This window comes from Micromonospora antibiotica (assembly GCF_017599305.1).
Taxonomy (GTDB): domain Bacteria; phylum Actinomycetota; class Actinomycetes; order Mycobacteriales; family Micromonosporaceae; genus Micromonospora; species Micromonospora antibiotica.
On the sequence record NZ_JAGFWR010000006.1, the window covers coordinates 230,686 to 288,356 of the forward strand.

Here is a 57,671-nt window from a genome sequence, read left to right on the forward strand (position 1 = left end):
GCGGCAGGACCGCCATGCCGACCTACGGGGCGTACGCCGGTGCGGCAGCCCGCTGGTCCAGCCACGCCAGGATCGTCCCGGTCGTCTCCTGCGGTTTCTCCTGTTGGATCCAGTGACCGCAGTCCAGACCGACCACGTCCACGTTCGGCACGAATGCCGTCAACCTCTCCGCCCTGGCGACCGGGTCACGGTCGCCGTAGATCATGAGGGTGGGCTGTCGGATGATCGGGTCCGCAGCTGCCAGCAGCCGCCAGTTGCGGTCCAGGTTCCGGTACCAGTTGATTCCGCCCGTGAACCCTGCCGACTCGAAGGCGGAGACGAAGACCGCCAGTTCGTCGTCGCTCATGACGGGCTCACCGGGCGGGGTTTCCGCCCTGGCGAGGTTGATCAGGGCGTTGCCCGGCTGGGGCTCTGCGGGGGGCACGTTCTTCCGGTACAGGTTCCGCAGGAACCGGAACGGGTTCTCCTCGAACACGGCGTCCGCGACGCCCGGCTGCCGGTTGAAGTGCACGAAGTAGAAGTCGGGGCCGAGCACGGCCTCCATAGCCTCGATCCACGGCACCTCTCCGCGCTCCTGGTAGGGCACGCTCAGCGCCACCACGCCGTTGACCCGGTGCGGGTGCAGCAGGGTCAGGCCCCAGACGACGAATGCGCCCCAGTCGTGGCCGACGAAGGTGGCGTCCTGGTAGCCGTAGTGATCGAGGAGGGCGACGAGGTCACCGGACAGCTGGGCGATGTCGTAGTCCGTCACGTCGGCGGGACGGGACGAGTTGCCGTAGCCCCGTTGGTTGGGGACGATCACGTGGTAGCCCGCCGCCGCCAGGGCCGGCACCTGATGACGCCAGGAGAAGGCGTGCTCCGGCCAGCCGTGACAGAGCACGACGGGATTGCCTGCGTTGTGCCGGCCGGCTTCGAAGACTTCGAGTTCCACACCGTTGACCGCGATGCGGGTGGGCTCGGGAAAATCGGTTGTCATGCCGGCATCATGCCGACCGAAACCGGTCACCTCCTGACCGGTTTCCGTGGCAGTGTCGTCCGGTGCGAGCGGTCAAGGCGACGCCGAATTTTGCATAGCCATTGAACTAATCCGGGTGCTGGACGTAGGGTCGGGTCCCGAGCTACGGAGGCACCGCCATGGGTGACGCGAGGACCCTCGTCGCCGGGGTCGATTCGTCGACCCAGTCGACCAAGGTCGTGGTCTGCGACGCCGAGACCGGCGAGGTGCTCCGCGCGGGCCGCGCCCCACACCCCGACGGCACCGAGATCGACCCACGGTCGTGGTGGGCCGCGTACGAGCAGGCCAGTGCCGGCCTGCTGGACGGAGTCGCCGCGATCGGCGTCGCCGGACAACAGCAGGGCATGGTCTGTCTCGACGACGCCGGCGAGGTGCTGCGCCCCGCCATCCTGTGGAACGACACCCGCTCGGCGCGTGCCGCCGTCGACCTGACCACCGAGTTCGGCGGCCCGAAGGCATGGGCCGACGCCGTCGGGCTGGTGCCGGTGGCCAGCTTCACGGTCACCAAGCTGCGCTGGTTCTCCCACGCCGAGCCCGAGCTGGCGGACCGCACCAGCATGGTGCTGCTACCCCACGACTGGCTCACCCACCGACTGCGCGCGGACGGCGGGGAGCCGACGACCGACCGGGGCGAGGCGTCCGGCACCGGCTACTGGTCACCGGCCGTTGGCGCGTACCGGCAGGACCTGGTGCGGCTCGCCTTCGGTCGGGACGTGGCACTCCCCCGGGTCGCCGGGCCGGCCGAGGTGGTCGGGGAGACCGCCGCCGGGGCGCTGCTCTCGGCCGGCACCGGCGACACCATGGGCGGTGCGCTCGGCGTCGACCTGCGGCCGGGTGACGTGGTGGTCTCGCTGGGCACCTCGGGGTGCGTGTACGGGCTCAGCGACGTACCGACCGCCGACGCCAGCGGGCTGGTCGCCGGGTACGCCGACGCGACCGGCCGGTTCCTGCCGCTGGTCTGCACGCTCAACGCGGCCCGGGTGCTGGTCACGGTCGCCGACCTGCTGGGCCGGTCACTGGCGGAGTTGGACGACCTGGCGCTCGCGGCGCAACCCGGCGCGGGCGGGTTGACCCTGCTGCCGTACCTGGACGGGGAACGCACCCCCGATCTGCCCGACGCGCGCGGCCTACTCGCCGGCCTGACCCGGGCGAACGCGTCGGCGGCGAACCTGGCGCGGGCCGCGGTGGAGGGCATGCTCGGCGGCATCGCCGACGCCCTCCACGCGCTGCGCGCCCAGGACGTCCCGATCGACCGGGTGCTGCTGATCGGCGGTGCGGCGCGGTCCCGCGCGGTGCGGGCGGTCGCACCGGCATTGTTCGGTGCGCCGGTGAGCGTGCCGCGCCCCGCCGAGTACGTGGCGCTCGGCGCGGCGCGGCAGGCCGCCTGGGCGCTGTCCGGCGACGTCGAGCCGCCGCCGTGGCCGGTGGAGGCCGAGGAGGTCACCGCCGCCGGCACCCCCGAGGTGTACGAGCGCTACGTCGACGTCCGCCAAAGGGCGCTACCGCTGCTGACGTGACCCCGGCGGCGCGGAGCGGGTCGGGCGCTGACGGCGATGCGCCCGGGTCCGTTCCGGGCGGTCACCGCCGACGACCGTCGGTGGCGTATGCGTTCTCCGGTACGCCCGCGACGCGGGCGACGCGCCAGCCGGACCCGGTGTCCGCCCGGCCGCCCGGCCGGCCGGCCGCAGCGCAGCGGAGCACCCGCCTGGTGCGGATGCCCCGCTGCGCAGGACCTCGTCCGGGATGACTACCGGAAGGTGACGTCACTCCTGTTGACCTTGCAGTTGGCGTCGTTCCAGCCCTCACCGAGGTAGCTGGGTTCGCTGCCCTTGGGCACACCCTTGTACTTGCCGCAGATGGTGGCCGAGCCGATCACGACCACGCGGGTGATCGTGGCGGTGTCGTTCCAGTTGCTGTTGATGCCGGCGAGCATGTCGATGTCGTCGACCAGGACGTTGTCGATACGCACGTGGCGGGTGTACGAGGTGGTGCAGTTGCCGCAGCCGCGGTACAGCTTGCCGGACCCCTTCAGGTAGAAGCCGGAGATGTTGACCGTGCCGTTGCCGTTGTGCTGGAAGGTCTTGTCGCTGCCGCTGCGCGCACCGCCACCGATGACGTACGAGGTGCCGCCGTTGGTCTGCTTGAAGGTGGCGGCGTCCTCACCGATGTCGTTCCACCACACGTTGCGCAGGGTGCAGGTGCCTTCACAGTGCACGCCGTCGCCGGCCGGCGAACCGAGGATGACGTTCTGCAGCGTGCCACCGTTGGCGATCTTGAACATCGGGTCCTGCGACTCGCCCTGCCCACCGTCACCGATGCAGCAGTAGGTCTTCATCCCGCCGTCGAACGTGCCGGAGACGTTGACCGTGCCGGAGATGCTGACCGAGCCGGCCGACGACGGCCACGCTCCGGTCGGCGTGCCCGGATTGCTGGTCGGGCCGGACGTCGGACTGCTGGTGGGACCGGAGGTCGGGGTCGACCCGCCGCTGGAGTACGTCTCGAACTCGGCGATCCGCGGGGTGCCGGACGCGCCGGTGATGACGAAGGAGATCTTCTTCAGCGACGTCGAGGAGAAGTTGACGGTGCTCGGGGCGCTGCTGCCGCTGGCCAGGACGGCGCCCGTGTCGTTGTTCTTGAGCTGCCAGCCGCTGATCGAGCCGCCGCCCGAGGCCTGCACGATGACGGCCGAGGACACCGTGGTGGCGCTGCCCCACTTGACCGAGATCGTGCCGGTCGATCCGCTCGGCGACCAGTAGGTGCCGGTGTTGCCGTCGATGACGTTGCCGTAGCTGGTACCGCTGGCCTTACTGGAGCCGTCGGCGCCGGCGCCGAGGCTCAGGTTCGTGGCGGCCGAGGCGCTGGGAATCTGTAGCGCCAGCGCGACGACGGCGCCTGCGACCACGGTGGCGCTGCCGGCCAGCCACCGCGAGGCGACTTTGCGTCTCATCTGATCTCACCTTTCGAGCGGGAGCACCTGGGTTGGGAAAGCGCTTTCCATTAAAGATAGGGATCGGTCGATGATGAGGCAAGGGTCACACCCAACTAGTCCAGTTTGTCGCGAAAGAACCGGTGCGGCGCACCGAGGCCGTCGGGCCGGGTCAGCGACGCGTGGGGTCGCCGCAAGGGCGCTGCAAATCCCATGACTGACAATGGCGTCGGCAAATTGCTCCGGACGGACCCGTCTGCGGGCACCGACCAATGGTGCGCAACTATCATGGCGGGCAGTCGTGAGCGCTACGGACAGGAGGCACGCGTGCGGCTCCTCCTCACGTCCGCAGGGATCACGAACGGGAGTATCCACGAGGCGCTGGTCGACCTACTGGGCAAACCGATCGCCGCCTCCAGTGCCCTCTGCATCCCCACGGCGCTGTACGGCAACCCCATGTCCGGGCCAGCCTCGGCCTGGCGTTTCATCACCGGTCACACGCCGCTGCCCATGTGCGGCCTGGGCTGGGAGTCGCTGGGGGTCCTGGAGCTGACGGCGTTGCCCAGCATCGGCGGGCAGCGGTGGGTTCCCTGGGTGCGGGACGCCGACGTCATCCTCGTGGCCGGCGGCGATGCGGCATACCTGTGCCACTGGATGCGGCACTCCGGGCTGGCGGACCTCCTGCCGTCACTGCCGGACACCGTCTGGGTGGGGCTGAGTGCGGGGAGCATGGTGCTGACCCCCCGGATCGGCGCGGAATTCGTCGCGTGGCAGTCCGCGCCCGACGACCGCACACTGGGAGTCGTCGACTTCTCGATCTTCCCGCACCTGGGTCTTGAGCCCGACAACACCATGGCTGATGCCGAGAGATGGGCGGCCGAGATCGCGGGTCCGGCGTACGCCATCGACGATCAGACGGCCATCACGGTGACCGACGGCGTCGTCGAGGTCGTCTCCGAGGGGCAGTGGCGGCGGTTCCCCTCGTAGCCACGGCCAACGGCGGTCGCCTGGTGGAGCACCCGCTCGCTCCGCCACGTACCGCAGGCGAACACCGCCGCGACGACCCGGCAAGGCGCCGTCAGCAGGCCGTGTCGCGCCTCGGCAGCTGCCCGTGCACCAGGTAGGCGGTGACGGTGCCGGTCAGGCAGGCGTTGGCCTGCCCGGATGGCGTCCATGTCCCGGGCGGCCTGCGCGGTCGTGGCGAACGGCAACGCCCAACCGGCGTGCCGGGCGCAGGCACGGGCGTACTCACGGGCCTCGACGGGCGGTGTCCTCCAGGGACTGGTACGTCGCGGTGCGCACCCAGTAGCCGCCCGGTTCCTCCTCCGGCTGGCCGCAGGTGATCGGGGTGCTGCGTTCGACGAAGCGCATGTCGAACCCGATGATGTCGTACCGGGCGAGCACCGCCGGATCGACGACGGCGGCGAGGTTCAGCGGCTCGGGCACACCGGCACCACCCGGTCCGCCACCCGTGGTGACCAGCAGACCGCGGCGCAGCGCCGGGTCGGTCGCGGCCAGCCGGGAGATCATGATGTCGATCCTGGGGCCGGCCGGCCGCGCGTGGTCGAGCGGCACCTCGACGGTGGCACAGCGCAGGCGTGTGTCATCGACACCGGGGCACGCCCGCCACGCGAGGGGCGCCCCGCCGGCCGTCCCGGCCAGGGCCGCTCCGCTGGCCGTCCCGGCCGGGGCGACGGCCATGGTGAGGCTGGCGACAACGACAGCGACCACCGCCCGCATCCACGCCTCTAACCATCGACGCCTATTCATCTGTATCGCACACGCTAAAACGCAATCCCTGACACCGCAACGGGCCGTTCCGTTGGCGCCCCCGGCCCTGCACGGTGAGGCGTCCACGATTCGTCGTCCCACGGACAGAGCCGGTGTCGAACACCGCTTGTCAACCTCGCAACTCCTCACACTTTCAGCGTCGGAGTCGGCCCCGGCAGATGATGGCGCAGGCGAGGGTGGGGAAGGCGCTTCGTGGATGTCGTCGCGGATCTCCCAGCGGATGATGAGGCGTGAGAACCAGTGCGGCAGGGGCGAGGGCCTGCTCGACGACCCGTCGTCGGGGCTACGGCAAGGATGCCTCCGATTTCGACGAACCTGGACCCTCCAGGTCGGCCCTCAGCGCGGCAGCGAGGGCGGCGGTGAGTTCGTCGTCCCCCGCACCGAGAAGGCGACCGGCAATGACGAACTCGCGGGCCCGCAGGGCCAGAGCTTCGATGCGAGCAGCTGGCTGCAGAACGGCTGCGGAAGCTACCCGGGTACCGGCTGCCCGCCTGGTGACGACCAGGCCAGCTGCCTCAAGTTCCTGGTATGCGCGAGCCACGGTGCCGTTGGCAAGCCCCAGATCGGCGGCGAGCTGCCTGACCGTCGGGAGTCGCTGTCCTTCCACAAGCACTCCCGACCGGATCAGATCCGCGATCTGCTGGCGGGCCTGCTCGAACGGAGGCACCGCCGAGGATGGGTTGATCCGAATCGCGGGGCTGCTGGTCATCCGGCCACCCCATCGGCGCCGACGTGGCGGGCAGGATCGGTCGGGGCGCTTCCAGGGAGCCGTTGCGGGGTCACCACCAGGGCACCCGCGTAGTAGCCGAACGTCGCCAGGCCGAGCCCCGCAAGGACACTGAGGGCGAGGCCCCAGGCAGGTGAACCTCCGGCGCGCCAGTCCCACTGGCGATCTGCGTACCAGAAGGCGAGCGCGGTGAACACGATCGCGAAGACCGCAGTGCACGTGTGAACCAGGCGGTGTACGGCATCGTGACGCCAGGCATTGTCCGTCGCCGTATCCGCCTCGTTGATGCCCGCCTGCGGAGCACGAACGATCAGCCATACGATCACGACGGTCAGGGCGGCGGTGACCCCGAGCGCGATCAGTGTGCTCGTAAGGCTCACCGGTGCCGCGGTACCGAAGTACTTGACCTCATGATCAGGACGTTCGGGGGTGGGGTAGCTGGCAAAACCCGCGATGCCGACTCCGAGCAGTGCGGCCACGATGACGTCACGTCTCGGCGCGTAATCGCGTACGCGCCGAGGAACCAGGCTGGCGGCACCTCGGCCACGTACCCGTCGTGGCGTCACGGCTTCACCGGCGAGAGCGCCGAGGAGGACCGCCAGCACCAAGGCTACCGGGGCCAGGTCGAACAGGTAGGTGCGGGTCAGGGCGAAGGCGGTTCCCACACCGACAGCCATCCCCGCCATTCGACAGAGCCCACCAGCAGCCATGACCCCCCCTTGTATCGACGGAATGATACAAGGGTAGCCACTTCCACAGCTTGTGTCACCCCTCTGACACAAGCGCCGGGGCGGCGTCGTCACCACACCCGGGGTACGCCGATTGATCACTCGCGTCGGCACCGGTTGCCAGCGGATCTCCGCGGCGCTAGGTTGACCCTCTATCGATGAACGTCTACGTAAGTGTCGGGGGCCGCATGTCAACGTCTGTCAGCCGGCGCACCGTCCTGGCCGGGGGCGCCGGCACGGCCATCGGCCTCGCGCTGCCCGGGGCCGCCCACGCCCACGGCCACCGCCCCACGAGCGTGAGCTTCACCCTCGACGCGACGACGCTCGACGGCGGCGAACAGGTCACCTCGGTCACCCTCGACACCGCCCGGCTCGGGCCGATCGATCCCGCCGGGCTCCACCCGGGCACGTTCACCGTGCACGCCAAGGCCACCAGCCCCGTCCCGATCGCTCCCGGCGACCTGATCTTCAGCGAGTACGACCTGGACCGCACGGTGACCGCAGCCCGGCTCGACCGGCACGGGAACATCGTGCTGGAACTGAGGCACGCCGAAGGCCAACTCGGCGGCGGCACCCTCGGCTACATCCTGAGCAGGGCCCGTAACGTCCGGCTGGACCTCGTCTACACCATCACGCAGAACGCCCCGCTCGTCCGGCGTCACGGCCCACCGCTCACCATCACCAGCTTCGTGCAGGGGCAACTGTCGAACCCCGAGGTGGACGCCTTCAGCCACCACGTCTCAGGCTCGGGCATGAAGTACCGGCTGTACTCCCCGCAGCGTCCACCCCGCCATGGTCGGCTGCCGCTGATCCTCTGGCTGCACGGGGCCGGCGAGGGCGCCTCCCTGCCCGACGACTACTACGACAACGAGACCACCCTGCGCGCCAACCGCGGCGCGTTGGGCTTCGCCACCCCGCAGGCGCAACGGATCTTCTCCGACGCGTACGTGGTCGCTCCGCAGAGCACCTCCTACTGGATGGAGGACGGCCCCCGGTTCGCCCCGCTGATCCGCGAGATCGTCGATGACCTCGTCCGCCGCAGGCGCGTCGACCCCGACCGGATCTACGTGGCAGGTTGCAGCAACGGCGGCTACATGGCCCTGAAGATGACGGTCGCCTACCCCGACCTGTTCGCCGCGTCGGTGCCGGTCTGCGGCGTCGTCGAGCCACTCGGCGCGGCGGGCCCGCCGCTGATCACCGACGCGGAACTGGCGATGATCCAGACCCCGACCTGGCTGGTCACCTCGCGCGACGACGACACGGTGCCACCCGAGACCAACACGGTCCACGCCCACCACCTCATCCCGGGATCACTGGTCACCCTGTACGACCACGTCGTCTGGAACGGCTACCAGTTCCCCGGTCACTTTTCCTGGATCTACCTGGCCCGCAACGACCCGAGCATCGGCGGCACCCACATCTGGCAGTGGATGGCCCGCCGCCGCCGCTGATCCGCCGCGTCCGCGGTCGCCCAGGCCGCTCGACCTCAGTCCGCGGCGGCTCGACCTCAGTCCGCGGCGCTGTAGTAGACGATCTTGTCGTCCAGGACCGAGATCGCGGTTTCGATCTGCCTCACGCGTCGTTGCAGTTCGCTGCGGTGCCGCACGAGGAAGCCGACCCGGTCACCCGCCGGATCCCCCTCACGCAGCATCGACGTGAACTGCCTCAGGTCGGCGATTCCCAGGCCGGCGTCACGCAGGCAGCTGATCAGTCCGATCCAGAACACGTCGTCGTCGGAGTACCGGCGCTTCCCACCGGAGTCACGGTCGACCGGGCCGATGAGTCCTTCGCGTTCGTAGTAGCGCAGGGTGTCCAGCGAGAGACCGGTACGTTCGGCCACCTGCGCCGGAGGCATCGATGCCTTCATCGCGAGCCTTCCGTTCCTGTTCAGCGAGCGTCGGCCAGCCGGGCCATCTGCTCGTCCTCCAACGGCACGTCCACCGCGTCGACGGCCTCGTCGAGCTGCGCGAGGTCACTCACGCCGACGATGGGCCGGACACCCTGCCGCAGCAGCCAGGCGAGCACCACCTGGTTACGCGTCGCCCCCGTCTCGACGCCGACCTCGTCGAGCACACCGAGGACCCGACTCGTTCCCGGATGATCGTAGGCCTCGGGTAGGGGCTTGTCAGGACGGACGTAGCCACCGTTGATCAACGGGGTGTAGGCCCACACGTCCAGGCCCTCGGTGCGCGCGTAGTCGAGATCGTCGGCGGCGAGAAGCTTGTGGCCCTGATCGGGCAAGACGGCACCGGGCCGTGGTTGCGCCAACGAATACCGCAGTTGCACCGCCGACCACTGCGCCACCCCCTGGCCCCGGGCCAGGGCCCCGCGCCTGCTCGACACGCCACGACGCGTGGTTCGCCGCCCCGACCCGGTGTACGTCCCGCCTGCTGACGAGCGCACCGAAGGCGGCGACGGTCTCAGCGAGCGGCACGCTGCGGTCCTCGCCGTGCGCCCACAACAGATCGACCGCGTCGACACCCAGCCGCGACAGGCTACCGGCGACACCCGCCGCGACCGCCCCGGCCGACAGTCCCTCGGCGGACTCGGGCCAGCGGTGCGCCACCAACGGGTCGTACCGGACCTTCGTCGCGATCCTCACCCGCGCCCGCCCGGACGCGCCTGGAGCCACGCCCCGATCACCCGCTCACTAGCCCGCCGACGCCGGCCGGGTCGGACCAGAACGCGTAGCAGTTGGCGGTGTCGATCCACTCCCCGCCAGCGTCCACGAGCCTGTCCAGCAGCGCGAACGCACGATCATGGTCCACGGTCGTGCCGTAGTTCATCGTCCCCAGCACCAGCCGGGCCACTGCCCTGTCCCCTGCCACGGCGTCGACCCTGCCACCTGGAGCGCGCTCCAGGTCAAGCCCTTCGCCCCGCCTGCCTGCCTGCCGGGGAGGCCGGTCGGCAGCTGCCCCGTCCCGGTGTTCCCGCCACACGGACCGCCGTGGGTCTCATCCGTCGAACCCGCCGGCCGGTCCGCTTCCGACCGGCCGCGGAGATCATGAGCAGCAGGGGGCCGGACCGGCAGGCCGGGACCGTGGACTGCCTGTCCCGGCCGGCGGTCGGCTCACCTCACCTGCTCAGGAGGGGTTGCCAGCCGTCGCGGTAGCACACCCCGCGAGGCAGCAACCGGATCTGGTCGTGCGCCGTGGCGACGACCGGCTCGGTGCGTACCTCCCGGGGGCGGTCCACCACGACGCAGACGTCCTCGCCGGGCCACCACCAGCCGCAGGAGCGGGCCAGGTCGGCCCAGGCGTCGACGTGTTCGGTCTCGTCCGGACCGTAGCCGGCCAGGCCGAGACGACGCAGCACGTCGTAGTAGGCGATCCAGGACGCGTCCTGCTGCCCGTACCAGCACACCGGAACCGCAGCGCCGCCGGCGAGCGCCGCGCGCACGGGCAGGTAGAACCCGTGCGCGAGGCTGCGGTGCAACGCCGTACGGATGCCCTGGTGCAACACGACCGCCAGGGGGACACCGCTGTCGAGCGCACGTGACGGTGCCAGTTCGGGCCAGGGCTGCCTGGTCCTGCCCGTACGCCCGGGGGACAGTTCCGGATCGGGGTGGGTGACGCCCGCGCCCAGTGCGCCGCGCAGCCGGGAGGCGATCATGGCGAGGTCGCTGACCAGCGGTGGTGTCCGGCGGGGCCGGGGGTCCCGGACCTGTTCGTAGAGCTGGTCGAGGGTGGGCCAGCCGGTGACCAGGGGACGTGCCGCGGCCGGCGATTCGACCCAGACGAACCGAGGTCGCGGCCGTGCTGCCCGGGCGTAGAGGGCGGTCAGGGACCGCTCGGCGGTCGCCCGGTCAGCCGGCTGCGTGGACAGGGCGTGATCGAGCCATTCCTGGCGGATCCGGGTCGCCTGCTGCCACAGGTCGTGCGGGTCGCTGTGGACAGCGGCCTGCGGGGTCTTCGCGGCGGCGTCGCGCCGCGCGGGGGCGCTCACCGCGCCAGGGCGTCGCCGCCCTTCCGGTACGAGATCATGCGACGACTATCGCCCGCCGCGCGCCGCCGGGGCAAAGGCATTTCGCCACCTCCCCGGTTCACCCGCCGCACGGCGTCCGCTCAGGCTCCACCGTCGGCGGCCGCAGGTCGGTTTCGAGGGCGTCGAGGTAGCCGGCGAAGCCGTGCGGGGCCCGACCGTGGCGGCGGGCGCTGGTCCGTACCGCACAGGCGACGTCGGTGACGACCCGCATGGCCTGGCGACGACCACGCTCGACCAGGTCGTGGTCCTCGCCGTGGCGCAGGTCGGCGAATCCACCCAGCCGCTCGTACGCGGTGGCCGCGCAGCCCAGGTTCGCACCGTGGACGTGCCGGTGACCGGTGCCGGTCAACCCCTGCCGGTACCGGTCCTCGAAGCGTTCGCGGACCTGCGTGCAGCGCGGCGCCCAGTCGCTGACCCGCACGGTCCCGACGAGCAGGTCGGTGCCGGCGCGGGCGTGACCCAACTGCCAGCCGCCCCACCGCCGGGGAACCCGGCTGTCCGCGTCGGTGGTGGCGAGCCACAACCCCTGCGGACCGTTGCGCAGCGCGTACGCCATGCCGGCGGCGCGGGCCCGGCCGACGTTGCGGACCCGCACCGTCAGCACGACGACGCCGAGACGTTCGGCGACGGCGGCCGTGGCGTCCCGGCAGTCGTCGGCCACCACGATCACCTCCGAACGCACCGGCAGGTGACGCAGCGAGTCGAGGACGGAGGTCAGACAGCCGGGCAACGACACCTGCTCGTCGTGGGCGGGCACCACGACCGCTATCCGGTTCACCACAGACCGTCGGTCTGTGCGACGGACCGGGCCGGCGGCGGCACCCGGAGGAACACGTCGAGGAGGAAGTCGGCCTCCTCGTGCCGGGCCGTCCGCGCCAGACCGGCCACGCCGCCGAGCAGCCGGTGCACGTCGTCGCCACCACGGGCGTGCTCGGCCACCGCCGGCCGCCAGTGCACCGCCACGAGCGTGCCGCCGGGGGCGAGCGAGTCCACCGTCCGGGCCACCAGCCGATCCAACCCGGCGTCGTCGAAGTAGTAACCCAACTCGGAGAGCACGACCAGGTCGAAACGGTCGTCCGGCACGGCCGGCCACTCGTCGGGAACGCGCATCCGCTCCACCCGTACGTGCGGCTGGTCCGCCAGCCGCTCCCGGGCGCTCGCCACCGGCGCGGCGGCGATGTCGACCGCCAGCAGCCGGTCGCACCGCTCGGCGAGGCGGCGGGTGAGCATGCCTGTCGAACACCCCGGTTCGAATGCCGACCGGTAACGCCGACGCGGCAGACAGGCCACCGTCACGTCGTGCTTACGCTGGTCGTACCAGCGGGTGGCGAAACCCCACGGGTCCTCCGCCCCGGCGTACATGCCGTCGAAGTATTCGGCCGGGGTGCCGGGTGGGGTCATGGCACGAACACCGTTTCGTAGGGCCGCGCGAAGCGGGCGAGAACGTGCGGGGGCAGGATCGCGGCATCGGCGGGTGCCGGCCCGAGCGGCAGCACCTGGCTCCGGAAGGCGTCGACCGCTTCCCGCTTGGCTGATCTGGCCGCGTCGGTCAGGTCGAGCCGGCGTGCCCGGTGCCACGGCACGTCGGGATGGTCCGGCCCGGCCCAGTGCCACATCCACACCGGGAACTCCAGCAGCGTCGCACCCGTACGCCGGCAGGCGGCCGCAGCCGCCCGCCCGACCGCCTCGTGGTCGGGGTGTCCGTCGCCGCGCCACGTCGTGACACACCACCGGCCCGGCACCAGCCGGGTGGTCAACGCGTCGGTGAGCGCCGCTTCGTCGACACCGCCGTCGGGATGCCCGAGATGCTCGATGACGGCGGGGGCGACCCCGAGCAGCCCGCAGGCCGTGACCGTCTCGGCCCGCCGGATCGCGGCCAGCGCCGCCCGCGAGTGCACCGTGGATTCCGGATGTGAGGCCTCGCCGTCGGTGACGACCGCGATCTCGACACCGCCGGCGAGCATCGCGACCAGGCCACCCACACCGAGCACCTCGTCGTCGGGATGGGGGGCGACGACCAGCGGCGGCACCGTCGGCGTCAGGTCGGCCAACGCCAGTGCGGGCCATCCGGCAGGTGCCGGCCAGGCACGCCAGGTGCCCTCGTCGGTGCCCGCGTCGACGATCGGCCTCACCATCCGGGGTCCCCGACCGCCGCCACCAGTTCACCGAGGTGGGCCAGGTCCGCCTCCGCGTGGCTCTGCCGCAGGTACACCGTCAGGTCGGCGACCCGTCGGGCGTGGTGGGCGTCCTGACACAACGGGCCCGCCCCCAGCGCCCTGCCGACCCGGTCCACGACGGTGGTGGCGGTCACCTCGACGGTGGCGCGCACCTGGTGCGCCAACCGGTCCGCGTCCCCGGTGGGCTTCGCGTCGACCTCGTCGGCGGCGGCGAGCAGGACCGCTCGGGCGGCGGTCAGGGCCGCGTCGACCGCCCCGAGGTGCGCCATGGCGTGCGGGCTGAGGCGGCGGTGCCGCGCCGCGTCGTGCAGGGTGTCGGCGACCCCGACCGCACCGCCGTACCAGCACGCCGCGACCCCCAGCCCGCCGTGCCAGAAACCCGGCCGCGCGGTGTAGCTGCCGGGCCCGCCGACGGGCAGGGCGGTCACGCCGTCGAAGCTGACGGTACGGCTGTCGCTGGCGGCCATGCCGACGGCGGGCCACGTGTCGGCCACCGGGGTGACCCCGGCGGCGTCGACCTCGATCACGAACAGCCGGACGCCGTCGTCGGCGGTCGCGGTGACCAGGGCCCGGGACAGCAGACCCGCCCCGGAGCACCACGGCCGGTGACCGGTCAACCGCCACCGGTGGCCGTCCCGGGTCGCGGTGACCGAAGCCGGTGCTGCCGCCCAGACGCCCCACGGCTCGCGACGCCACCCGGGATCGACCGATGCGTCGAGCTCGGCGAGGATCGCCAGGGCGTCGGCGTGCCCCTCCCCCAGCCGGGCCAACGTCAGGTCGGCGCGGCCGAGTTCGACGAAGCGCAGGAAGCGTTCACGCGTGCGTCCACCGCCGGGTGACGGCAGGTCGAGCAGCCCGGCGTGCACGGCCGACCGGAACGCCGTCCCCGGGTCCTCGCCGCCGGCGGTCAGCATCCGGTCCCCACTGCCCGGGGCGGTCTGCCGGACCGCACCGGATGGTGCCCACCCCGGCCTGATGCGCGGTCGACCACGGGCGACGGCTCCGGACGGCCGAGCGTCATCGTGTACCTCCCCGTTCGGGCGACGTGCGGCCTGTGTAGGTCGCCGCCGCAAGATGCCCCTCTCCCCCGGGGCGAAACATGGCCTGGCCCACACCGCCGCAGGTGACACCCGCGGCGTCGCCCGGCGCGCGGACCCGACACCGGACATGATCGGGGAGATGACCGTCGCGCGCCGGCGGCCCGGGCCCGTACGGCACCACCCTCGTCCCCCGTGCGAGCTACCCGCAGGTGTCCACCGCATGGTGACGATTCCCGGCCCGCGAATCCCTAGCGTTCCAGGTGACCGTGGCACTCCGGCCGCGCACCCTGCAGAGGAACCCCATCCATGCGTGTGTTGAAGCAGGTCCTGGCTGTCGTCGCTACCGGTGCCGTCGGCAGCCGGGCCGTCGCGGCGGTGCAGGACGACCCCTGGCTCACCCTGCTCCTCGGTACGGCGACCGCCGTGACCACGCTCCTCGTGTACGGGTGGGTGGTGCGCCGTACCGAACGACGGGACGTCACGGAACTGGTCCGGGCCGGCGCCGGCGCCCGGATCGCCCGGGGGACGTTGACCGGGTGCGCCATGTTCACCGTCGTCATCGTCATCATCGCCCTGCTGGGCGGCTACCACGTGCACGGCGTGGGCCCGGTGACCGGCGTGGTGGGGTTGTTCGGGTTCATGGCGGCCGCGGCCGTGACCGAGGAGGTGCTCTTCCGGGGGCTGCTGTTCCGCCTCGTCGAGGAACGCCTCGGGACCTGGCTGTCGCTGCTGGTGACCGGGGTGCTGTTCGGCCTGATCCACCTGGCCAACCCCGACGCCAACCTGTGGGGCGCGACCGCCGTCACCATCGAGGCGGGTTTCCTGCTCGCCGCCTGCTACGCCGCCACCCGCACCCTGTGGGTGCCGATCGGGCTGCACTTCGGGTGGAACTTCGCCGCCGCGGGAATCTTCAGCGTCGTGGTCTCCGGAAACGGTGAGTCGACGGGGCTGCTGGACGCCAGCATGTCGGGCCCGACGCTGCTCAGCGGCGGCGACTTCGGCCCGGAGGCCAGCCTCTGCACGGTGCTGGCGGGGCTGGTGCTGACCGTGGTGTTCCTGGGGCTGGCCCACCGCAGGGGTCGTATCGTGCCGCGCCGCCGCCCGGTCGACGCGCCGGCGGCAGACGTTACCGTCTCCTGATGGTCGACCTGCGGACGCTTGCGGAACGGTGGCGGCGCTGGCCCGTCACGGTCCGGGACCTCCCGCTGGCGCTGCTGATCGCCCTCGCCTGCGCGCCGCTGCCGGTGTTGCAGGACCGCAGCACGCAACTCGGCGACCTGCCCGGCCGCCCGTTCGACGCGCTGGCCGTGGTGGCGATCACCCTGGAGTGCCTCCCGCTGGCCGTCCGGCGGCGATGGCCCGGGATCTGCCTCGCCCTGGTGTCCGTCGGTTTCGCCATCGACCAGGTACGCGCCTACCACACGTTCGCGGGCTCCGCGCTGGCCGTCGCGTTGCTCAGCGCCGGCACCCACCTGCAACGTCGTCGGCTTACCACCGTGGTCGTGGGCTCCGCCGCGTACGTCGCCCTGGCCGTCGCCCTGCACCGGCAGGGGTCGACGGAGGGCGTGGGTGGTTTCCTCACGTTCTACCTGGCGTCGACCCTCGCCTGGGGGGTCGGGGCCTGGCTGCGGCAGAGCCGGGCCGCCGAGGTCGAGCGCCGCCGGGTGGCCGCTGCGGCCGCCCGCGCCACGGAACGTGCCCGCATCGCCGGTGAACTGCACGACATCGTGACCCACCACGTGACGGCGATGGTCGTGCAGGCCGAGGCGGCGCGCTACCTGACGGCTGCCCCGGACCGTCTCGACACCACCCTCACCGCCATCAGCGACACCGGCCGGCGGGCCATCACCGACCTGCGGATCCTGCTCGACCTGCTCAACCCCGACCACCACGGCGACCCGCGGGTGCCGTCCGTCGGCGCGTTGCACGCTCTGGTCGAGCAGACCCGGCAGGCCGGGCAGCCGGTGGAGTTCACCCAGGAGGGCAGCCCCGCCGGGACCGTCGGCGGCACGGAGGCCACCGCCTACCGGGTCGTGCGGGAGGCGCTGACGAACGCCCTGAAGTACGCCCACGGCAGCCGCACCGCCGTGCACGTCCGCCACGGGAAGAGGGAGATCACGGTGGAGGTCGACACCGACGGCCCGGGTACGCACCCCGCAGGCCCGGGTGGGAGCGGACGCGGCCTGACCGGGCTGCGCGAACGCGTCACCGTGCTCGGCGGCGAGTTCAGCGCGCAACGCCGGGACGATGACGGCTTCGTCGTCCGGGCCCGCATCCCCACCGGTGACGCGTCGTGACCGCGCCGATCCGGGTGCTGGTCTGCGACGACCAGGCGCTGATCCGTACCGGCTTCGCGACGATCATCGGCGCTCAACCCGACCTGGCGGTGGTGGGCGAGTGCGGCAACGGGCGTGCGGCGGTCGACCTCGCCGGCCGGCTGCACCCGGACGTGGTGGTGATGGACGTGCGGATGCCGGTCCTCGACGGCATCGCGGCGACCCGCCTACTGGCCGGCAGCGGGACAGCCGACCCGGTCAAGGTGCTCGTGGTGACGACGTTCAACCTCGACGAGTACGTCTATGAGGCGCTGCGCGCCGGAGCGAGCGGCTTCCTGCTCAAGGACGCGCCGCCAGCGCAGCTGCTGCACGGCATCCGCACCGTCGCCAGCGGGGCCGCGCTGCTGGCACCCGAGGTGACCCGGCAACTCGTCGGCCGGTACGCCGCACGCATCCGACCCGCCGAGGGCACCCCGGACGACACGGGCCTGACCCGGCGCGAGTTGGAGGTGCTGCGCCTGATCGCCGACGGCCTGTCCAACAGCGAGATAGCGGCCCGGCTGGTGATCAGTCAGGAGACCGTCAAGACGTACGTGTCGCGCATCCTCACCAAACTCGACCTACGCGACCGGGTGCAGGCGGTGGTGTACGCGTACCGGACCGGGCTGGTGACCTGAACGCCCCGGGAGGTTGGCCCTCTCGACGAGACCGCAACGCGCGTTCTATGTGGGCTGCCGGTCGACGGGGACACGCAGGCGCAGCAGCGGCAGGCAGGACAGGAGTAGACCCGCCGCGCCCACCCACAGGGCTGGCCGGGCACCGGCGGCGGCCCCCAGCACGGTGCCCAGCAGCGCGCCCACCGGCATCGCCCCGCCGAGCAGGAACCGCATGGTGGCGTTCATCCGGCCGAGCAGTTCGGGCGGGCACAACCGTTGGCGCAGACTGACCTGGGCCACGTTGGAGGCTGTCGCTCCCGCCCACAGCAGCAGGTAGCCGCCGGCGGCCAACCAGATCCCGCCGGCGCTGTCGATCAGCGGGGTGAGCAGGGCGAACGGCGCGGTGGCGAGGAGGCAGAGCCAGACCGAGCGGTGCTGCCCGAGCCGGCGGGTCAGCCGCCGGGCCACGACCGCGCCGAGGATGCCGCCGGCGCCGCCCGCGCTGAAGTACGCGCTGGCCGTCGCCGGGGACGCGCCCAGCTCGCTGACCAGCCGCACCGGCACCATGGTCTGCACCACCAGGGCGAACATGTTGTACGCGCCGCCGGCCAGCGCCAGCACCCGCAGCACCGGGTGGCGCAGCACGTAGGTCACGCCGTCGCGGATCTGCCCGGCGAGCCGGGACCGGCCGGTGGTGGCGGGCCGCGGATCGGCTGCCCGGATCCGGGCCAGGTACGCGGCGGACCCGGCGAAGCCCGCCGCGATCAGCAGGACGGCGGGGCCGGTGCCGGCCAGCTCCACGGCCAGCCCGGCCAGTGCGGGCCCGGCGACCTGCGCCACGGCGAGGGTGGTGCTCAGCCGGGCGTTGCCCTCGACCAGTTCGTCGGTCCGTACCACCCGGGGCAGGTAGCTCTGGTGCGCGACGTCGAAGAACACGGTGAGCACCCCGACGCCGAGGACGACGACGTACAGCTGGCCGAGCGCCACCCCGCCCGGTGCCGCCGGCACGGCCAGCAAGGCGATGAGCGCGGCCCGCCCCAGGTCGGTGCCGATGAGCAGCCGCCGTTGCCGCACCCGGTCGACGACCGCGCCGGCGGGCAGGCCGACGACCAGGAACGCCACCGTGCCCAGGGTGCCGACCAGGCCCACCTGCCAGGCGGAGGCGTGCATCGGGCCGGCCGCCACCAACGGCAGCGCCACCAGGGCCATCCGCGCACCGAACTGGCTCGCGACCGCCCCGAGCCACAGGGACCGGAAGTCGTGCTGCCGGAGCAGCCCGCCACGGTGGTGTGTCACGTCAGGTCGACGCGGCCGTGGTCGGGGTGTCGGCCGCCCGCAGCCACGTTGCCCGTAGCAGGTCGGCGGCCCGGTCGGCGGCGATGTCGGGTTGCTCGGCCAGTAGCGCGAAGAACCGGACCAGGGCGGCACCGACCGGAGCGGCGGCCGGCAGCACCTCGGGGTCGTGGTGGACGGTCACCTCGGGCTGCTCGGCCGACCACGTCACCGCCAGGTGCAGCGCGTTGTGGGCGGGGAAACCGCGCCGACCTGCGGGCGGGCGTACGCTGCCGCGCAGCAGCCGGCCCGCCGGGCCGATCGTGGCGTTGCCCAGCGTGACGGTGGGTTCCGCCGCCACCACGTTGAGCACGAGCCGACGCCGTTCCCGCAGGGCTTCCACCCCACCGAAGTCGGTGAGCCACTGGCCGAGCAGCGGCGGCGCGGCGGCGTTGACGGCGGTGAGAGCACGGACATGGTCGGCGAGCGAGGCGGACGCAGGGTGGCCCGGTGGCACGCTCACCACCGCCTCGTGCAGCGCGCCGGGCACCTCGACGCTCTCCCGGGTCCACCGGCCGCCCCGCGCGTACAGCACCGGGACGTCCGCGTCGGCCCAGAGTTCCAGCAGGAACGACAGGGCCGCCAGGAGCAGACCGGAGCCAGTCGCGCCGGTGAGGTCCCGGCCGTACCGGATGGCCCGGGTGGTTGCGCCGTCGAGCCGCAGCGGCCAGGCGGCGCTGGCGGTGGTGTCCCGCCACGGTTTCCAGTGCCCGCCGGGGAACGCGACGGCGGGAACGTCCCGGCTCATCGCCTGCGCCCAGAACTCCCGGGACGCCGCCCGGCGCGGATCGGCGGCTACCTCGGCCGCGTGCGCGAAGAACGACGGCAGCGGCGACGGCGTGCGCTCCGGATGCTGGTACGCCGCAGCCGTCCGGCGCACGAACCGGGTGTGTGTCGCGTGGTCGGCGAAGCCGTGGTCCACCACGAGGGCGAGGGCGTGCTCGTCCGGGGCCAGCCGCACCAGGCAGGCGCCGGCCAGCGGGTCGTGGCGCAGGTCGATCGGCGCGTACACCGCCTCGCCGAGGGCCGCCCCGGCCACCTCCGGCAGCTGGTCCGCCGGCACGTCGGCACAGTCCACGGTGGTCACCGGGAAGGGCTGCTCGGGTCCGTACACCAGCTCCGGGCCTCCGGCGAACCGGGCCCGCCACACGTCGTTGCCGGCGGCGACGGCCCGCATGGCGGCGGCCAGGCGCGGCACGTCCACCTCGCCCCGGACGTGCCACAGCGTCCAGGCTCGGGGCATCGGGTTGTGCCGGGGCAGGCCGGCCTCGTCGGTGTCGCTGAGCAGCAGCAGTTCGCGCTGCGCCCCGTAGGGCGGCACCCCCACCCGGCTCACCCCGTGAACGCGGGCAGCTGCGGCCACGCCGGTTGGCCCGCGATCCAGGCCGCCAGCACTCCCCCGTCGTCGGGCAGCAGACCGCGCAGGTGCAGGTCACGCAGCCGGCGCAGCGGCGTCACCCCGGTCGGCCAGTGCCCGAGCGACAGGCGGTAGCACTCGGCGGCCAGGTCCGCCCGGCCCAGCTGCTCGTGCACCTGGCCGGCGTTGAACCAGGAGATCCGGCCGTACGGGAACTGCAGGTGCGCGGCCCGCAGGTACGCCTCAAGCGCGCCACGGTGGTCGCCGGCCTGGTACCGCAGCTCGCCCGCGGTGAGCCAGGTCTTCGGGTCGATCGGGTCGATCCGCTGCGCCAACTCGTCGACCAGGGCCAGTGCGGTGTCGCGTTCGCCGAGGTGGGTGTGGGTGCGCACGGCGGTCTCCACGGCCGGGAAGTAGTTGTCGGCGGCGATGACCCGGGTGTGCCCGTCGTGCCCCTTCACCTCCCGGGCGATGCCGAGCCACCGGTCCATGTCGGCCCGGAGGAGGTCAGGGTCGCCGGTGAGGAACGGCAGGAACCCCATGGCCCGGAACCATCTGCTGGTCATGATCGCGGCGTCGAACTCGGACACCTCGGGAAGCGCGGTGTACCGGGCCAGGTCCTCCTCGCCGAGTTTGCGCCACCGGGCGATGGTGTCGGGCTCCCGGCGTCGGGCCGCGTTGACGGTGGCGTTGATGGTGGTGACCACCCGCGTGCGGGCGTACCGGACGTCGTCGCCGAGCTGGTCGTACAGGGTGCGGAAGTGCGGCTCCAGCTCGGCCGCGTGCCCCGTGGTGAGCATCTGCTCGGCGAAGATCCAGCTGGCCAGCGCGTATGCGCTCTCGGGGTCGCGTACCGGCACGTCCGGCCCGGGGACAATCCGCTTGGCCTCGGCGTGGAAACCCAGCGCGGACAGCAGCCGGCCCAGCAACGCCCGGTCCAGCAGCGGCAGGTCCGACACGTTGGCCAGCCGGTCCCGCACGTCGGGCGGGCAGCCGTCCGGTGCGGCCAGCCACGTCGCGTAGTCGGCCGAGGCGGCATCGGAGGCGTACCCGTACACCGCCGCCGTCGCCTGTAGTTCGTCGCGGAACATGGCGGCCGTGGCCCGCTGCGGGTGGATCTCCCGGAACCAGGGCTCGCGACGCTCCAGCACGGCGGCGTACGACATGAGTGGCGTGTGGATCGCGACCGGCGGTGTGTCGACCGGGTCGAGGATCGCGCTCGGATGCAGATCGAGGAACGGCCGGTAGCGCTCCAGCGGAAGCGGACGTGCCACGGCGGGGGGACCAGCCTGCGCCGCGACCGCCCACCGTACCGCGTCGGCGCAGGCTGTGCCGTCCAACGCCGGACGTCGCGCCACGAGCACCGCCAACCGGTCCCGTTCGGCACGGCGGTCCGTGGCGAGCAGGTCGGCCAGCGCCCCCACCAGCTCGCCGGTGTCCGCTGCTGGAGCCGGGGGTTCGTTGTTCGCGCCGGGCGCGGTGGGGGTCGCCAGGTCGAGCAGTCCGGCCAGCGCGGTGGTCCGCTCGGCCAGGCCGGTGCGGACGGCCACCCGGTAGTGGGTACGGGCCGTCTCGCGGTCGCCCGCCGCCCGGGCCGCGTCCGCCGCGAGGAGCCGGGTCGCCGCGCCGGTGGGATCGAGGTCCAGGGCGGCGCTGGCGAACTCGTACGCCGGCCCGGCACCGGTCCCGTTCCGGGCGGCTCGGGTGGCGGCCCGCAGCAGCGCCAGTGCGGCGTCGCGGGCGAGGAGGTCGGTCCGGTCCGTTCCCAGGTCGTGGGCGACAGCGCGGACCGTGTCGGCGTCCGGCACCGGCTCGGCCGGGGAGCGCAGTCGCGCGGTGAGGACCCGGGCCCGGACGATCACCCCGATCCGGTCGCCGGTCAGGGCAGTAGCCAGGGATTCTGCCGTGGTGAGCGCCTCGGTGGCCGGTTGCCCGTTGGTCACGGCGGACCGGGCGTGGGCGAGTGCGGTGGTGAGGCGGACCGGCAGGCCCGCCGCCTCGGGTGGCACCGGGGGCGGTGGTTGCCGGCCGTCCTCGGCGAGCAGGAGATTCCGCCAGGCGTACACCGGGGGCGGCGCGTCGGAACCGATGCGGCGCAGCAGGGTCGCGGCGTCCTCCCGGCGGCCCAGTGCGCGCATCAGTCGGGCCGCCCACAGCAGACCGGCGTGGTCCTCGATCGTGAGTCGCTCCGCCACCCCGGGTGGGACGACGAGTGGGTCCGTGGCATCGAGCAGGCCGGTGCGGCGCATCGTGCGACGCAGGTCGGCGGGCGGCACGTGGACGGGCAGCCAGCCGCAGGGGTCATCCCGGTCGGCGCAGAACAGTGCCGTTTCGGCGACCAGGGACGGCACAACCGTGGGATCGGCGGTCAGGTCGATGAGCGGGCGCAGCGGCAGTGCCGCCGGGTCCCGCCAGGTGAGGTGGGCCACCCCTGTCCTCCCGCCCGGTCGGTCGGTTGGTTCGGTGCCGAGGGGCGGACACGCGGTGAGGTGACAGCCCGTGCCCGCCCGGTTGGTGACCGGCGACGTCAGTTGATGACGGCGTTGATCAGACCCACAGCGGTTCCTTCGAGGTCCTCGTAGCGTTCCATGCTCGACACCTCCTCCCGACCGGACGAGGGAGACGGGCGATGACGGCCCCTGATCCTGCCATTCTCGCCCATCAATTGAGTCGAATCAATCTGTTGGAGCGTGGTCGGCGGCTGATGCCCGTCGTGCTCGACCGATCGGGACGGCCGCACCTGCGGCAGGTGCCAGCGGGGCGGCACGGCCGGAATCGATCAGCACCGTCGCGCTGCAGATCGGCAACAACGCCGCCGAACGCCGACGGGCATCAATGCAAGGAGGTCCCCAGACCGCCGCCCGGCGGGAGGTCACCCACCGCACCCGCCGGCGTCTCCCGCTCCGGCATCGGTTTCCAGGCGGCCGGTAGCCGACCGGCCAGCGTCTCGGCCGTCGCGGTACGCCGCTCGAAGTCGACGCCCGCGTACTCCTGGTAGGCCGTCATCGGGCGGACCGGGCCGGTGCCGTAGCCGCCCACCATGGGGTAGCGCAGCAGGGTCCGTACCCGGCGGCGGGCGGCCCGGTCCAGGTCGTACCAGTGATCCTCGCCCGGTGCCTGGTGGTCCATCCAGTGCCGGACCTGATTCTCCCGGATGTAGTAGTGCCAGGCCAGCACCTCGACCGGGTGGAACAGGTCGTAGCCCCAGGTGAAGGCGCGGGTGGCCAGGTTTATCTCCTCGCCCTGGTAGTAGATGCGCCCGTCGTAGGGCACCTCGCGGACGAACGAGCCGGGGGCGAAGAGGAATCCTGCGGCCACGAAACGGGCCGGGACCGGTGCGGTCGCCTGTTGCCAGTCCGCGATCTGGAAGTGTTTGAACCGGGGCAGGTCGTCGTGGGTCCAGCCATCGAGGAAGATCAGGGTGGGTTCGCCGCCACCGGTGAACTCGTCCGCCGGGTCGTAGGTGGGGGGATAGCAGGTCAGGATCGGTTTGTCCGCACCGGCCTGCGCGGCCATCGCGATCAGCCGGGTGTCCCAGCCGGGCGCGAAGCGGGTGTGGCTGTCGACCTGGAGGTACCAGTCGGCGTCGACGTAGTGGCGCTGGATCTGTGCCCGGGCCCAGCACACGCCGCGGCTGCTCCGGGCGTCGAACTCCAGCACGGTGACCCGGGGATCGGCGTGCAACACCGACACGTCCTCGTCGCCGAGATGCTGCCAGTTGACCACGATGCGCAGGTCGTCCGGTCGGTCGGCCTTCGCGAGGCAGTCCAGCACCGTCGGCACCAGTTCCGGATCGCGGTACGCCGCGACGGACACGAAGATGCTCACCACGGAAACTCCGTTCCTTTCTCGGTCGCGCCGGTGGTGCCTGCCCCGACCACCCGCAGGTGGTCGGGGCAGGCGCGGGGATTCAGCTCACGGGCACCGGGGCCAACCGTGGCTCCGGCAGGAAGCGGGCCGTGGCCGGGTCGAAGAAGCGGGAACCGTCGTACTGCAATCCGGTCTCCGCGTCCCGGTACCGGCCGGCGGACCGCAGGGGGATGTCGCCCGGCTCGCCCGGCTGGCTGCCGTCGATGCCGATGACCTGCGTCGGGGTGCCGGCCTCGTCGGTCAGCACCGCGTGCACCGTGCCGTCCGCGATCTGGACGAGCGGGTACGCCACAGCCGGGTGGTATTCCCAGGCCGTGGTGGTGACAGGACCGCGACCAACCCGGTGGTGCTGCTCGACCAGCAGGTCGCCGGACCACACGAAGTGGGTCTCTTCGAGCACCGAACCCTTCGCGCTGCGGCGCTGCTTGGTGATCCGCCGCCCGAACGCGTCGTACCGGTAGTGCCAGCTGTCGCCACCGGGCGTGGTGACAGTGGTCAGCCGATCCCGGTTGTCCCAGGTGAGGTGCCAGTCACCGGCGGCGTCCGAACGGGTGACCGGCCGGCCCACGGCATCCAGCGTGTACCTGACGTCGCCCGACTCACCCGTGCCCTGATCCGGTGCCGTCGCCCGGCTGGTGTCGTGCCGGATCGTCAGGCCCGCGTCCCAGCTGCGGCTCACCTCACGTCCGCCGTCGTAGGCGAACCGGAGCTGCTGTCCGCCCGCCACCAGGACGGTCGGCCGGCCGGACTCGTCGTACGACCACCTGGTCACCGCGCCGGACGGGCGGGTCCGCGCGGTGACGGCGTCCCCCTGTCCACCGTACGAGCTGGTCACGGTACGTCCGTTGACCGTCTCGGCGATGATCCGGCCGATCGCGTCCCGCTCCAACCGGATGTCCGAGTCGGCGTCGACGGCCGAGACGAGCCGGTCGGCCGCGTCGTAGGTCAGCCGGGTCACGGCGTCGCCGGTACGGCGCTCGACCACCCGGCCGAGCAGGTCGTAGCCGAAGTGGGTGACCGCTCCCGCCGCGTCGGTGTGTGCGACGAGTTGGCCCGCGGCGTCGTAGGCGTACCGCTGGGTGCGGCCCTGGAAGTCGGTCTCCTCGGTCACCCGCCCGTTCGGGTCGTAGGTGTACCGCCAGGTCTCACCCGCCGGGTTGATGATGGTGGTCAGCCGCAGCTCGGTGTCGTACGCGTACTCGGTCCGGTCACCCTCCTCGTCGATCCGGGCCGTCACCAGGTCGAACGCGCCGTACTCGAAGAACGTGCGGCGGCCGGTGGCGTCGAGTGTCTCGACCAGGTTGCCCTCGCCGTCGTAGCCGAACTCCTCGACAGTGCCGTCCGGGTTCTCCCGCCAGGACAGGTCACCCTCCAACGTCCAGCCAACCTCGGTGGTGCCCTGGTCGGTCGTGATGAAGACGACCCGGCCGAGCCGGTCGTAGGTGTACCTGGTGTCACCATCGGTGGTGCTGATCGCCGTGACCCGACGTGCCGCGTCGCGGATGACGACCGCCGGACCGACCTGGATGGCCGTGCCCCGGCCGTTCTCGGCGGGCCGGTCGAAGCGCACGACCTCGCCGCTGGCGTCGATCTCGGCCAGCACCCGCCCGTCGGTGTCGAACTCCCGGCGGACGGTCGAGCCGTCGAAGTCCGTCCACGAGGTGGCCCGGCCCTGCTCGTCGAAGCTGGTCAGGGCCCGGCTGCCGTCCGGCCTGGTGACCACGGTCGGACGCCCGTCGGCACCGTACTCGTAGGTCGTCGTCCGGCCCAGCGGGTCGGTCCGTGACAGCAGTCGGTAGGCGTCGTCCCACTCGTGCCGGGTCGTCGCGCCGAGCGCGTCGGTCTCCGCGATCACCTGGAAGCGGTCGTTGAGCTGGTAGGTGCGCGTCGCACCGAGCGAGTCGGTGACGACCGTCAGACCGTCGGAGTACGCGAACCGGTAGCGCAGGTAGCCGCCCTTGCCGTCGGTGTCGACGCAGCGGCCGGCCTCGTCGTAGGCGTAGGTGTACCACTCGTCGTTGCGGTCCTCCCACCGCACGATTCGCCCGTCGGCGTACGCGAAGCGTTCGGGGTCGCCCGAGGAGTTGACCACCTCGGTCAGCTGGCGGTCCTGGTCGTAGGTGAACCGGGACGCCTCCACCAGCACCCCGTCCTGGTCCGGCAGGCGCAGCGCCGTGATCAGCCCGTCGGCGGAGGTGAACTCGATCGTCGCGCCCGACGAGGAGCGCAGTTCCGTGACGGTGCCGGCGTCGTCGCGCAGGATCGACCACCGGACGCCGCCGTCGGTCACGTCGCTGAGCAGCGACTCACCACGGTGTGCCGGGGCGAACACCCACGCCCGACCGGGCTCCGGGTCGGTGAGCAACCAGCCGCCGCCCGTCAACCGGCGCAACGGCAATGCCCGCCCGAGCACCGGCAACGCCGTCGCACCCTCGGCGACCAGCGGATAGGTCAGAATGGACCCGTCCGCGGCCAGGTAACGGACCTGCTCGCCGTCGACGATGACCCGCTGGTCCAGGGTCGAGGCCCAGGACCGGCCGAAGGACCGGCCCCAGTGGTAGTCGGAGCGGTAGGTGCGCACCAGCGGGAGGCCCGGCAGCGTCGCGTCGGTCCCGGTGAGGATCATCCGGCCGGTGGTCACGTCGATCGGGTCTGCTTCGCAGTACGTCTCATCGGTGCTCTTCGCCGACGAGGCCGGCGGGTAGCTGAACGGCACACCCGAGTAGTCGGCGTAGACCACCTGGTCGGCGGCCGGCTGGTCGAAATAGGACGCCTGGTAGGCACCGGAGGAAGACTCCTGGTAGTAGCTCTCCGACGACTCCGGATAGTACGTCTGATCCTGGCTGTACGCCTGCTCCGACTGGTACTGCTGCTCCGGCTGGTACGCCTGCTCCGGTTGATATGTCTCGTCGGTGCCGGGGTCCCGGGTGGTCCTGCCGGGATCGGCGTTCGGGCTGCCCTGGTCGCGGTGCGAGCTGCCGGACCCGCTGGACGTGCGGGAGCTGCCGGACCTGCTGCGGGGATCGGAGACCGTCCTGCTCGGGTGCCGGTTGGATCTCCTGCGTGAGCCGTTGGACCGGTGGCTGCGCTCGGACGGCGCCACCTCGTGGGAGTCCCTGCGCGTCGTGTCGGCCGCAGGCAGATCGTAAGCTTGCCAGTCGTCAGTGAAGTGACGCCAGTCCGTGGCGGGTTCGTTCTCCGGCACGGCATCGAGCGTGGGCGAGTAGTCAGATCCGCGCGGGCTCGGACCCGGGTTCTCCAGAAGGTTGCCAAAGGTGGCGTCGTTCGAGTCCAGCGCGCTGTTGTTCCGGGTCGGGGGCACCGGAATGCTGTCGCCTGAGCCGTACCGGTCACGGCCGGAGTCCAGGAACGTGTTCGAGAGGTTGTCCGTGAGATCGACGACCGAGGCATCACTGCCCGACCGCCCCTGGTTGTCCTGGGCGTACTCGAGCACGGCCAACATCTGGTCCAGCATGGCCACCGGGTTGTGGGGCGTCTCGTTCCGTTGTGCCTCCGAGAGCTTTCTGGTGAGGCTCTCGGGGCTCTCGGAGATCTCGGGCTGACTCGCGTCGGAGACCACGAAGATGTAGTTGCTGTCTCTCCGTTCGACCGGCGGAACGTCGGACATCGAGTTCTGCAGCCCGATCCGGTTGTAATCCTCGCGCCGGTACGAGCGCTGCTCGTAGAGCTGTTGCTGGTGCGCGTCGAACGACGGCGAGGTCTTGCCCCTGTAGAGCTTCGGTACCCGCTCGTCGTAGGACTGCTGCCTGGTGACGATGTACTCGCCCGCCTTGGCGATCTTGTTATCGTCGACGAACTCCCAGGCGACGATACGAAGGCCGTCGATCTCTTTCTTCTCCACCTTGTCGAACAGGATCTTTGCTTCGACGGTGTCCAGGACGCTCCCAACCATGACCGCCCGGTACACGTGTGCGTCGACCATGCCCTTGGTGACCGCCACGAGCTGGTAGGAGAATTTTTCCCACAGTCGGGTGAAGCCGGGCGGGTAGTTGTCGTAATTGGAGGCCCCGAGCATCACGTTGTCGAAGATCTGCCCACCGGGCGAGGCCTCGAGCATCCGGCTGCCGGACTGGTCGGCAATCCGTTCGGCGACTGCGGGGCCGATCTTTCCCCAGAGGGCGAGATGTGACCGGTAATCCTCGACGGCCTGGGTCAGCCGGGTGTCGAAGTCGCTCTTCTTCTGGTTTTTGTACCACCACCTCGCCGGGACGGAGAAGGCATGGTTGTCCGCCATGAGCTGCGCGAAAGGCTCGACCTTGTCGGAGCCGAGCTGCCGGACCACCTCGGCGTCGATCTCGGCATCGGACTGGCCCTGGTCCTTTAGCTGAAGCTCCAGCTTAAGCTGTTTCTTGAAGTCCTCGTAAGCGCTCCTGATCTCGCTGTTCTTCCACAGCTTGTCGTAGCGGGACATGCGATATTCGATCGTCTTCCAGTCACTTTGTGCCTGCTGGAAGTCGATCCGCGAGCCCGGTGGAAGCAGCGGCGGAAGGTTCTCCTGGAGCGTGTTGTACGAGGATCCCTCCGAGGAGAGTTGGCTGACGGAATACTGCAACGCGTGCTGGTCGTCGTCGGCGAGGGGGGCGTAGGGGCCGAAGGCGGCCTCCAGCTCGGGCTGCGGCCCGCCGACCAGCTCGTCCGTCGCCGGTGGGGCCGCCTCCGGCGGGAGGCTGCTCGGTTCGCCGTGCGAACTGTGCCTATGGTGCGAACTGTGCCGCGACGACCGGTGGCCGCTCCCGCTCTTTCTCTTGCCGGGCTTGCACGGGGCCAGGCCGAGTGGGTCGATGCTGGTCAGTGGGTCGTCGACGTACGCGGTCGGGTCGGGTCCACCGGCCAGCCCGAGCGGGTCGGGGCTGAGGTAGCGGGCGGTCGCCGGATCGTAGTAGCGGAACCGGTTGTAGTGCAGGCCGGTCTCGGTGTCGTGGTACTGCCCCGGGAAGCGCAGCGGGGTGCCGGCCGGGTCACCGGTGCGGCCCCACAGGTCGCCGCGCGACCACCAGCGCAGCTGACCGCCGGATTCCACCAGGTGGGTGGGCGTACCGACGGCGTCGGTGACGACGGTGTGCAGCCTGTCGTCGCCGTTGGTCTGGGTGACCGGTGCGGATCCGTCGGGCCGGTAGTCCCACGAGACGGTGCCGGTGGCGTCGGTCTGCTCGACCAGGAGGTCACCGGCCCAGGAGAAGGTCACCTCGTCCAGGACCGTGTCGTCAGCGGCCAGGCGTTGTTTGGCGATGCGGCGACCGAAGCCGTCGTAGCGGTAGCGCCACCGGTCGCCGTCGGGCGTGACGGCGTGGGTCAGCCGGTCTTCGGCGTCCCAGCTGAACCGCCAGCTGCCGGCGGCGTCGATCCGGGTGGTCAGGCGGCCCTTCCCGTCGTAGGTGAACCGCGCGTCGTCCGAGCGCAGGAGCGTGCCGCCGGCGAACTCCCAGCGCCCGGCACCGGTGCCGACGAGGTTGCCGGCCGCGTCGTACTCGTACCGTTCCCGCTCCGTGCCGCCGGCGGTGACGGTGTGGATCCGTCCGGTCTCGTCGGCGTGGAACGAACGGTCGCCGTCGAGCGTGTCGGTGATCGCGACGACCCGGTCGGTGGCGTCGTAGCCGAAGCCACGCACGGCGGCTTCGGCGACGTGCTGCGCGGCCAGCCGGCCCGCCTCGTCGAACGTCTGACGCAACGCCACCACGTCGTCGACGGTCCGGCTGATCTCCCGCCCGGCCGCGTCGTGGTCGAACCGCACGACGTGTGCGCCGGTGGCGAGCATGACCGGCCGGCCCTGTGCGTCGAGGGTCCACCGGCTCGACCGGCCCGACGGCGTGGTCCGGGTCAGCGCCTGCTCCCCCTGGTAGGAGGTGCGCACGGTGCGGCCGTTGATCGTCTCGGCGACGATCCGGCCCTCGGCGTCCCGCTCGAACCGCACCACCGCGTCCGGGCTGCGCACCCCGGCGAGGTGGCCGGCGTCGTCGTACTCCAGCCGGGTGACGGCGTCGCCGGCCCGCCGCTCGACCACCCGTCCGAGCAGGTCGTGGACGTAGTGGACGGTGTCGCCCGTGGCGTTCGTGCGGCTGGTCAGTTGCCCGGCCGCGTCGTAGCCGTAGCGCTGGGTGCGTCCGTCGAAGTCGGTCTCCGTGGTGAGCCGCCCGGCCGGATCGTAGCTGTAGCGCCAGACCCGGCCCGCCGGATTGGTGACCGCGACCAGCCGCAGCTCCGTGTCGTAGGTGAACTCGGTGCGGTTGCCCGCCTCGTCGATCCGCGCGGTGGGCAGATCGAACGCACCGTACTCGATATGTGCCGAACGCCCCTGAGCGTCGATGGTTTCCACCAGATTCCCTTCGCCGTCGTAATGCCATTGCTGGGTGGAGCCGTCCGGGCCGGTGCGCCAGGCCAGGTCACCCTCGGCGGTCCAGCCGAACTCCGTGACGACGCCGTCCGGCAGCCGCACCGACCTGAGCCGACCCAGACCATCAAGATCAAATTCACGTCCGGGTACGCCGTCCGCCCACCCGCCGTCCTCGGCGACCGGGTACGGGCTGCCGTCCGGGCGGACCGTCGCGACCTGGCGACCCGCCTCGTCGTAGGCGAACCGGGTGACCCGCCCGAGCGGGTCGGTCCGGGACCACGACCGGCCCGTCGGGTCCCACGCGGTGCGGGTGGTGACGCCGAGTGGATCGGTGACCGCGGTGACCTGGAGGTTGTCGTCGAGCTCGTAGCGGTGCACGCCGCCGAGCGAGTCCGTCACGATCGTGACGCCGTCGCCGTACCCGAACGTGTAGCGCAGGTGGCCGCCGCTGCCGTCGGTGCGCACGCACCGGCCCGCCCCGTCGTAGGCGTACGTGTACCACTCGCCGTTGCGGTCCTCCCACCGCACGATCCGGCCGTCCGCGTCGTAGCCGAGCCGCACCGGGTCCCCGGAGGAGTTCCGCACCTCGACGAGGCGACGTCGCTCGTCGTACCCGAAGGCCGGCAGCGCGACCCCGTCGGAGTCGGCGTCGACGGGCACGAACCGCGCGCCGGTCACCAGGCCGTCGCGGGTCCGCAACTCCACCCGGTCGCCGGACGACGACTCCAGGCGCGTGGGGGTGCCCTCGCCGTCGCGGGCGACGTGCCACCGGGTGCGCACCGTCACGACGTCGGACAGCATCGCCGCCTGACCCTCCACGGCGGGGGCGAACAGCAACAGGGTCTCCCCGTCGGTGAGCGACCAGCCGCCGCCGACCAGCCGCCGCAGCGGGACGGGGCGGCCGAGGACGGGCAACGCCGCCCGGCCCTCGGCGGGCAGCGGGTAGCTGAGGATCGACCCGTCGGCGGCCAGGAACCAGGCCTGCGACCCGTCGGCGACGACGCGCTGGTCCAGGGTGGATGCCCAGCTCGGGCCGAAGGAGCGGCCCCAGCGGTAGTCCGAGCGGTGGGTACGCTCCAGGGCCAGGCCGGGCAGCGCCAGGTCGGTCTCGGCATAGATGACGCGGCCGGTCGTCACGTCGACCGGGTCACCGACGCAGGTCGTCTCGACTGTCGCCTTGGCCACCACGGCGGGCGGCACGTCCCGTAGCGACGGCCCCGTTCCGGACGGCGGGAGTTCCACGGCGACCCCCCGCGGGCCGGCCTTCCCGTCGCCCGGCGGCACCACCGTCGTACGTCCGTCCGGGTCGCCGCCGGGCCGGCCTGCGGAGTCGGGTACGCGGTCAGGGTCGGCTTCGCGCCTGACGTCGGGTTCGTGGTCGCGGTCGGGGTCGGCTTCGCGCGTGACGTCGGGTTCGTGGTCGCGGTCGGGGTCGGCTTCGCGCGTGACGTCGGGTTCGTGGTCGGGGTCGGGCCACGACGGTGTCCCGGGGCCCTCGACCGTGATCGCCGGTCGAGGCACCGGCGGGGGCTCGACCTTTCCTGCCGGCGGCGACGGCGGCGCGGGATCGGGGGCCACCGGGCGGATCGTGGTCCGGGAGTGCCCCTGCGGGGGCGGCTTCGCAGCACCGTCCCTCCGGTCCCCCTCGACGGGCGGCGTCGACAGCGGTGTGCTCTGCGCGACCTCGTACGGCGGAGGCGGCGGATCCGGTTCCCGGTCCGCCGCAGGGGCCGGCACCGGTGCGGAAGACTCCAGGTAGGACGGCGGGTCGATCGGCACCGCAACCACCCGGTCGTTCGCGCCCGCCGCCGAACCGGCCCTCGGCTCGGCCGTACCCGGCGGTGAGCCGGCGGCAGCACCGGCGGTCGGGGACGGCCCCGCCGTCGGGATGCCGGACGGTCCGGTGACCGGTGCGGTGGGGGGAGCGACGGTCGTCGGGCCGGCCACCGTGGGGCCGGCGGGCAGCCCGGTCGGGGTCGGCACGGGACCACCGCCCGTCGCGTCCCGCGGGAGCGGCACCTGATCCGCGGTGCCCGAGGTGGTCGACGACCCGGACCGGTCGAACTCGACCAGCCGGTCGCGCGGCTCCGCGGCACCGCCGAGGGCCGGAGCCGGTGTCCCGCCCGGAACGGTCGGCTGGCTCCCGGTAGCCGGAGTGCTCCCCGGACCCGATGACACCGGCGGACCGCCGGCCGGGCCGGGCACCTCCGTGGCCACCGGGCCGGGGGGCACCACGAGCGGCGGCGCGGAGGGCACGGTGGCCGGTGGGGCCAGCGGTGCCGGCGTACCGGAGCTGTCCGCGTTCGGGTCCGCCGGCTCGCCCGGCCCGGTGGTGACGGGGGGTGGCCCGGCCTGACCGGGGGGGCCGGACCCCACCGGCGGCGGGGTACCCGGCTGCTGCGCTGCGGGGTCCGCCGCCGCCGGGACCGGCGGCGGGGCGGTGGGCGGCGCGGAGGCGGCCGGCGGAGGCGACAGGGGCTGGGGCGACGGCGGCACCTGCCCGTCGGCACCGGATGGGCCGCCCACCGGGTCGGGTAGCTGGTGGGGCGGGCCGCCCACCGGGTCGGCATGCTGACCGGCCGGGTCGCGCACCGGGTCCGGGGCGAGCCCGGTTGCCGGGCGTTCGACGATCGACGGACCACCGTCGGGGGCCCGGACCGCGCCGTCCGGCGACCCGGTGACGGCCCGGTCCACCGGGAGACCGGCAGGCGGGGCGTCGAAGCCGGGCAGACCTCGGCCCGGGTCCGCGCCGGCGGAGGGACCGCGCACCAGGTCGGTGCGGCCCGCCGGCGGCGGGACGCGGGATCCGGCCCCCGACGGATCGCCGGGCTGCCGGGATGTCCGCTGGTCGCCGTCGACGGCGTCGGCCGGCGGGGTGGAGCCGCCGGCATCGGCGGGTGGCTGCTGAGCGGGTGGCTGCTGGGCGGGTGGCTGCTGGGCGGGTGGGGTGGCCGGCGTCGGTTCGCCGCCGCCCGCCGGAGCACCGTCGGTGCCGGCACCCGGGACCGACCTGCCGTCCGGGCCCGGCGGGCCGCCCCTGAGGTTCGTCGAACCATCGGGTCGGGGTCGGTTGCCACCCTTCCCGTCGGTGCCGGCTCCACCGGTCCCCGTGGAGCCGGATCCGAGGCCCGGACCCGCGAGGTCCCTGGACGGGCCGACACCGGACGGGTCGGGCCCGGCGGGGCCGCCACCGAGGGCATTGCCGGCGTCGTGGGCGTAACGGCTGGCGTACGACCCGATCAGGGACGAGGTGGCGGTGGCCAGCGGGTCGAAACCGTCGAGGGCGCCGGTCATGGACAGGTAGACGAACTCACCCAGCAGCTCTCCCCCGGCACCCAGCCCGGCACCCCCGTGGGTGTTGCCGGCGAGTCGGGGAAAGTACCTGCCGCCGATCAGGTGGACCCCGCCGGCCACCGCGCCGATGGTGACACCGGCGCCGATCGACTCCGCAAGACCCGACCAGTTGAACCCGTCGCTGTTGCCCTTGGCGATCACGATGGTCTGGGCGGCGACGTTCTCGGCGCCCTCCTGCACGCCCTCCCCGGCAGCCTCCAGGGCCAGCCGGACCACCAGTTGGTGCAGGTGGCTGTCCAACCAGTCCAGCAGCGCCCCGGTGACCTCCTGGCCGATCTTGAGATAGGCGGGAACGAGCGAGGCGCCGAAGCCGGTGGCCAGCGCCGCCGCGATGTCCAGGACGATCGTGAACGCCGCCACGGTGATCTCGGTCTGGACGTAGTCGATCAGCTTGTTGGCCTGGTCGGCGATCTGGCCGGCGACCAGGGCCTTGCGGATGGCCGGCGGGATCGGCCTGGTGATCGTCTGTTGGAACTGGGCGAACGCGTCGGCGGCAGGGCCGTCGAGACTGCCCCGCAGCCCGGCGGCGAGCGCCTGGGTGGCGGCGATCCCGCTACCCAGGTTCGCGCCGAACTGTTCCAGCTCGACGTCGAGCGCCTGCAGCTGCGACGGGTCACCCTTGGGAAACCGCTCCCCGACGGTGTAGAGGATGGCGTCGTAGGCCCACTGCCAGTTGGGGTCGTCGGGAATGTGGAAGTCGGCCATCGCGACGACGTCAGGCGGGATTCACGATCAACGGCGTCGCCGCGCCGCTGGCGTCGAAGCTGACCAGCAGTGGACGGTAACCGGGCACGCTGGCATCGACACCGGCGTCCGCCTTGGGCTTGACCAGGAACAACTGGTCACCGTTGCCGTCGATGGGCGCTCCGTCGCCGCTGGTCGGCCGCCGGCCGCCCAGCGGGATGATCGAGTCGTAGTAGTTGGCGTCGAGCCGCGAGGTGCCGTCCGGGAAGGTCGCCAGCGCCTGCAACTGGTATCCCGGGGGAATCGGCTCACCGTCGACGAGCACGCCTGTGGTGTCGTACGGCCGGTAGGCGGAGATCGCGGGCAGTGCCGCCGCGAACCCGGCCGGCATGCTCGATGCCGGAAGCTTGTCGAGCGACTCCGCGGGTTCGCCGATCGCGCCGGGGACGGCCATGCCCCGCGTCATCGAGTCGTCGCCCTGCCGGGGAGCCAGCTGCGAGACCGTCTGCCCCCGGTACGTCAGCCGCCCCTCGGACAGCGCCCGCCCGTGGTGCAGCCGCTGCCCGTAGCGCAGCGGCTGTCCGGCGGGCTGGGCGGGTTCGCCGGGCACGACCTGTCCGGCGCCGGCCTCCGGTGGCGACTTCACGAACTCGTTGGCGATCACACGCCCGGCCCCGGTCGCGTCCTCGTCCGCCTGCCGGTAGCCCTCGCCGCTGACGCGCAGTCCGACCGCCGCGTACTCCAGCAGACCGTTGACGCCACGCACCGCGCCCTCGACGACGTCCATCGTCTGGTCGAACTGCTTCTGGAACTGGTTGCCGATCTCGTCGTCGCCCCACGCGGGTGTGTACCGCGCCCGGATCAGGCCCAGCTGACGGAGACACTCGTCGTAGTGGGCGGTGTGCTGGGCGTACGAGTCGCCGACCGAGATGACGCCCTCGGGGTCGACCCAGACGGCTCCCCTCGGCTGGCTCACGGCTGCTCCGGGCTGAGGCCGAGCAGCCTGCGGACCCCACTGGTCAGCCGGGGACCCTCCGGCGGTAGGTACATGTCGGGGCCGGCCTCGCCACGGACCATCCTGGCCACGTCCATGCCGTCCGGCAGCAGCGGCCCGATGACCTCCGCCGCCTGCTCCATGACCTGTTCCTTCGCCTCGGCGAAGGTCTGCATGATGGTGGCCTGCAACTCGGTCGGGGTCATCCGCCGGTACGCACCGGTCGGGAAGCCGATCTCGGTCAGCACGCCGTTCTGCCCGACGGTGACCGTCACTTCGCGGCGGGGGGAGGTGGCGGAGCCCCGCACCTTCCCCATCCGTTCCTGAAGGTCGGTCAGGCCGCTGCGCTGGCGTTCGTACTCCGCGAACAGCTTCTCGACCCGTTCGTCGAAGCTCATCGTCGACCCCCTTCCGCCGCGGACCCCAGTACAGGACCGGCCCCGCCGGGGGTGGAAGGGGCGGGCCGCTTTCCGGGCAGGAACGTGCAGGGTCTCTTCCCGACCGTACGGTCGCCGGCGTGCCGTCGGCCGCCGGACGTCGAGGGGGGAAGTAGGCAAGGTTGAGCTGTCATTCGGACATCGACCCGGTGCGGAGCTTGCCGCGGACGGCCGGTCGCCAGCAATCTTCGGCACGGCGGACGCCGAGCAGGGAGTTCGACGTCGTCTTCGCAACGTACGACGAGGGGAGTTCATGGTGACCATGCCAACGGTGCAGACCACCGACCCGGGCATGCAGGCGGCGGCCACCGAGTTCGCCAACAAGGCCCAGGAGTTCGTCGGCCACCTGCGTTACGTCAACGGGCAGATGGCCATCCTCCAGGGGAGCTGGCACGGCACCGCTTCCACCACCTTCAACCAGGCGATGGACAACTGGGAGCGGGCCTTCCAGGTCATCATCGACAAGCTGCTGAACATGATGGACGTGATGGGCGCCACGACCGCCGGTTATCGGGCGGCCGAGGAGGAAGCCTCGCAGACCGCCAGCTCCTTCCTGACGGCACTTCCCGGAGTCTGACCCCCACCTCTGCGAAAGGACCCGCAGGTGTCCAATTACCGGTTCGACTTCAACCAGGCCGACGCCACCCTGTACGACATGAATCGCGTCAACGGCCGGATCTCGGGCGCGCTGGACGAGATGGAACGCAACGTCGAGCGGAGCATCGAGGACTGGTCCGGTGATGCCCGCAGCGCCTACCACGTGGCGAAGGCCGAGTGGCGCAGTGCCGCGGACGAGATGACGGTGCAGCTCGAACAGGCCCGCCGGACGCTGCTGGCGATCTCGGACAACTACGGGACCACCGAGCAGCGGCACACCAAGATCTGGAACCAGGTCCGCGGCGGTTGAGTGCAGGCCGGCTGCCGGGGCTGGTGTCCCCCCGGCAGCCGGTGCCCCCGGCACCAGTTCCTAGAGCCGGCCGCGCAGGAGAGGTGGTGGACGGATGGCTTCCATCGATTTCAGCTATCCCAACGACAGGGCCATCGACCAGATAGGGATCCTGGACGAGTTCAACCGCGGCGAGGTCGACGGATATTCGCAGAAGCATCCGGATGGCTGGATACAGGCGGTCATCGACCGCGTCCAGGCCGACATCGCGTCGAGCAACCGTCAGTACGACAAGGTCGACTGGTCGGACTACACGACGGAGGAGCGGGCCGCCTGGGACTGGTACACGGCGGAGGTGACCGACACCGACAGCTGGAAAGAGCTGGTCGAGGACTACAAGAAGAACGATGTTCCCGCCGAGGACTCGATCCACTGGGACAGGTTCGACGAGTCCGACCACCTCGACATCGACGGGCGGTTCTCCCCACCCGACGTCCGGGTCCACTCCGGCGGTGGCGACAACAAGGACGGGGACCTGAAGGTCAGCACCGAGGCCATCCGGTACTTCGCCAACTCCATCGGGGAGCTCTTCGACCACCCGGACGGCAAGGGCGGCAGCACCATGCTCAAGTCGGCTGACGAACTCGCGGAGCTGGAGGTGCTGCCCGGTCTGTTCGCCGTGGCCGAGGTCATGCGGCGCAAGATCCACGGCAGTGGCGAGAGCACGGGTCTGGTCGGCGACACCCAGGGCCTGCTGACGAAGATCCACGAGACGCTCTACACCCTCCGCCTGAGCCTGCTCGAGATGGCCGACTCGTACGAGCTCACCGAGGAGGGCAACGCGCGGACCGGCAAGGACTTCGAGAAGCGGACCAAGGAGTTCAACACCATGACCGCGGAGGAGTTCGGCAACGCCATGGCCGATCCGTGGGGGCACATCAAGGACATCGGTGACTACGGCAACACCAGTTCCTCGGGTACGGGCGGCACTGGCGGATCAGGTGACGGCGGCGGGAAGGAGTCGGGTGACAAGGAAAAGTAACCGTCGCGGCCGGCTGGGCCGCACGGTGGTGCCCGTCGGCGTCCGCACATCCATCTAGGGTCTCGGTGTAGGTAGGGCATGGGCGATTCAGACTCGGGCACGGAACAGGACTGGACCCACTCCGCGGACCCGAAGGCGACCTTTCCTCCGACCAACGTGCAGATCGACGATCTCAGCGATCTGGAGAACTGGGCGCGGATGGATCCCCCCGGTTGGCGTCGGATCAAGGCGGCGATCAACGGCGGGTCGGCCATCGAGAGCGAAGCCGGACACGACTACGCCGCGACCCTGGTCAACCACCAGACCCTGATCGAGGCTGCCAACGCGTTCCAGCGGACGTACAACCTGCTGCACTGGCTGGAGACGTTCATCAGCCTGCACACGGCCGCGATCGCCGGCGAGGGCAAGCCCTGGCAGGGCAAGGCGGCCGAGGCGTTCCTGGCGAAGATGGACTACCTCAGCAGGTACCTGGGCGAGCAGGCGGACCGGCTGCTCGGCGGCGACGGCATGCCCGGGACCACGAGCGTGCCACACCAGCTGATGATGAGCGGCAGCTATCTGAAGTGGGCGCAGGAGCAACTCGACTACCTCGACGTGGAGTGGGCGAAGATCGCCGCTGCCAACCATGCCAACCACACGGCTGGCGGCAACGTGGCGATCAGCTCCACCCGGTTCGCCCGGCCCATGACGGATCAGATGCTCCAGGTCGCACAGGTGCTGGCCAAGCAGTACGCACAGTTGAACTTCGGCCCGGTCAGCGCACCCGCAGGTGACGGCAGCCTCGGCCCCGAAGGTCCGACAACCCCGCCGCCCCCGACGGCCGACCCGCCGACGACGCCGCCCCCGCCGACCGATCCGCCGACCGACCGACCGCTGCCGACCGACCCGCCGACCGAGCGGCCTTCGCCGACGGAGCCGCCGACCGATCCGCCGGCGAGACGGCCAGCCGATCCCCCGACGGCGCCGCCCCCGGACGGATCGCTGCCGACCCCGCGGCCGGCCGGGCCGCCGCCGGACCCGGCGCCGCCACCCGGCGCCGGCCCTGCCGACCCACCCGCTGGTGGCCCGCCTGTCGGGCAGCCGCCCCGCAGCAATCTGCGCGGCGATCCGCCGGGCGCCGACGGCCCGCCGCTTCCCGGCCGGCCGCCCGGCACCGATCCGTCCGGCGGCGACGGTCTGCCCGGTTTCGACCCCCCGGTCGTCGGCGCTCCACCTGGCTCCGGCCCCGATGGGGGCGATGGCGTACCGGGCGGGATCGTCCCGCCGGTGATCCCGGGCCCGCCGGGCACCGGAAAACCGGGCGGTGGCAACACCCCGCCGCCCGTACCGCCCATCGGCGAGCCCCCCGACGGGGTCGGCGGTGGCCCGGTGCCACCCGGCGGAGCCAACCCACCCGGCGGAGCCAACCCACCCGGCGGAGCCAACCCACCCGGCGGAATCGAGCCACCCGGCGGGGGCAGCCCACCCGGCGGAATCGAGCCACCCGGCGGAATCGAACCGCCCGGCGGGGGCAGCCCGCCGGGAGGCGGGCAGACGCCCGGCGGCGGTCCGCTGCCGCCCGCTGCACCGATGCCGGGGACGCCGGGATCACCAGGTGCCGGAGCTGGCGGTGGATCGGGGGTGGAACGCCCGGACTCCTCCGGACTGGTCGACGGCGACCCGGACGACTGGATCCCCGACACCCTCCAACCCGGCGATCCGTCCGCCCCCGGCGGCGCCACCCCCGGCGGCGCCGGGGGCAGGGATCCCCAGTCCGGGCAGGTACCGGGAGGCGGTGTGCCGCTGGTACCGCCGATGCCGGGTGCTCCGGGTTCGCCCGGATCGGGTGCCGGTGACGGTTCGACGCCGGAGCGCCCGGACGCCGCCGGCCTGGTCGACGGTGACGAGTCGGACTGGCAACCCGCCACGGGCGGGGTGGGTCCTCCGTCCGCTCCCGGGGGTGCCGCTGCCGGTGGCGCGGGTCTGGCGCAACGACCCGGCCTCGGCGATCCGCCGCCGGGTGCCGTACCGCCGCCGGGTGCCGGGCCGGTGCCGGCGACCGGACTGCCGCCCCTGCCGGGTGTTCCGGGTTCGCCCGGGTCGGGCACCGGTGACGGTTCGACGCCGGAGCGCCCGGACGCCGCCGGCCTGGTCGAGGGCGACACCGCGGACTGGGAGACGCCCGGCTCGCACCCGCCCGTCGGGCCACAGGCGCCCACCGGTACGCCGGCCGGACGGCCGGGCCGCCACGCCACGCCGGTCGAGCGGGCCACCGCGCCGACGCCCGCCAGCGACTCCGACACCGGTACGCCGACGGCAGCGGTCCCGCCCGGGCCACCGCTGGCCACCGGCGGGCGGGACCGGGATGCCGCGCGGCACCCCGACGCCGACCTGGTCACGGCGGACGAACGGACCTGGGAGGACGGCGATGCCCCCGCCGTCGATGCCGGTGCGCCGGAGGGCGGGTCCGGCCGGACGAGCGCCGCCCCGGCGGCGTCGATCGTGGTCCTCGGCGTACCGCTGCCGGTGCCCGGGGCCGCTGAGGAACAGCCGCCGGTCGACCGGCCGGACGCCGCCGAGCTGCTGCGGGCGGCGGAGTCCACCTGGACCGGTGTCGAGCCGGCTGCGGACGACGCCCGGGTGCCGGTCGTGCGGCCCGCCGAGCACACCGTCGACACGTCGGGGTGGGACGACACCGCGGACATCTGGTGGTTGTCCGGCGACCCCGAAGGTTCAGGAGGGACGACCGATGGCTGACGAGAGCGGTCCGCCGCCCCTGAGGGCGTGGCGGCGGGAGCGTCCGACGGTCCCGCCCGGCGGGGGGCGACCGACGATGTGCGGCGGCCCGCAGTACACCGCCGCCGAACGCCTTGAGTTGATGCGCGAGAAGCAGCGGGTGATGGACGAGGCGGCCCGCCACGAGCGGGTGGAGGCCGAGACGCGGGAGGCCGCCAGGCGCCGCCCCGCGAAGCCGACCGACGAGGAGGACGGGTACCTCACCGCGGAACACCCCCGCCCCGACCGGTACGCGGTCACCCTGCTCCGGCAGGACGATTCGGCCTGGGGCGGCGGCGGGGCGGGCCCGGGGGTGCTCGGATGAGTAACGACGGTACGCCGGCATGAGCACGGTCACGGTCAAGCGTCCGCCCCGCGCGAGCGGCCCGGAGGCCCCGGGCGGGCAGGTCGAACTGCAGGAGCCGCCGTTGATGGCGGAGGAGGCACCGCTCGACTTCCGGTCGTTCGCCATGATCATGCCGATGGGTCTCGGTATGGGGGGAATGATAGCCATGTTCGGCCTCTACAGCCGGGCCCCGGTGATGTACGTGATGGGCGGGGCGATGGCCGGTGGGATGCTGATCATGGGCTTGATGCAGGTCGGCCGGGCGGCAGCCGAGCGCAAGCGGCAGATGCGCGGCGAGCGCCGCGACTTCCTACGGTACGTCGCCCAACTCCGCCGGCAGGCACGCAAGGCCGCCGAGCAGCAGCGCCAGGCGGTGATCTGGAACAACCCGCAGCCGGAGTGGCTCTGGTCGGTGGCGATGAGCAGCCGACTCTGGGAGCGACGGCCCAGCCACGAGGACTTCGGCCGGGTCCGGATCGGGCTCGGCCGACAGGACGCGATGCTGCGGTTCACGCCCCCGCAGACGAAGCCGATCGAGGACCTCGAACCACTCGCCTCGATCTCGTTGCGCCGCTTCTCCGAGGCGTACCGGACGGTCTCCGGCGTCCCGACCTCGGTGGGCCTGCGCAGCTTCACCAGCGTCGAGTTCTCCGGTGACGCGACGGCGGCCGTCGACCTGGTCCGAGCCATGGTGGCCGCGATGGTGACCCTGCACGCACCGGACGACCTGCGGGTGGCGGTCCTCGCACCGGAGGTCCACCGGGGCACGTGGGACTGGATCAAGTGGCTGCCACACAACGCCCACCCGACCGCCTTTGACGCCGCGGGCCCGGTGCGGATGTTCGCCGGCAGCCACGAGGAGCTGACCGACCTGCTCGGCCCGGAGATCACCGACCGGGGCGATCATGATCGGGAGGCGCGACCGTCGGCCACCGAACCGTTCGTGGTGATCATCGCGCACCTGACCGACGTACCGGACAGCTCGCGGCTGCTCGGCGCGGGCATCCGCAACGTGGTCCTGCTGGATCTGACCGGCCAGATGCCCGGCGGGCCCAGGGTGCTGCGGTTGACGCTGGACGGGGACCAGGTCGTGTTCCCCGCCGGCGACACCACCGGATCGGCGGCGCGGGACCGCCTCGGCGGCGCCGGGTGCGAGGCACTGGCCCGGATCATCGCCCCCAAGCGCACCAGCGGCACCCTCGACGTGGTCGAGGAGCCACTGGAGAGCGACTTCGAACTGACCACCCTGCTCGGCATCCGGGACGCGCACACCTTCGACGTCGCGGCACTGTGGCGGACCCGCGCCCCCCAGCGCAACCGGCTCACCGTGCCGATCGGTGTCACCGAGGGCGGAGAGGTCATCGAGCTGGATCTCAAGGAGTCCGCACAGGGCGGGATGGGACCGCACGGGCTGCTCATCGGGGCGACCGGTTCCGGCAAGAGCGAGTTGCTGCGGACCCTGGTCTGCGCGCTGGCCGCCACCCACTCGTCGGAGATCCTCAACCTGGTGCTGGTGGACTTCAAGGGCGGGGCGACCTTCCTCGGGATGGAGAAGCTGCCGCACACCTCGGCCGTGATCACCAACCTCGCCGACGAGCTGCCGCTCGTCGACCGGATGCAGGACGCGCTCAACGGGGAGATGACCCGCCGCCAGGAGATGTTGCGGGCCAGCGGGTACTCCTCGCTGTTCGACTACGAGAAGGCCCGCGCCGCCGGCGTCCAGCTGGTGCCGTTCCCGGTCCTGCTGATCATCGTCGACGAGTTCAGCGAGCTGCTCTCCAGCAAGAGCGAGTTCATGGATCTCTTCGTCTCGATCGGCCGGCTCGGCCGGTCGCTCGGGGTGCACCTGCTGCTCGCCTCGCAACGGTTGGACGAGGGGCGGATCAACCGGGTCGAGGGCCACCTGTCGTACCGCCTCGCCCTGCGCACCTTCTCGTCGATGGAGTCACGGTCGGTGATCGGCGTCGGTAAGGCCTACGAGTTGCCGCCCGAACCCGGCAACGGCTACCTGAAGATCGACACCAGCAATCTGGTCCGGTTCAAGTCCGCCTACGTCTCCGGGCCCTACCAGGGCAACGGGCTGGCCGACGGTGGGGACGACCAGGGCGAACGGATCGAGGCCGAGGTCGTTGCGTTCACCACCCGGCAGGTCGCGGTCCGGCACGATCCGGGCCGCACCCGGGCTGCCGATCCGGTCGACGAACCCGAGCCGTCGCAGGCCGAGAACGCCACCGGGCCGAGTCTGGTGGAGGTGCTGCTCGACCGGATCGCCGGTTTCGGCCCGCCGGCCCGCCAGGTGTGGCTCCCGCCGCTGTCGACCGCGCCCAGCCTGGACACGCTGCTACCGAGCGTCGTACCGGATCCCGTGCGGGGCATGACCGTGGACGACCCGGGCGCGCAGGGACGGCTGCGGGTGCCGGTCGGCATCGTCGACCGTCCCGCCGACCAGCTGCGGGAACTGCTCACCATCGACCTGGGTGGGGCGGACGGGCACGTCGGCATCGCCGGAGCGCCGCAGAGCGGCAAGTCCGCGCTGCTGCGCAGCGTGATCCTCGCGCTGGCGCTCACCAACACCCCGCGCGAGGTGCAGTTCTACGGGCTCGATTTCGGCGGCGGCGGTCTCGCCTCGCTCGCCGGGCTGCCCCACATCGGCTCCATCGCGACCCGGATGGAACGCGACCGGGTGGTCCGCACGATCGAGGAGGTCTGGCAGGTCATGGAGCGGCGCGAGTACGAGTTCGCCAACCGTGGCCTCGACTCGATCGGCAGCTATCTGGCGGCCCGCGCCCGGGGCGAGATCAACGACCCGTACGGTCACGTGTTCCTGGTCGTCGACGGCTGGTACACGATGAAGCAGGACTTCAGCGACCTGGAGACCCGGTTCCAGGAGCTGGCCTCCCGGGGGCTGTCGTTCGGCATCCACGTGATCGTCTCCACCACCCGCTGGTCGGAGATGCGGACCTGGCTGCGGGATCTGCTCGGCACCCGGCTGGAGCTGCGGCTCGCGGACTCGATGGAGTCCGAGGTGGGCTCACGCCGGGCGGCCACCGTGCCGTCCCAGCCGGGGCGGGGCCTGACCAACGAGGGCCTGCACTTCCTCGGGGCGCTCCCCCGGATGGACGGTAGTTCGTCGGTGGCGGACCTCGCCGAGGCGACCAAGTCGACGGTCGAGGAGATCAGCACGTTCTGGACCGGACCGGCCGCGCCCGGCGTCCGGATGCTTCCCACCCAGTTGCCGGTGGAGAGCCTGCCGGTGCCGGAACCGGCCTTCAAGGTCTGCATCGGGCGCGACGAACAACGGCTGGCCCCGGTGTGGCACGACTTCATGGTCACCCCGCACCTGCTGGTCCTCGGCGACAACGAGACCGGCAAGTCGAACCTGCTCCGGCTGGTGCTGCGGGCCATCCAGCAGCACTACACGCCGGCCCAGGCCAAGGTCGTCCTCGGTGACTCACGACGCGACCTCGACACCGCCATCACCCCCGACTACCAGGTCGGGTTCGGCTTCACCGGCGACCGGCTCCAGGAGTTGGCCGGGCAGACCGCCGTCTCGATGAACCGTCGGGTGCCCGGGCCGGAGATCTCCTCCGAGCGGATGCGCCGACGCGACTGGTGGGAGGGGCCGGAGCTGTTCGTCATCGTCGACGACTACGACCTGATGACCCGCTCGTCCGCTCCGGGTTCCGCACTCGATCCGCTGCTGCCGATGCTGGCGCAGGGGGTCTACATCGGACTGCACGTGATCGTCGCCCGCAGCACCTCGGGGGCGATGCGAGCCATGATGGACCCGGTCCTGCGCCGCATGTGGGAACTCGGCACCCCGGCCGCGCTGCTGTCGTACCCGAAGGAAGAGGGCAAGTTCCTCGGTGAGGCGGCACCACGCCGACTGCCACCCGGACGTGCCCAACTGGCCACCCGCCGCAGCGTCAAGCTGATCCAGACCGGACACGTCACATGAGGGGAGCAGCGGTGGGTGTCACGCTCAGCGCCGAACTCTGCCGGATCACCGTTGTCGGTCCGGCCCGCAGGGTCGACCTGGCGGTCCCGGCGACCACCACGGTGGCCGCCCTGCTACCGCTGCTGGCGCAGCGCACCACGGAGGGCGACCCGCGCGGGGAGACGGGGGCGGGCGACGGCGCCTGGGTGTTGCAGCGCCTCGGCCAACCCCCGTTCGAGCTGGCCGGCACGCCGGAGAGCCTGGACTGGCTCGAAGGCGAGGAACTGCACCTGCGTCCCGCCGAGGACCCCCTGCCCGAGCTGGACTTCGACGACCTCGCCGACGGCATCGCCACCATCGTCAACCGTCGCCCCGACCGGTGGCAGCCCGAGTACCGCCGGACGCTGTTCATCCTGCTGTCGGTCGTCGTCATGGGTGCCGTCGCCACGGTGCTCACCGCGCACCCGCCGGCGCTGCCGCAGGTCGTGGCCGCAGGGACGCTCGGCGTCGCGTTCCTGGTCGCGGCGTTGTGCTGCGGTCGCCAACTGGACGACGGCGCGTTCTCGCTGCTCTTCGGCGGTGGCGCGGCCGGCTTCGCGGCGGTCGCCGCGTCGAGCGCGGTCGACGGCGATCCGGCCCGCGTCGCGGTGACCGGCCCGGCGGTCCTCGCCGCAGCCGTCACGGTCCTCGCCGTCGCCGCGGTCCTGCTGCTCGCCCACCGGACCTTCGCCCCCCACCTGCCGGCCGCGCCCCTGCTGGTCGTCGGCCTGACCGGACTCGTCACCACGGCGGTGCTGCTGATCCGCGACGGCAGCGGGATGACCATGCGACGGGCCGCTGCGGTGGCGATCCTGCTGATCTTCGTGGTGATCGTGCTGGCTCCCCGGATGGCGGTGAAGCTGTCCCGGCTGCGCGGTCCGCAACTACCGAAGACCAGCGAGGACATGTCGTACGACATCGAGCCCGCCACGTCGGAACAGGTCCGGCAGCGCACCGACGACGCGGACACCTACCTGACCGTCGCGATGGTGACGGCGGCGCTGGTGCTGCCGGTGTTGTTCCACTTCACCGTCGGGGCACCCGGTTGGGCCGGGTGGAGCCTGGTGCTGGTGGTCGCCAGTGCAATCCTGTTGCGCTCGCGTACCTTCCTCTGCCTCTGGCAGCGCTGCGCGCTCGTGGTCGCCGGTACCGTCGGCCTCCTCATGGTCATCACGAAGCTCTCCGATCTGTTGTCGCCCACCTGGCGGTGGGTGCTGATCAGCGCGCTCGTCGGGCTGCTCGTGCCGCTCGTGCTGGCGGCGCTGCGGCCCTGGCCGCGACGGATGCTGCCGTTCTGGGAGTACACGGCGACGTTCTTCGACGTCACCACCGGGGTGGCCGTCCTACCGATCCTGGCGCAGGTGCTCGGCACCTACGCCTGGGCCCGCGGGCTCTTCGGGTAACCGCCGTGCAGACCCAACGCGACCACGTGCACGCCCACACCTTCATGACGGGTCGGCTCAGTTCGGCGCTCGTCGAGGGTGACCCCACCAGCGCGCGGATTCCCGGGCAGCGGGCCCTGACCGGCCTGCTGATCGGGCTGATCGTGGTGCTCCTGGTCGGTGGCGGGTTCGCCGTCTACGGCTGGATCGTCCCCGGTGGCAGCCGGGCGTACCGCCAGGCCGGCGTGATCCTGGTCGAGAAGGAGAGCGGCGTCCGCTACGTCTACCGGGGCGGGGTGCTCCACCCGACGCCGAACCTGACCTCCGCGATGCTCCTGCAGGGCCCGTCGGCCACGGTGAAGCTCATCTCGCGCAACTCGCTGAAGGACCTGCCACGCGGCCCGGAGATCGGCATCGCCGACGCGCCGCAGTCCGTTCCCGCCGCGGGCGCGTTGGCCCACGGGCCGTGGCTGGTCTGCCTGCCGGGCTCGGTGGTGGACGCACCCGGTGCCGGGCTCGGCCTGAACCTCTCCCCCCGGGCCGCCGCCACCCCGTCGACCGGCGACACCTTCGCGGTGGTCCGCGGGCCGGACGGGGTCACGTACCTGCTCGTCGGGTCGGGCAAGTTCCCGATGGCCGACGAGTCGGTGCTGGTCGCCCTCGACGCCGCCAACGTGCGGGTGGCCGTCGCCCCGGCCGCCTGGTTGGCCGAGCTGCCGACCGGTGTCACGCTCGCTGCGGCCCGGATTCCGGGCGCGGGCGACGAGGGCCCCCGGGTCGGTGGTCGCGTCCACCCGGTGGGCACCCTGTTCCGGCAGCAGCCGTCCGCCGGCACGGAGCAGCTCTTCGTGCTCCGCGCCGACGGCCTGGCACCCGTCAACCGGATGGAGTTCGTCCTGGCCGCGGTGCGCGACGGCGCACCGCCGGTGTCCCTGGGCGCGGCCGACGTAGCCGCCGCGCCCCGCTCCAGCGACCGTACGCTGACCGACCGGCTGCCCGACCTGACCGGTTACCGGTGGCAGGACCCCGGCGGTCGGGTGCTCTGCCTGCGACAGCAGCCGTTCGACGCGGAGACGGTCGGCAGCGAGCTGGTGCTCGTCGACCGATCCGCCTCGGGGGTCGCCGCCGACGGCACGACCACGGTGCTGGTCGAGCCGGGGTCCGGGATGACGGTGACGCCGGTGCCCAGGGCCAGGACCGGCGCCGAGCTGGTGCTGATCTCGGAGCAGGGCGTCGCCTACCACCTCGCCGACCAGGACACCGTCGCCGCGCTGAAGCTCAACTCGGCGGCTGCCGTCCCGTTCCCGAAGGGCCTGCTGGCGTCGGTGCCGCCGGGCCCGGTGCTCAGTCGTACGGCCGTCAACGGTCTTGCTAGGGGGTAGCGTCGATGGCATCCATCCGAGATCTGCTGCGCGTCGGGCGGAGCGAGCCCGGCGACATGGTGCAACACACCGTCGGCAACGCGCTGGTCCTGCACCATCCTTACCAGATCAGCCGGGAGGCGCAGTCCCTCGCGCTCGCCATGGTGGCCGACGCCGACAACGACGTGGTCCTGCTGGATCTGGGCAGCGGCATCCCGATCGGCTCCTGGGAGTCGATGGCCGGTGTGCTGCCACGGCGTCGGCGCGGCATCCGCCTGGTCGCCTGCGGTCAGCGCACCGACACCGCGGCGATGGCCGGGCAGTGGCTGTCCGAGCGGCTCAACCGGACGGTGATCGCGCCCGACGGTGACCTGGCCCGGGGGGCTGCCGGTGCGCTGTTCGTACACTCCAAGCCGGGCAGCGGCTGGGTGCGGTTCCGGCCCGGCAAGCCACCGGCCTGGGACGCCAAGCGATACCCGGCTCCGGTCTGGGACCGTGCCGCGACCGAACGTCGGGCGTCCAGCTCCACCGGGGAGATCGAGCCGCTGCCGGGCGGCGTGTGGATCCACGGCGTACGGACGCCGGACGTCATCGCTGAGCACCGCGGCCGCCTCGTCGCCGACGTGCCGTGCCATCCCGAGACGATGACCGTCCTGCTCGGCTGCCCGGGCACCGAGCCGCTCCCGCTCGACGACGTGGTCCGGTTCTGGCGCGACCTGGATCCGGACAGCCGGCTGCGTGCCCGCTTCGTGCAGTACGGCGAGCTACGCGTACCCGAGGGTGAGTTGTTCGGTCAGACACTGGCCGACCTGCTGTCCACCAGGGTCGTCTGCTACCCGGGCGTTCCGGTCGGCATGCCCGGCAAGTTCGAGATCCGGACGGTACGCGCGGACGGTGTCCTGGGCTGGCCGCCGTTCGCCCTGGAACTGGGCTACTCGCCCCGGCCGCACCCCAATTCGCTGGCCCGCCGGCCGCTGCTGCTCAGTCATCGCGGCCCGCTCCAGTGGACGGAGGAGATCGCGCCTCGGGTGTACTGGTACGCCCCGGACGCCGTGGTCGAGGTGATCGAGGCCGGGCTGTGGGTCCGCCCGGCGGACGAACCGGGGAACGCGGAACGGGTCCGGGCCACTCCCCTCGACCCGGCGGACGTCACCATGGTCTTCGATGACTCGGTGCCGCAGCGGACGGCCCGGATGCGTGAACTCGCCGCGGACCTGGCGGCGCGGATCGACCGCGCCGTGGGACAGTCCAGCGCGCTGGTGCCGGCCTCGATGCTGGTGCCGGGGCGTAGGCCGGGCAGCCGGGCCGAGGCGAACCTGATGCCGGCGCTCGGGTCACCGTCGACGCCACCGGCCGGGGCCACCCATGCCCTCACCGGACCCGCGGCGATCTCGGCGGTCACCGCCATCGCCGTACCTGTCGCGTTGCCGCCGACCGGGCCGGCGCAGCCCGCCGTCCCGACGGTCACGCCGACTCAGGTGGTACCGCCCACGCAGGTGGTACCAACGGCGCAGGTGGTGCCGCCGGCTCCGGAAGCTCCGCCCGCCCCGGTGGAGATCCCGACCGAGTCCTCGATCGACGGACCCGGCGACCCGCAAGCGGGGCACCTGCCGGGGTACTGGCCACCAGCCCGCTGGCCGCTCTCGTCAGTCGCCGCCGCCCTGCGCGCCGCCCCGCCGGTGCCGGCACCCGCACCGGCCGAGCCCGCCGCACCGGCCGAGCCCGCTATGCCGGCTGAGCCCGGCGCGGCGGCCGGATCCGCCCGGCCGGTCGAACCCGCTGCACCGGCCGGGTCAGCTCCGTTGGTCGGTCCCCCGCCGGCTGTCGCTTCCGATCCAACTGCCGCTTCCGATCCAGCTGTCGAAGGCGCTTCGGCTGTCGCTTCCGATCCAGCTGTCGCTTCGGGTCCGGCTGTCGCTTCCGGTCCGGCTGTCGAAGCCGCTTCGGCCGCCGGGCCCGCCGCCGTCGCGTCCGCTTCGCCGGCCACTGTCGCGTTCCGGGCAGCCGGGGACCCGGCTCCCCCCGCGCCGCCACCGGCCCTGCCGGTGGCGGTGTCGACGGCGTCGGTAGCGGGCCCGCCCACGGCGACGCCCGTTCGAACGGGCGACCCGGCGACGGCGGACGCGCCGTCCCGCTTCCGGCTGCAGCCGGTGGCGACGCCGGAGACCTCCGCGCAGCTGCCGCATCGCGGGCTGGCGGAGGAGAGGGCCTGGCTGCGCCGCTCCCTGAGCCGGGACTTCGACACCATGGCCAGCTCGGTCTCCCGGCTCATGTCGGAGCATCCGGGCATGAAGGCCGGTGGTACGGGCAGCGCCGACGACGTCCTCGTCGACTCGGTGGCGGCCCAGCTGTTCCTGACCCGCCGGGGCGCGGGGATCGACGCCGGCCTGCGATCGGGCGCGGTCGGCCCGCACGTCCCCCTGGCCCGGTGCGCGGTCTCCGGCCTCTCCCGGCTGCCGTCGGTGCGGGGCAGCACCGTCATGCGCACCTCGCCGAGCACCGAGGAATGGCACCTGTACCGGGGCCGACGCCTGGTCACCGACTGGAGCTTCGTCACCATGCTGACCGCGCCCTGCGCCGGCCAGGACGGCGACACCGACGTGCTGATCTGGTCGATGACCGCCCGTCGCACCGCCCTGTTGGAACCGGACGGGGACGAGCGCGTCGAGGACCGGGTGGTGTTCCTGCCCGGCACCCACTTCAAGGTCCTGGACACGGCAGAACCGGACGGTGAGCGGCGGGGTGCCATTCTGCTCCGCGAGATCGGTGTCAACGAGATCGACGACGACGGCCGCGTCGACCAGAACCGGCTGTCGCTCGACGAACTGGCCGTGACGTCCCTGCGCCGCAGCCTCGACCGGTGGGACGGTATGGACGCCCGACACCGCGTCGGTCCCGCCTCGGCCGGCCGCTTCGGCACGCTACCCGGTCTCGTCGGCCCACCGGCCCGGAAGAAGGGGTGACCCGCGCGATGAGCCGACAGCTGCTGACAGTGGGTGGCGGACAACCGGGCGCGTTCACCACCATCGGCGCGGCCGTCGCCCGTGCCGAGCCGGGCGCCACCATCACCGTCCACGCCGGCCGGTACGCCGAGAAGCTGGTGGTCGGCAACCGGATCACCATCGCCGCCGAGCCCGGCGCCCTGGTCGAGGTGCACGTGGAGGAGGGGAGCGTGCTCGCCGTGCACGGCGAGGGTGCCCAGGTGCGGGACATCTCGCTGTCGAGCGCCGACCCGAAGCTCGCCGCGGTCGACGTCTACGCCGGCGAGGCCGCCCTGGACGGCTGCCAGTTCGAGGGGGCCGCCTGGGTGACGCTGCTGGCCCGGTTGCAGGGGACGATCGCGCTACGTAACTGTGTGGTCAGTTCCTCCGCCGGTGCCGCGATCGTGGTGACGGCGCCCGGCGCGAGCACCGTGGAGGACACCGTGATCCGCGACGTCGCCACCTCGGGCGTCGTGCTCAGCGACATCGGCTCGTTGACGCTGCGCCGGTGCACGGTGCAGGGGGCCGGCGCGAACAGCATCTGCGTCAACGGGGACGCCCGGCTCGTCGTCGAGCGGTGCGAGATCACCGGCGCCGGTAAACCGGCTCTCGTGGTGGAACAACGCGGCCACGCCCGGATCAACCGCCTGCGGGTTCGGGAGAGCGCCAACGTCGACGTGTTCATGCGCGGCGAGGTCGACGTGGTCGTCACGGATTCCTCGTTCACCGGTGCGCGGCTGCAGTCCGTACACGTCGCCGACGGTGCCGCGCCCACCTTTCAGGGCTGCACGTTCGGCTCCGCCGGGCGCAGCGCCGGGCACATCACCGGTGCGGCGAAGCCGACCTTCACCGACTGCGTCTTCACGGACTCACCGGTGGGGGTGACCATCGAGGCCGGGAGCGCCCCCCGCTTCGAGCGGCTCACCATCGGGGGCAGCAGTGAGCACGCGGCCGTGGTGACCGGTGCGGCGTCGATGACCGTGCGGCGGCTGCGTGCCACGATCACCGCCGGGTCCGGGCTGCTGGTCACCGACGGTGCCGACCTCGACGGCACCGATCTGGGGATCGACGCCGCCGACGCCGTCGCGCTCGAGCTGCGGGAGGCGGCGCGGGGCACCGTCCGCGAGGCCCGCTTCACCGGTACGGCGGCCACCGGTGTGGTGGTCGGCTCGGGCGCCACGTTGGACCTGCGGTCGGCGGTGCTGGACGGGGCCGGGATGCGGGTCGACGACAACGCGGAACTGCGGGTGCAGGACACCGAGTTCGTCGACGTGCTGGGCGACGGCCTGCGGGTCGGCCCGGCCGGCACGGTGACCGCGAGCCGGGTGCGGGTCCGCCGGGCCCGGCAGGTGGGGATCCGGTTGGAGCGCGGCTCGCGGGGCACCTTCACCGACTGCGAGGTGCTGGAGAGCGGAGCCGCCGGTTTCGACGTGGACACCACGGGGCCGGTGTCGATCGTCCGCTGTGCCGCTCGGGACAGCGGTGGCGAGGACGTCCGCCAGGCCGACGACGCCCACCCGAGCATCACCGCGCTGACCACCGGGCGGGCCGTCCGGTCGGCGACGCCGGTCTCGTCGGCTCCCACCGGCTCCGGGTACGCCCCCCAGTGGACCCCGGACGAGCCGCCGGCCGCCGAGGCGGCGCCGGACGAGGTGAGCGGACCGTTACGCGAGCTCACCGGCCTGATCGGTCTGCGCGGGGTGAAGCAGGAGGTCACCGCGCTGATCAACCTGATCAAGATGGCGCAGGTCCGGCAGCAGATGGGCTTACCGATGCCGCCGATGAGCCGGCACCTGGTCTTCGCCGGCCCGCCCGGGACCGGCAAGACCACTGTCGCGCGACTCTACGGTGCGGTCCTGGCCGAGCTGGGCATCCTGGCCAAGGGCCACATGATCGAGGCGGCCCGGGCGGACCTGGTCGGCCAGTACATCGGCTCGACCGCGATCAAGACCACGGAACTGGTCAACCAGGCGATCGGTGGGGTGCTCTTCATCGACGAGGCGTACACCCTGTCGGCCGGCTCCGGCGGGTCGGGCCCGGACTTCGGTCAGGAGGCGATCGACGCGCTCATGAAGATCATGGAGGACCAGCGTGACGAGCTGGTGGTCATCGTGGCCGGGTACTCGGAGCTGATGGAGAAGTTCCTGGCGTCCAACCCCGGTCTGGCCTCCCGGTTCACCCGGACCGTCGAGTTCCCGAACTACTCGGTCGACGAGCTGGTCACCATCACCTCGAATCTGTGCCGCAAGCACTACTTCGAGCTGACCGACGACGCCGTCGAGGGGTTGGCCGCCTACTTCGAGCGGGTCCCGAGGACCTCGACGTTCGGTAACGGTCGGGTGGCCCGTAAGCTGTTCGAGGCGATGATCAACAATCAGGCGTCCCGGCTGGCGGTCACACCGCCGACCAAGGACACCCAGATCAACCGGCTCACCGCCGAGGACATCGCCCCCGAGCTGGCGCTGCTGGACGAGCTGCCGGTCGAGCAGAAGAGCCCACCCGACCCGAGCCGGAACCCGTCCGACGCGATCGACGCCGCGCAGAGCTGGCAGCGGATCGGCCGGCTGATCGGTGCGGCCGACGCCCGCGCGGCGGTCCACGCGGCCCTGCTCCAGATGTGCGAGCTGCGAAACCGTCGCCGCTCCTCCGGCCGGCACGGAAACGTCCTGCTCTCCGGCCTGCCCGGCAGCGGCCGCAGCGAACTCGTCCGGCACTACGCCGCCGCCCTGTCCGAGCTGGACCTGCTGCCGGTCGGCCAGCTGGTGCGCGTCTCGACCGCCGAGCACCTCGCGCCGCAGTGGCCGGGGCAGGTCCACAGCCTGGTCCGGGCCGCCCTCCAGGACGCCGCCGGTGGCACCCTGATGATCGACTATGTCGACGACGGCACCGGCGTCGCGTCGGAGATCGTCGAGGCGTTGGTCGAGCAACTGCACGCCACGCTCGGCGACCCGGTCGTCGTCCTGGTCGCCGAGCCGGCCACGCTGGCCCGCCTCGGGGTCGCCGCGCCCGGTCTCGCCGAGGTGTTCGGCCAGCACTGGACCATTCCCGAACTCACCGTCCCCGAGCTGGCCGAGGTGCTGGCGCGGAACCTGGCCAGGCGGGGGCACGAGATTCCGCAGGACGTCCGGGCCGCGCTCGTCGGGCTGGCCGCGCGGGCACCCGAGCGCACCGTACGCGCCGCCCACCTGCTCTCCCGGAGCCTGAGCCGGACCACCGGGTCCCGCACCCTCGCGCTGGCCGACCTCGACGGACTGGTCAGCCGCAACGATCCGACCGTACGGGCGGCCCGCCTCGACGGCGGCCTCGCCGTGGTCGGCTGAGAGGAGACGCCATGCCGCAACCGCAGCCCACCCGGGAGGAACTGGTCGAGGCCGGGCGCGCCTTCGAACGACGGCTGCGCCAGGCACAGACCAGCCTCGAACACACCCTGGTCACCGGCCGTTCCGCCGACGGCACGGTGGTCGTGCTGGCCAGCGGTCTCGGGCAGCTCAAGGCCGTACAGGTCAGCCCTGCCGTGTTCGACACCCGCGACGTGGCGGCCCTGCAGCAGGCGATCACCCAGTCGATCCGGGCCGCCGCGGCCAACGCCGCCGCGCTGGCCGGGGAGAAGCTGGGCGCGGTCGAGATCAATCTCCACTGACCGCAACGGTGGTGGGCCTGGTGAGGGGACCAGTCGAATGAGGATGATGCGCAGACTGCGCGCCCCGGCGTCAGCGGGGATCTTCCAGCACCGGCTCGGCAACGCGCTGGTCCTGCACGTCGACGATCGGATCAGCGTCGCGGCCCGGTCGTTGGCCCTGGCGGTCGCCGCGGACCCCGACCACGACGTCGTCGTACTCGATCTGCACCACGACCTCCCGGTGGGCACCTGGGGGGCGGTCGCCACGGCGCTGAAGCGGTGCCGGCGCGGCATCCGGCTCGTCGTGTGCGGGGTGTCCGCCGACACCGGGGCCCTCGCCGCGCAGTGGCTCTGTGACCGGCTCCGCCGTCCGGTCGTCACGCCGCACGGCCGGGCCGTCCAGGTGGCGGCCGGCACCCTGTTCGCCCACACCGCCGAGGGCAGTGGCTGGGTGCGGTACCTGCCGGGCCGCAGGCCGGCCTGGGAGTCCCAGCGCTACCCCGCCCCGCCCTGGGACGCCGCTGCCGCACGGTTCCAGCCGACCAGTGCGGTGGGTGCCGCCGAACCCGTTCCCGGTGGGGTCTGGATCCGGGACACCCGCGACCCGGTCGCGGTCGGCGGCCACTGGCAGTGGCTGGTGGCCTCGCTGCCCTGCCAACCCGAGGCGATGACGGTCGTGCTCGGCTGCCCCGGCACGCCGCCCCTGGCCCTCGACGACGTCGCCCGCTTCTGGCGCGAACTCGACCCCGCCGGCCGGCGACACGCCCGGTTCGTGCAGTACGGGCCGGTCCAACTGCCCGCCGGTGAGGTGCTGGGCCAGCGGCTCGCGGACCTGCTGGAATCACCCGTGGTCTGTTTCGGTGGCCTGCCCCTCGGGCGGCCCGGGGACCTCCACATGCACACCGTGACGCCGGACGGCAGCCTCGGCTGGCAGGTCCTTGCCCGGGAGCTCTGTTACACGCCCCGCCCCTCCCCCGCAGCCCCGGCCAGGCCACCACGGATCGTCGGTCACCACGCCCCGGCGCTGCTCGGCGCCCCGGTGGGCCCGTTGACGTACCGCTACGCCACGGACGCGGTGGTCGAGATCGTCCCGTCCGGGCTGTGGATCCGCGCCGACGAGCCCCCGGGCATCGCCGGCCGGATCCGGTCCCGTGCGGCGGATCCGACCCGGCACGCCCTCATCGTCGACGACACGACCCCGTCCCGGGTCGCCCGGTTCCGGGAGCTCGCCGAGGATCTGACCGCCCGGCTGGACCCGGCCACCCGGGCCCGCAGCACCCTGCAACTCGCATCGGCCGTCGCGACCGGCCCGCGGGCACCGGCCACCGGCAGCGCCGGCGGCGACCTGGGTGCCGGACTGACCTACCGGTTCACCGCGGCGGACCTGGCCTCGGGTGAGTCGACCGAGGCGACGCCCACGCCGGCCGAGGCACTCGCGGTGACCTCCGTTCCCGGGCCCCAGTCCGCGTCCTGGGTGCCGACGGTGTCCGGAGACAGGGCGGGGACCGGTGTGCCGACCCCGACCGCCGCGGAGTTCCTGACCTCGCCGGTGGCGGCTCCGGAACCACCGGCGGCCGGACCGGCTCCGGTGGTCACGGCAGCCCTGCTGGCCCCACCCGGCGGCCCGACCGTTGCCGGTGCCGTCACCCCGCTCCGGGACCGGCCCGGCACGGGTGTGCCGCCGACCGGGGCTCCGGCGGCGGCCGGGACCTGCCGCTGCGACGCCGCTCGACGACCCGTACGCTTCCAGCCCACGCCGACGCCGGACGCACCGGGACTGTCCGCCCCGACCGGGCTCGACTCGGCGCGGTCGTGGCTGCGGTGGCGGCACCGCCGGGAGTTCGACGCCGCCACCCCGGCGATCTCCCGGCTCCTCGCCGAACACCCCGGGCTGTACCCGGACGACGACTCGCTGGCCGACGCGGTCGCCGTACGCCTGTACCTGTCGGCCCCGGGCGAGGCCGTTGACCGGGCGCTGCGTGCCGGACCGGCCGGCGACGTGACGCACTTCGCCCGGTGCGTGGCGGCCGGGGTCGCCCGGCTCCCGGCCCACCGGGGTGCCGTGTGCCTGTCCGCCACGCTCCCCGGCGACGACCTGCGGGACGTCGCCGCCCGGGAGACGCTGACGGAGCGGGGGTTCACCCATGCGCTGACCGAGCCGCCCGTGAACGTCCCCGGCAACGTCGACGTCCTGCTCTGGTCGATGACCGCCCGCCGGACCCGCCTGCTGGAGCCGGAGGGCGAGCATCGCGCTGCCGGCCGGGTGTTGTTCCTACCCGGTACCCGCTTCCGGGTGCTGGCGACGACGCCACCGGACCGCCACCAGCCCGGCCGCCTGCTGCTGCGCGAACTCACCGCCGAGGAGCCCTGCCACGGACGGGTCCCCTTCGACGAGTTCGCGTTGACGTCGCTGTCGCGTTGCCGCGATCGTTGGGCGGCGACCGGCCGACGCGGTCGGGTCGGCGACGCGACGGCGCAACGCCTGACGTGCCTCCCGGGCGTCGCGTGACGGCCCGCGGTCGACGGCCCCGGGGGTGGGCTCGGGCGGCCGTACGCAGCGTCGTCCGCTGCCGGCAGCGACCACGGTCGACGGCTTTGTCGGCGGTCGTTGTCTTGGTATACCTGATGATGTCGGCGTAGGTCGCCTGGCGCACAGCCGCCGATCTCATCCTCAAAGGAGACATGATCGAAACCGCCTACCGTGTGAGTCCGCTACGCGCGACCGATCCCGAGCGGCTGGGTGACTACCTGCTCGTCGGCCGCCTCGGCCGGGGTGGGATGGGAGTGGTCTACCTTGCGGAGAGTGACGACGGCAGTTATGTGGCGGTCAAGCTCATCCACCCCGACCTCACGACCGATCCCGAGTTCGCCAGCCGCTTCCGCGGCGAGGTCGAGCGGGCCCGGCAGGTACCGTCGTTCTGTACGGCCGAGTTCTTCCACGCCGACCTCGACCACGACCCGCCGTACCTCGTCGTCGAGTACATCGACGGCCCCAGCCTGGACGAGGTGATCGCCGAACGCGGCCCGATGCGCGGTGGGGCGCTGCAGTCCCTCGCGGTGGGGGTCGCCACCGCGCTGACCGGCATTCACGGCGCGGGCATCATCCACCGCGACCTCAAGCCGGACAACGTCCTGCTGGCGTTGGGCAGCCCCAAGGTCATCGACTTCGGTATCGCGCGGTCGTTCGAGACGACCAGCCGGCACACCCGAACCGACGTCATGGTCGGCACGGTGGCCTACATGGCCCCGGAGCGGTTCTCCGGTGAGAAGACCACACCGGTCACCGCCGCGGCCGACGTGTTCGCCTGGGGCTGTGTGATCGCCTTCGCCGGCACCGGGAAGACACCGTTCGAGGGTGACTCGCCGTCGGCGACCGCGGGACGCATCCTCACCCAGCCGCCGCAGCTCGACGGGTTGCCGGAGTTCCTCAGGCCAGCGGTGAGCGCGGCGTTGGCGAAGGACCCGGCCAGCCGGCCGACCGCCCCGGAGCTGCTCGCGATCCTGCTGGGCAGCCAGCCCGGCACACTGACGCCGAGCCCCACGCCACCGCCGGCGACGCCGGCCGAACGGCCGGTCCGGTCGGCCCGCCGCAAGCGGGTGGCCCTGGTCGCCCTGGCCGTGCTG

The 57,671-nt window shown here is 72.5% G+C and carries 40 protein-coding genes and 1 pseudogene (2 of these 41 only partly in view); 20 read left to right on the forward strand and 21 right to left on the reverse strand.

Annotation, left to right across the window (positions count from 1 at the left end):
- Window positions 1-116 carry the final stretch of an SDR family NAD(P)-dependent oxidoreductase gene (locus JQN83_RS14150; protein WP_307799273.1) on the forward strand. It extends 301 nt beyond the left edge of the window, so only the last 116 of its 417 coding nucleotides appear in the window; its start codon lies beyond the left edge, outside the window; its stop codon occupies window positions 114-116.
- Here the strand turns inward: JQN83_RS14150 and JQN83_RS14155 are convergent.
- A complete protein-coding gene (locus JQN83_RS14155) occupies window positions 23-976 on the reverse strand; it encodes an alpha/beta fold hydrolase (RefSeq protein ID WP_244252414.1) in 954 nt (317 codons plus the stop codon). The genes JQN83_RS14150 and JQN83_RS14155 overlap by 94 nt on opposite strands.
- 158 nt (window positions 977-1,134) lie before the next feature.
- Between JQN83_RS14155 and xylB the strand changes: the two genes are divergently transcribed.
- The gene (gene xylB / locus JQN83_RS14160) at window positions 1,135-2,532 is read left to right on the forward strand and encodes a xylulokinase (protein WP_208567595.1); all 1,398 of its coding nucleotides are present in this window, start codon (window positions 1,135-1,137) and stop codon (window positions 2,530-2,532) included.
- A 230-nt stretch (window positions 2,533-2,762) separates the two neighbouring features.
- Here the strand turns inward: xylB and JQN83_RS14165 are convergent, their stop codons facing one another.
- Window positions 2,763-3,962, reverse strand: a complete 1,200-nt coding sequence (locus JQN83_RS14165) for a pectate lyase (protein WP_208567596.1) — start codon at window positions 3,960-3,962, stop codon at window positions 2,763-2,765.
- Between the two features lie 306 nt (window positions 3,963-4,268).
- Here JQN83_RS14165 and JQN83_RS14170 point away from each other — a divergent pair, with 306 nt between their 5' ends.
- Window positions 4,269-4,928 carry a Type 1 glutamine amidotransferase-like domain-containing protein gene (locus tag JQN83_RS14170; RefSeq protein WP_208567675.1) on the forward strand — a complete coding sequence of 220 codons (660 nt, stop codon included), beginning with the start codon at window positions 4,269-4,271 and terminating at the stop codon, window positions 4,926-4,928.
- 261 nt (window positions 4,929-5,189) lie between these two features.
- On the opposite strand, the gene JQN83_RS14175 is transcribed toward JQN83_RS14170, so the two are convergent.
- The 3 genes from JQN83_RS14175 to JQN83_RS14185 all read right to left on the reverse strand — a co-directional run bounded on the left by JQN83_RS14175 (window position 5,190) and on the right by JQN83_RS14185 (window position 7,136).
- Window positions 5,190-5,672: a hypothetical protein gene (locus tag JQN83_RS14175; RefSeq protein ID WP_208567597.1), complete on the reverse strand. Its 483-nt coding sequence runs from the start codon at window positions 5,670-5,672 to the stop codon at window positions 5,190-5,192.
- A gap of 343 nt (window positions 5,673-6,015) precedes the next feature.
- The gene (locus JQN83_RS14180; RefSeq protein WP_208567598.1) at window positions 6,016-6,441 is read right to left on the reverse strand and encodes a GntR family transcriptional regulator; all 426 of its coding nucleotides are present in this window, start codon (window positions 6,439-6,441) and stop codon (window positions 6,016-6,018) included.
- A complete protein-coding gene (locus tag JQN83_RS14185) occupies window positions 6,438-7,136 on the reverse strand; it encodes a hypothetical protein (protein ID WP_208567599.1) in 699 nt (232 codons plus the stop codon). The genes JQN83_RS14180 and JQN83_RS14185 overlap by 4 nt, the downstream gene beginning before the upstream one ends.
- Before the next feature lie 239 nt (window positions 7,137-7,375).
- On the opposite strand from JQN83_RS14185, the gene JQN83_RS14190 reads away from it, so the two are divergent.
- Window positions 7,376-8,638: a prolyl oligopeptidase family serine peptidase gene (locus tag JQN83_RS14190; RefSeq protein ID WP_208567600.1), complete on the forward strand. Its 1,263-nt coding sequence runs from the start codon at window positions 7,376-7,378 to the stop codon at window positions 8,636-8,638.
- 56 nt (window positions 8,639-8,694) lie between these two features.
- Here JQN83_RS14190 and JQN83_RS14195 read toward each other — a convergent pair whose 3' ends face one another.
- The 9 genes and pseudogenes from JQN83_RS14195 to JQN83_RS14225 form a co-directional block, all read right to left on the reverse strand.
- Window positions 8,695-9,054 (reverse strand): MerR family transcriptional regulator, encoded by a 360-nt coding sequence (locus JQN83_RS14195; protein WP_208567601.1) that lies wholly within the window; start codon window positions 9,052-9,054, stop codon window positions 8,695-8,697.
- 20 nt (window positions 9,055-9,074) lie between these two features.
- Window positions 9,075-9,530 (reverse strand): aldo/keto reductase, encoded by a 456-nt coding sequence (locus JQN83_RS33820; RefSeq protein ID WP_307799289.1) that lies wholly within the window; start codon window positions 9,528-9,530, stop codon window positions 9,075-9,077.
- 46 nt (window positions 9,531-9,576) lie between these two features.
- Window positions 9,577-9,819, reverse strand: a pseudogene (locus JQN83_RS33825) (aldo/keto reductase); the annotation flags it as partial.
- 7 nt (window positions 9,820-9,826) lie between these two features.
- Complete coding sequence (locus JQN83_RS33830; protein WP_307799276.1) at window positions 9,827-10,015, reverse strand: aldo/keto reductase; 189 nt, start codon at window positions 10,013-10,015, stop codon at window positions 9,827-9,829.
- A 247-nt stretch (window positions 10,016-10,262) separates the two neighbouring features.
- Window positions 10,263-11,132: a DUF6745 domain-containing protein gene (locus JQN83_RS14205; protein WP_208567602.1), complete on the reverse strand. Its 870-nt coding sequence runs from the start codon at window positions 11,130-11,132 to the stop codon at window positions 10,263-10,265.
- A 97-nt stretch (window positions 11,133-11,229) separates the two neighbouring features.
- Window positions 11,230-11,949 carry a glycosyltransferase family 2 protein gene (locus JQN83_RS14210; protein WP_208567603.1) on the reverse strand — a complete coding sequence of 240 codons (720 nt, stop codon included), beginning with the start codon at window positions 11,947-11,949 and terminating at the stop codon, window positions 11,230-11,232.
- Entirely contained in the window at window positions 11,946-12,572 is a 627-nt protein-coding gene (locus JQN83_RS14215) for a class I SAM-dependent DNA methyltransferase (RefSeq protein ID WP_208567604.1), read from the reverse strand. The genes JQN83_RS14210 and JQN83_RS14215 overlap by 4 nt, the downstream gene beginning before the upstream one ends.
- Complete coding sequence (locus tag JQN83_RS14220; protein WP_208567605.1) at window positions 12,569-13,306, reverse strand: PIG-L deacetylase family protein; 738 nt, start codon at window positions 13,304-13,306, stop codon at window positions 12,569-12,571. The genes JQN83_RS14215 and JQN83_RS14220 overlap by 4 nt, the downstream gene beginning before the upstream one ends.
- A complete protein-coding gene (locus JQN83_RS14225; RefSeq protein WP_208567606.1) occupies window positions 13,300-14,262 on the reverse strand; it encodes an acyl-CoA dehydrogenase family protein in 963 nt (320 codons plus the stop codon). The genes JQN83_RS14220 and JQN83_RS14225 overlap by 7 nt, the downstream gene beginning before the upstream one ends.
- A gap of 432 nt (window positions 14,263-14,694) precedes the next feature.
- On the opposite strand from JQN83_RS14225, the gene JQN83_RS14230 reads away from it, so the two are divergent.
- From JQN83_RS14230 to JQN83_RS14240, 3 genes are read left to right on the forward strand one after another with little or no spacing between them, the layout of a single operon-like run.
- Window positions 14,695-15,528 carry a CPBP family intramembrane glutamic endopeptidase gene (locus JQN83_RS14230; RefSeq protein ID WP_208567607.1) on the forward strand — a complete coding sequence of 278 codons (834 nt, stop codon included), beginning with the start codon at window positions 14,695-14,697 and terminating at the stop codon, window positions 15,526-15,528.
- Complete coding sequence (locus JQN83_RS14235; protein ID WP_208567608.1) at window positions 15,528-16,685, forward strand: sensor histidine kinase; 1,158 nt, start codon at window positions 15,528-15,530, stop codon at window positions 16,683-16,685. Before JQN83_RS14230 ends, JQN83_RS14235 begins: the two co-directional genes overlap by 1 nt.
- Window positions 16,682-17,341 carry a response regulator gene (locus JQN83_RS14240; RefSeq protein ID WP_208567609.1) on the forward strand — a complete coding sequence of 220 codons (660 nt, stop codon included), beginning with the start codon at window positions 16,682-16,684 and terminating at the stop codon, window positions 17,339-17,341. The genes JQN83_RS14235 and JQN83_RS14240 overlap by 4 nt, the downstream gene beginning before the upstream one ends.
- A gap of 45 nt (window positions 17,342-17,386) precedes the next feature.
- On the opposite strand, the gene JQN83_RS14245 is transcribed toward JQN83_RS14240, so the two are convergent.
- From JQN83_RS14245 to JQN83_RS14275, 7 genes are all read right to left on the reverse strand, one after another.
- Window positions 17,387-18,616: an MFS transporter gene (locus JQN83_RS14245; protein ID WP_208567610.1), complete on the reverse strand. Its 1,230-nt coding sequence runs from the start codon at window positions 18,614-18,616 to the stop codon at window positions 17,387-17,389.
- Between the two features lies 1 nt (window position 18,617).
- Window positions 18,618-19,979 carry a condensation domain-containing protein gene (locus JQN83_RS14250; protein ID WP_208567611.1) on the reverse strand — a complete coding sequence of 454 codons (1,362 nt, stop codon included), beginning with the start codon at window positions 19,977-19,979 and terminating at the stop codon, window positions 18,618-18,620.
- A gap of 5 nt (window positions 19,980-19,984) precedes the next feature.
- Window positions 19,985-22,438, reverse strand: coding sequence for a tetratricopeptide repeat protein (locus tag JQN83_RS14255; RefSeq protein ID WP_208567612.1), 2,454 nt, complete (start codon window positions 22,436-22,438; stop codon window positions 19,985-19,987).
- 403 nt (window positions 22,439-22,841) lie between these two features.
- Window positions 22,842-23,837 (reverse strand): GlcNAc-transferase family protein, encoded by a 996-nt coding sequence (locus tag JQN83_RS14260; RefSeq protein ID WP_208567613.1) that lies wholly within the window; start codon window positions 23,835-23,837, stop codon window positions 22,842-22,844.
- Between the two features lie 82 nt (window positions 23,838-23,919).
- The gene (locus JQN83_RS14265) at window positions 23,920-34,290 is read right to left on the reverse strand and encodes a DUF6531 domain-containing protein (protein ID WP_208567614.1); all 10,371 of its coding nucleotides are present in this window, start codon (window positions 34,288-34,290) and stop codon (window positions 23,920-23,922) included.
- A 10-nt stretch (window positions 34,291-34,300) separates the two neighbouring features.
- Window positions 34,301-35,245, reverse strand: a complete 945-nt coding sequence (locus JQN83_RS14270; protein ID WP_208567615.1) for a WXG100 family type VII secretion target — start codon at window positions 35,243-35,245, stop codon at window positions 34,301-34,303.
- A complete protein-coding gene (locus JQN83_RS14275; RefSeq protein WP_208567616.1) occupies window positions 35,242-35,661 on the reverse strand; it encodes a YbaB/EbfC family nucleoid-associated protein in 420 nt (139 codons plus the stop codon). Before JQN83_RS14275 ends, JQN83_RS14270 begins: the two co-directional genes overlap by 4 nt.
- 295 nt (window positions 35,662-35,956) lie before the next feature.
- On the opposite strand from JQN83_RS14275, the gene JQN83_RS14280 reads away from it, so the two are divergent.
- The 13 genes from JQN83_RS14280 to JQN83_RS14340 form a co-directional block, all read left to right on the forward strand.
- Window positions 35,957-36,277: a WXG100 family type VII secretion target gene (locus JQN83_RS14280; RefSeq protein ID WP_208567617.1), complete on the forward strand. Its 321-nt coding sequence runs from the start codon at window positions 35,957-35,959 to the stop codon at window positions 36,275-36,277.
- Window positions 36,278-36,304: 27 nt separating this feature from the next.
- On the forward strand, window positions 36,305-36,607 hold the full coding sequence (locus tag JQN83_RS14285) for a WXG100 family type VII secretion target (protein ID WP_208567618.1): 303 nt from the start codon (window positions 36,305-36,307) through the stop codon (window positions 36,605-36,607).
- A 94-nt stretch (window positions 36,608-36,701) separates the two neighbouring features.
- Window positions 36,702-37,628 carry a hypothetical protein gene (locus tag JQN83_RS14290; RefSeq protein WP_208567619.1) on the forward strand — a complete coding sequence of 309 codons (927 nt, stop codon included), beginning with the start codon at window positions 36,702-36,704 and terminating at the stop codon, window positions 37,626-37,628.
- A gap of 78 nt (window positions 37,629-37,706) precedes the next feature.
- Window positions 37,707-40,364, forward strand: a complete 2,658-nt coding sequence (locus JQN83_RS14295; RefSeq protein WP_208567620.1) for a hypothetical protein — start codon at window positions 37,707-37,709, stop codon at window positions 40,362-40,364.
- On the forward strand, window positions 40,357-40,707 hold the full coding sequence (locus JQN83_RS14300) for a hypothetical protein (protein WP_208567621.1): 351 nt from the start codon (window positions 40,357-40,359) through the stop codon (window positions 40,705-40,707). The genes JQN83_RS14295 and JQN83_RS14300 overlap by 8 nt, the downstream gene beginning before the upstream one ends.
- A 19-nt stretch (window positions 40,708-40,726) precedes the next feature.
- Window positions 40,727-44,686, forward strand: a complete 3,960-nt coding sequence (gene eccCa / locus JQN83_RS14305) for a type VII secretion protein EccCa (RefSeq protein ID WP_208567622.1) — start codon at window positions 40,727-40,729, stop codon at window positions 44,684-44,686.
- 11 nt (window positions 44,687-44,697) lie between these two features.
- Window positions 44,698-46,107: a type VII secretion integral membrane protein EccD gene (gene eccD, locus JQN83_RS14310; protein ID WP_372444030.1), complete on the forward strand. Its 1,410-nt coding sequence runs from the start codon at window positions 44,698-44,700 to the stop codon at window positions 46,105-46,107.
- A gap of 5 nt (window positions 46,108-46,112) precedes the next feature.
- The gene (gene eccB, locus JQN83_RS14315; RefSeq protein WP_208567624.1) at window positions 46,113-47,468 is read left to right on the forward strand and encodes a type VII secretion protein EccB; all 1,356 of its coding nucleotides are present in this window, start codon (window positions 46,113-46,115) and stop codon (window positions 47,466-47,468) included.
- A gap of 5 nt (window positions 47,469-47,473) precedes the next feature.
- The gene (locus JQN83_RS14320) at window positions 47,474-50,410 is read left to right on the forward strand and encodes a hypothetical protein (RefSeq protein ID WP_208567625.1); all 2,937 of its coding nucleotides are present in this window, start codon (window positions 47,474-47,476) and stop codon (window positions 50,408-50,410) included.
- A gap of 8 nt (window positions 50,411-50,418) precedes the next feature.
- Window positions 50,419-53,748 (forward strand): right-handed parallel beta-helix repeat-containing protein, encoded by a 3,330-nt coding sequence (locus JQN83_RS14325; protein ID WP_208567626.1) that lies wholly within the window; start codon window positions 50,419-50,421, stop codon window positions 53,746-53,748.
- An 11-nt stretch (window positions 53,749-53,759) separates the two neighbouring features.
- Window positions 53,760-54,068: a YbaB/EbfC family nucleoid-associated protein gene (locus tag JQN83_RS14330; protein ID WP_208567627.1), complete on the forward strand. Its 309-nt coding sequence runs from the start codon at window positions 53,760-53,762 to the stop codon at window positions 54,066-54,068.
- Between the two features lie 46 nt (window positions 54,069-54,114).
- The gene (locus JQN83_RS14335; RefSeq protein WP_208567628.1) at window positions 54,115-56,556 is read left to right on the forward strand and encodes a hypothetical protein; all 2,442 of its coding nucleotides are present in this window, start codon (window positions 54,115-54,117) and stop codon (window positions 56,554-56,556) included.
- Window positions 56,557-56,729: 173 nt separating this feature from the next.
- Window positions 56,730-57,671 carry the 5' portion of a protein kinase domain-containing protein gene (locus tag JQN83_RS14340; RefSeq protein ID WP_208567629.1) on the forward strand. Its footprint extends 642 nt past the window's final position, so only the first 942 of its 1,584 coding nucleotides appear in the window; its start codon is at window positions 56,730-56,732; the stop codon falls past the right edge of the window.

What these genes read in the sequence shown, in the direction of transcription:
- JQN83_RS14235 (WP_208567608.1), top strand. Translation starts at nt 15,528, where the DNA reads ATGGTCGACCTGCGGACGCTTGCGGAACGGTGGCGGCGCTGGCCCGTC.
- eccCa (WP_208567622.1), top strand. Translation starts at nt 40,727, where the DNA reads ATGAGCACGGTCACGGTCAAGCGTCCGCCCCGCGCGAGCGGCCCGGAG.
- JQN83_RS14290 (WP_208567619.1), top strand. Translation starts at nt 36,702, where the DNA reads ATGGCTTCCATCGATTTCAGCTATCCCAACGACAGGGCCATCGACCAG.
- JQN83_RS14165 (WP_208567596.1), bottom strand. Translation starts at nt 3,962, where the DNA reads ATGAGACGCAAAGTCGCCTCGCGGTGGCTGGCCGGCAGCGCCACCGTG.
- xylB (WP_208567595.1), top strand. Translation starts at nt 1,135, where the DNA reads ATGGGTGACGCGAGGACCCTCGTCGCCGGGGTCGATTCGTCGACCCAG.
- JQN83_RS14185 (WP_208567599.1), bottom strand. Translation starts at nt 7,136, where the DNA reads ATGGCTGTCGGTGTGGGAACCGCCTTCGCCCTGACCCGCACCTACCTG.
- JQN83_RS14220 (WP_208567605.1), bottom strand. Translation starts at nt 13,306, where the DNA reads ATGGTGAGGCCGATCGTCGACGCGGGCACCGACGAGGGCACCTGGCGT.
- JQN83_RS14230 (WP_208567607.1), top strand. Translation starts at nt 14,695, where the DNA reads ATGCGTGTGTTGAAGCAGGTCCTGGCTGTCGTCGCTACCGGTGCCGTC.
- JQN83_RS14195 (WP_208567601.1), bottom strand. Translation starts at nt 9,054, where the DNA reads ATGAAGGCATCGATGCCTCCGGCGCAGGTGGCCGAACGTACCGGTCTC.
- JQN83_RS14275 (WP_208567616.1), bottom strand. Translation starts at nt 35,661, where the DNA reads ATGAGCTTCGACGAACGGGTCGAGAAGCTGTTCGCGGAGTACGAACGC.
- JQN83_RS14265 (WP_208567614.1), bottom strand. Translation starts at nt 34,290, where the DNA reads ATGGCCGACTTCCACATTCCCGACGACCCCAACTGGCAGTGGGCCTAC.
- JQN83_RS14330 (WP_208567627.1), top strand. Translation starts at nt 53,760, where the DNA reads ATGCCGCAACCGCAGCCCACCCGGGAGGAACTGGTCGAGGCCGGGCGC.
- JQN83_RS14325 (WP_208567626.1), top strand. Translation starts at nt 50,419, where the DNA reads ATGAGCCGACAGCTGCTGACAGTGGGTGGCGGACAACCGGGCGCGTTC.
- JQN83_RS14155 (WP_244252414.1), bottom strand. Translation starts at nt 976, where the DNA reads ATGACAACCGATTTTCCCGAGCCCACCCGCATCGCGGTCAACGGTGTG.
- JQN83_RS14295 (WP_208567620.1), top strand. Translation starts at nt 37,707, where the DNA reads ATGGGCGATTCAGACTCGGGCACGGAACAGGACTGGACCCACTCCGCG.
- JQN83_RS14335 (WP_208567628.1), top strand. Translation starts at nt 54,115, where the DNA reads ATGCGCAGACTGCGCGCCCCGGCGTCAGCGGGGATCTTCCAGCACCGG.
- JQN83_RS14180 (WP_208567598.1), bottom strand. Translation starts at nt 6,441, where the DNA reads ATGACCAGCAGCCCCGCGATTCGGATCAACCCATCCTCGGCGGTGCCT.
- JQN83_RS14190 (WP_208567600.1), top strand. Translation starts at nt 7,376, where the DNA reads ATGTCAACGTCTGTCAGCCGGCGCACCGTCCTGGCCGGGGGCGCCGGC.
- JQN83_RS14320 (WP_208567625.1), top strand. Translation starts at nt 47,474, where the DNA reads ATGGCATCCATCCGAGATCTGCTGCGCGTCGGGCGGAGCGAGCCCGGC.
- JQN83_RS14300 (WP_208567621.1), top strand. Translation starts at nt 40,357, where the DNA reads ATGGCTGACGAGAGCGGTCCGCCGCCCCTGAGGGCGTGGCGGCGGGAG.
- JQN83_RS14215 (WP_208567604.1), bottom strand. Translation starts at nt 12,572, where the DNA reads ATGACCCCACCCGGCACCCCGGCCGAATACTTCGACGGCATGTACGCC.
- JQN83_RS14225 (WP_208567606.1), bottom strand. Translation starts at nt 14,262, where the DNA reads ATGCTGACCGCCGGCGGCGAGGACCCGGGGACGGCGTTCCGGTCGGCC.